The organism is Lysinibacillus sp. 54212 (assembly GCF_036662795.1).
In the GTDB taxonomy this organism is placed as follows: domain Bacteria; phylum Bacillota; class Bacilli; order Bacillales_A; family Planococcaceae; genus Lysinibacillus_B.
This window is the reverse complement of record NZ_JBAFWZ010000003.1, coordinates 1-57,671: the sequence shown is the minus strand read 5'-3', so window position 1 is coordinate 57,671 and position 57,671 is coordinate 1. Positions and strand designations below refer to the sequence as shown.

The 57,671-nt window shown below is 37.5% G+C and carries 59 protein-coding genes and 8 tRNA genes (1 of these 67 running past the window's edge); 55 read left to right on the top strand and 12 right to left on the bottom strand.

Annotated elements, in window-relative coordinates:
* The 5 genes from V4T18_RS03035 to zupT form a co-directional block, all read left to right on the top strand.
* Nucleotides 1-664: the 3' portion of an iron ABC transporter ATP-binding protein gene (locus V4T18_RS03035; RefSeq protein ID WP_332646437.1), read on the top strand. It extends 101 nt beyond the left edge of the window; only the last 664 of its 765 coding nucleotides appear in the window; its start codon lies beyond the left edge, outside the window; it ends in the stop codon at nt 662-664.
* 269 nt (nt 665-933) lie between these two features.
* Nucleotides 934-1,917 (top strand): siderophore ABC transporter substrate-binding protein, encoded by a 984-nt coding sequence (locus V4T18_RS03030; RefSeq protein ID WP_332646435.1) that lies wholly within the window; start codon nt 934-936, stop codon nt 1,915-1,917.
* 55 nt (nt 1,918-1,972) lie between these two features.
* Nucleotides 1,973-2,299 carry an antibiotic biosynthesis monooxygenase family protein gene (locus tag V4T18_RS03025; RefSeq protein ID WP_332646431.1) on the top strand — a complete coding sequence of 109 codons (327 nt, stop codon included), beginning with the start codon at nt 1,973-1,975 and terminating at the stop codon, nt 2,297-2,299.
* Nucleotides 2,300-2,420: 121 nt separating this feature from the next.
* Nucleotides 2,421-3,029 (top strand): phosphatase PAP2 family protein, encoded by a 609-nt coding sequence (locus V4T18_RS03020; RefSeq protein ID WP_332646428.1) that lies wholly within the window; start codon nt 2,421-2,423, stop codon nt 3,027-3,029.
* 362 nt (nt 3,030-3,391) lie between these two features.
* Nucleotides 3,392-4,204 carry a zinc transporter ZupT gene (gene zupT, locus V4T18_RS03015; protein ID WP_332646425.1) on the top strand — a complete coding sequence of 271 codons (813 nt, stop codon included), beginning with the start codon at nt 3,392-3,394 and terminating at the stop codon, nt 4,202-4,204.
* Between the two features lie 47 nt (nt 4,205-4,251).
* Here the strand turns inward: zupT and V4T18_RS03010 are convergent, their stop codons facing one another.
* The 3 genes from V4T18_RS03010 to thrC all read right to left on the bottom strand — a co-directional run bounded on the left by V4T18_RS03010 (nt 4,252) and on the right by thrC (nt 6,992).
* Complete coding sequence (locus tag V4T18_RS03010; protein WP_332646423.1) at nt 4,252-4,899, bottom strand: NAD(P)-dependent oxidoreductase; 648 nt, start codon at nt 4,897-4,899, stop codon at nt 4,252-4,254.
* A 144-nt stretch (nt 4,900-5,043) separates the two neighbouring features.
* Complete coding sequence (gene thrB / locus V4T18_RS03005; protein ID WP_332646421.1) at nt 5,044-5,943, bottom strand: homoserine kinase; 900 nt, start codon at nt 5,941-5,943, stop codon at nt 5,044-5,046.
* Nucleotides 5,940-6,992: a threonine synthase gene (thrC, locus tag V4T18_RS03000; protein ID WP_332646420.1), complete on the bottom strand. Its 1,053-nt coding sequence runs from the start codon at nt 6,990-6,992 to the stop codon at nt 5,940-5,942. The genes thrB and thrC overlap by 4 nt, the downstream gene beginning before the upstream one ends.
* A 201-nt stretch (nt 6,993-7,193) precedes the next feature.
* Between thrC and V4T18_RS02995 the strand changes: the two genes are divergently transcribed.
* Nucleotides 7,194-8,444 carry an MFS transporter gene (locus tag V4T18_RS02995; RefSeq protein WP_332646417.1) on the top strand — a complete coding sequence of 417 codons (1,251 nt, stop codon included), beginning with the start codon at nt 7,194-7,196 and terminating at the stop codon, nt 8,442-8,444.
* 338 nt (nt 8,445-8,782) lie between these two features.
* Complete coding sequence (locus tag V4T18_RS02990; RefSeq protein ID WP_332646415.1) at nt 8,783-9,637, top strand: MurR/RpiR family transcriptional regulator; 855 nt, start codon at nt 8,783-8,785, stop codon at nt 9,635-9,637.
* Nucleotides 9,638-9,762: 125 nt separating this feature from the next.
* Here the strand turns inward: V4T18_RS02990 and V4T18_RS02985 are convergent, their stop codons facing one another.
* The gene (locus V4T18_RS02985; RefSeq protein WP_332646413.1) at nt 9,763-10,566 is read right to left on the bottom strand and encodes a GNAT family N-acetyltransferase; all 804 of its coding nucleotides are present in this window, start codon (nt 10,564-10,566) and stop codon (nt 9,763-9,765) included.
* A gap of 238 nt (nt 10,567-10,804) precedes the next feature.
* Between V4T18_RS02985 and V4T18_RS02980 the strand changes: the two genes are divergently transcribed.
* Entirely contained in the window at nt 10,805-11,731 is a 927-nt protein-coding gene (locus tag V4T18_RS02980) for a manganese-dependent inorganic pyrophosphatase (RefSeq protein ID WP_332646412.1), read from the top strand.
* A 25-nt stretch (nt 11,732-11,756) separates the two neighbouring features.
* On the opposite strand, the gene V4T18_RS02975 is transcribed toward V4T18_RS02980, so the two are convergent.
* Complete coding sequence (locus tag V4T18_RS02975; RefSeq protein WP_332646409.1) at nt 11,757-13,130, bottom strand: FAD-dependent oxidoreductase; 1,374 nt, start codon at nt 13,128-13,130, stop codon at nt 11,757-11,759.
* A gap of 128 nt (nt 13,131-13,258) precedes the next feature.
* On the opposite strand from V4T18_RS02975, the gene V4T18_RS02970 reads away from it, so the two are divergent.
* Both V4T18_RS02970 and V4T18_RS02965 read left to right on the top strand, forming a co-directional pair.
* Nucleotides 13,259-13,963: a DsbA family oxidoreductase gene (locus tag V4T18_RS02970; RefSeq protein WP_332646406.1), complete on the top strand. Its 705-nt coding sequence runs from the start codon at nt 13,259-13,261 to the stop codon at nt 13,961-13,963.
* Nucleotides 13,964-14,083: 120 nt separating this feature from the next.
* Nucleotides 14,084-14,722, top strand: a complete 639-nt coding sequence (locus V4T18_RS02965; RefSeq protein ID WP_332646403.1) for an FMN-dependent NADH-azoreductase — start codon at nt 14,084-14,086, stop codon at nt 14,720-14,722.
* 33 nt (nt 14,723-14,755) lie between these two features.
* On the opposite strand, the gene V4T18_RS02960 is transcribed toward V4T18_RS02965, so the two are convergent.
* Complete coding sequence (locus tag V4T18_RS02960) at nt 14,756-15,283, bottom strand: YceI family protein (RefSeq protein ID WP_332646402.1); 528 nt, start codon at nt 15,281-15,283, stop codon at nt 14,756-14,758.
* Between the two features lie 208 nt (nt 15,284-15,491).
* Here V4T18_RS02960 and V4T18_RS02955 point away from each other — a divergent pair, with 208 nt between their 5' ends.
* From V4T18_RS02955 to V4T18_RS02900, 12 genes are all read left to right on the top strand, one after another.
* Nucleotides 15,492-15,797 carry a winged helix-turn-helix transcriptional regulator gene (locus V4T18_RS02955; RefSeq protein WP_332646399.1) on the top strand — a complete coding sequence of 102 codons (306 nt, stop codon included), beginning with the start codon at nt 15,492-15,494 and terminating at the stop codon, nt 15,795-15,797.
* A gap of 18 nt (nt 15,798-15,815) precedes the next feature.
* Nucleotides 15,816-16,730, top strand: a complete 915-nt coding sequence (gene murB, locus V4T18_RS02950) for a UDP-N-acetylmuramate dehydrogenase (protein WP_332646396.1) — start codon at nt 15,816-15,818, stop codon at nt 16,728-16,730.
* 41 nt (nt 16,731-16,771) lie between these two features.
* Nucleotides 16,772-17,536 (top strand): exodeoxyribonuclease III, encoded by a 765-nt coding sequence (locus tag V4T18_RS02945; protein WP_332646393.1) that lies wholly within the window; start codon nt 16,772-16,774, stop codon nt 17,534-17,536.
* A gap of 95 nt (nt 17,537-17,631) precedes the next feature.
* Nucleotides 17,632-20,010 (top strand): penicillin acylase family protein, encoded by a 2,379-nt coding sequence (locus V4T18_RS02940; RefSeq protein ID WP_332646391.1) that lies wholly within the window; start codon nt 17,632-17,634, stop codon nt 20,008-20,010.
* A gap of 131 nt (nt 20,011-20,141) precedes the next feature.
* Nucleotides 20,142-20,522 carry an ArsR/SmtB family transcription factor gene (locus V4T18_RS02935; protein ID WP_332646388.1) on the top strand — a complete coding sequence of 127 codons (381 nt, stop codon included), beginning with the start codon at nt 20,142-20,144 and terminating at the stop codon, nt 20,520-20,522.
* Nucleotides 20,494-22,614: a heavy metal translocating P-type ATPase gene (locus V4T18_RS02930; protein ID WP_332646386.1), complete on the top strand. Its 2,121-nt coding sequence runs from the start codon at nt 20,494-20,496 to the stop codon at nt 22,612-22,614. The genes V4T18_RS02935 and V4T18_RS02930 overlap by 29 nt, the downstream gene beginning before the upstream one ends.
* A gap of 162 nt (nt 22,615-22,776) precedes the next feature.
* On the top strand, nt 22,777-23,061 hold the full coding sequence (locus tag V4T18_RS02925; RefSeq protein ID WP_332646384.1) for a late competence development ComFB family protein: 285 nt from the start codon (nt 22,777-22,779) through the stop codon (nt 23,059-23,061).
* A gap of 102 nt (nt 23,062-23,163) precedes the next feature.
* Nucleotides 23,164-23,586 (top strand): transcriptional regulator MntR, encoded by a 423-nt coding sequence (mntR, locus tag V4T18_RS02920; protein ID WP_332646381.1) that lies wholly within the window; start codon nt 23,164-23,166, stop codon nt 23,584-23,586.
* 13 nt (nt 23,587-23,599) lie between these two features.
* Complete coding sequence (locus V4T18_RS02915) at nt 23,600-24,454, top strand: CvfB family protein (protein WP_332646379.1); 855 nt, start codon at nt 23,600-23,602, stop codon at nt 24,452-24,454.
* An 87-nt stretch (nt 24,455-24,541) separates the two neighbouring features.
* Nucleotides 24,542-25,444, top strand: a complete 903-nt coding sequence (locus tag V4T18_RS02910; RefSeq protein ID WP_332646377.1) for a DUF1002 domain-containing protein — start codon at nt 24,542-24,544, stop codon at nt 25,442-25,444.
* A gap of 84 nt (nt 25,445-25,528) precedes the next feature.
* Nucleotides 25,529-25,810, top strand: a complete 282-nt coding sequence (locus V4T18_RS02905) for a GNAT family N-acetyltransferase (protein WP_332646374.1) — start codon at nt 25,529-25,531, stop codon at nt 25,808-25,810.
* Nucleotides 25,811-26,169: 359 nt separating this feature from the next.
* On the top strand, nt 26,170-26,493 hold the full coding sequence (locus V4T18_RS02900; protein ID WP_332646372.1) for a hypothetical protein: 324 nt from the start codon (nt 26,170-26,172) through the stop codon (nt 26,491-26,493).
* A gap of 51 nt (nt 26,494-26,544) precedes the next feature.
* On the opposite strand, the gene V4T18_RS02895 is transcribed toward V4T18_RS02900, so the two are convergent.
* Together V4T18_RS02895 and V4T18_RS02890 are read right to left on the bottom strand one after the other, a co-directional pair.
* Nucleotides 26,545-28,065 carry a succinate CoA transferase gene (locus V4T18_RS02895; protein ID WP_332646371.1) on the bottom strand — a complete coding sequence of 507 codons (1,521 nt, stop codon included), beginning with the start codon at nt 28,063-28,065 and terminating at the stop codon, nt 26,545-26,547.
* A gap of 312 nt (nt 28,066-28,377) precedes the next feature.
* Nucleotides 28,378-29,028 carry a LytTR family DNA-binding domain-containing protein gene (locus tag V4T18_RS02890; RefSeq protein WP_332646369.1) on the bottom strand — a complete coding sequence of 217 codons (651 nt, stop codon included), beginning with the start codon at nt 29,026-29,028 and terminating at the stop codon, nt 28,378-28,380.
* A gap of 541 nt (nt 29,029-29,569) precedes the next feature.
* Here V4T18_RS02890 and V4T18_RS02885 point away from each other — a divergent pair.
* From V4T18_RS02885 to V4T18_RS02870, 4 genes are all read left to right on the top strand, one after another.
* Nucleotides 29,570-30,364: a helix-turn-helix transcriptional regulator gene (locus V4T18_RS02885; RefSeq protein ID WP_332646367.1), complete on the top strand. Its 795-nt coding sequence runs from the start codon at nt 29,570-29,572 to the stop codon at nt 30,362-30,364.
* Nucleotides 30,365-30,483: 119 nt separating this feature from the next.
* Nucleotides 30,484-31,245: a membrane protein insertase YidC gene (yidC, locus tag V4T18_RS02880; protein ID WP_332646365.1), complete on the top strand. Its 762-nt coding sequence runs from the start codon at nt 30,484-30,486 to the stop codon at nt 31,243-31,245.
* Between the two features lie 10 nt (nt 31,246-31,255).
* Nucleotides 31,256-31,501, top strand: coding sequence for a hypothetical protein (locus tag V4T18_RS02875; protein WP_332646362.1), 246 nt, complete (start codon nt 31,256-31,258; stop codon nt 31,499-31,501).
* A 104-nt stretch (nt 31,502-31,605) separates the two neighbouring features.
* Nucleotides 31,606-32,436: a M15 family metallopeptidase gene (locus V4T18_RS02870; RefSeq protein ID WP_332646359.1), complete on the top strand. Its 831-nt coding sequence runs from the start codon at nt 31,606-31,608 to the stop codon at nt 32,434-32,436.
* 63 nt (nt 32,437-32,499) lie between these two features.
* Here the strand turns inward: V4T18_RS02870 and cls are convergent, their stop codons facing one another.
* Together cls and V4T18_RS02860 are read right to left on the bottom strand one after the other, a co-directional pair.
* Nucleotides 32,500-33,957, bottom strand: a complete 1,458-nt coding sequence (gene cls / locus V4T18_RS02865; protein WP_332646357.1) for a cardiolipin synthase — start codon at nt 33,955-33,957, stop codon at nt 32,500-32,502.
* A gap of 131 nt (nt 33,958-34,088) precedes the next feature.
* Entirely contained in the window at nt 34,089-34,895 is an 807-nt protein-coding gene (locus tag V4T18_RS02860) for a YwqG family protein (RefSeq protein ID WP_332646355.1), read from the bottom strand.
* Between the two features lie 708 nt (nt 34,896-35,603).
* Here V4T18_RS02860 and V4T18_RS02855 point away from each other — a divergent pair.
* Nucleotides 35,604-35,744: an Lmo0850 family protein gene (locus V4T18_RS02855; protein WP_332646353.1), complete on the top strand. Its 141-nt coding sequence runs from the start codon at nt 35,604-35,606 to the stop codon at nt 35,742-35,744.
* Between the two features lie 141 nt (nt 35,745-35,885).
* Here the strand turns inward: V4T18_RS02855 and V4T18_RS02850 are convergent, their stop codons facing one another.
* A complete protein-coding gene (locus V4T18_RS02850; RefSeq protein WP_332646350.1) occupies nt 35,886-37,076 on the bottom strand; it encodes an FtsW/RodA/SpoVE family cell cycle protein in 1,191 nt (396 codons plus the stop codon).
* 204 nt (nt 37,077-37,280) lie between these two features.
* On the opposite strand from V4T18_RS02850, the gene V4T18_RS02845 reads away from it, so the two are divergent.
* The 7 genes from V4T18_RS02845 to V4T18_RS02815 all read left to right on the top strand — a co-directional run bounded on the left by V4T18_RS02845 (nt 37,281) and on the right by V4T18_RS02815 (nt 45,593).
* On the top strand, nt 37,281-38,027 hold the full coding sequence (locus tag V4T18_RS02845; protein ID WP_332646348.1) for a hypothetical protein: 747 nt from the start codon (nt 37,281-37,283) through the stop codon (nt 38,025-38,027).
* 106 nt (nt 38,028-38,133) lie between these two features.
* Nucleotides 38,134-39,213, top strand: a complete 1,080-nt coding sequence (locus V4T18_RS02840; protein ID WP_332646345.1) for a D-alanine--D-alanine ligase — start codon at nt 38,134-38,136, stop codon at nt 39,211-39,213.
* A complete protein-coding gene (locus tag V4T18_RS02835) occupies nt 39,210-40,583 on the top strand; it encodes a UDP-N-acetylmuramoyl-tripeptide--D-alanyl-D-alanine ligase (RefSeq protein WP_332646342.1) in 1,374 nt (457 codons plus the stop codon). Before V4T18_RS02840 ends, V4T18_RS02835 begins: the two co-directional genes overlap by 4 nt.
* A gap of 213 nt (nt 40,584-40,796) precedes the next feature.
* The gene (locus V4T18_RS02830; RefSeq protein ID WP_332646340.1) at nt 40,797-41,495 is read left to right on the top strand and encodes an alpha/beta hydrolase; all 699 of its coding nucleotides are present in this window, start codon (nt 40,797-40,799) and stop codon (nt 41,493-41,495) included.
* 366 nt (nt 41,496-41,861) lie between these two features.
* The gene (locus tag V4T18_RS02825; RefSeq protein WP_332646337.1) at nt 41,862-43,370 is read left to right on the top strand and encodes a DEAD/DEAH box helicase; all 1,509 of its coding nucleotides are present in this window, start codon (nt 41,862-41,864) and stop codon (nt 43,368-43,370) included.
* A 275-nt stretch (nt 43,371-43,645) separates the two neighbouring features.
* Nucleotides 43,646-44,125: a PH domain-containing protein gene (locus V4T18_RS02820; protein ID WP_332646335.1), complete on the top strand. Its 480-nt coding sequence runs from the start codon at nt 43,646-43,648 to the stop codon at nt 44,123-44,125.
* The gene (locus V4T18_RS02815) at nt 44,118-45,593 is read left to right on the top strand and encodes a PH domain-containing protein (RefSeq protein WP_332646334.1); all 1,476 of its coding nucleotides are present in this window, start codon (nt 44,118-44,120) and stop codon (nt 45,591-45,593) included. Before V4T18_RS02820 ends, V4T18_RS02815 begins: the two co-directional genes overlap by 8 nt.
* A gap of 45 nt (nt 45,594-45,638) precedes the next feature.
* Here the strand turns inward: V4T18_RS02815 and V4T18_RS02810 are convergent, their stop codons facing one another.
* Nucleotides 45,639-46,244 carry a rhomboid family intramembrane serine protease gene (locus tag V4T18_RS02810; RefSeq protein ID WP_332646331.1) on the bottom strand — a complete coding sequence of 202 codons (606 nt, stop codon included), beginning with the start codon at nt 46,242-46,244 and terminating at the stop codon, nt 45,639-45,641.
* Between the two features lie 68 nt (nt 46,245-46,312).
* On the opposite strand from V4T18_RS02810, the gene acpS reads away from it, so the two are divergent.
* The 21 genes from acpS to V4T18_RS02705 all read left to right on the top strand — a co-directional run bounded on the left by acpS (nt 46,313) and on the right by V4T18_RS02705 (nt 57,538).
* The gene (gene acpS / locus V4T18_RS02805) at nt 46,313-46,666 is read left to right on the top strand and encodes a holo-ACP synthase (RefSeq protein WP_332646329.1); all 354 of its coding nucleotides are present in this window, start codon (nt 46,313-46,315) and stop codon (nt 46,664-46,666) included.
* 67 nt (nt 46,667-46,733) lie between these two features.
* A complete protein-coding gene (locus V4T18_RS02800) occupies nt 46,734-47,738 on the top strand; it encodes a LolA family protein (protein WP_332646326.1) in 1,005 nt (334 codons plus the stop codon).
* Between the two features lie 84 nt (nt 47,739-47,822).
* Entirely contained in the window at nt 47,823-48,944 is a 1,122-nt protein-coding gene (gene alr, locus V4T18_RS02795; RefSeq protein WP_332646323.1) for an alanine racemase, read from the top strand.
* 135 nt (nt 48,945-49,079) lie between these two features.
* Entirely contained in the window at nt 49,080-49,373 is a 294-nt protein-coding gene (locus V4T18_RS02790; RefSeq protein WP_332646322.1) for a transcriptional regulator, read from the top strand.
* Nucleotides 49,374-49,377: 4 nt separating this feature from the next.
* The gene (locus tag V4T18_RS02785) at nt 49,378-49,728 is read left to right on the top strand and encodes a type II toxin-antitoxin system PemK/MazF family toxin (protein ID WP_332646321.1); all 351 of its coding nucleotides are present in this window, start codon (nt 49,378-49,380) and stop codon (nt 49,726-49,728) included.
* A gap of 619 nt (nt 49,729-50,347) precedes the next feature.
* The gene (locus V4T18_RS02780) at nt 50,348-50,746 is read left to right on the top strand and encodes an anti-sigma regulatory factor (RefSeq protein ID WP_332646319.1); all 399 of its coding nucleotides are present in this window, start codon (nt 50,348-50,350) and stop codon (nt 50,744-50,746) included.
* A gap of 16 nt (nt 50,747-50,762) precedes the next feature.
* Nucleotides 50,763-51,761: a PP2C family protein-serine/threonine phosphatase gene (locus tag V4T18_RS02775; RefSeq protein ID WP_332646317.1), complete on the top strand. Its 999-nt coding sequence runs from the start codon at nt 50,763-50,765 to the stop codon at nt 51,759-51,761.
* A 61-nt stretch (nt 51,762-51,822) separates the two neighbouring features.
* Entirely contained in the window at nt 51,823-52,167 is a 345-nt protein-coding gene (locus V4T18_RS02770; RefSeq protein WP_332646315.1) for an STAS domain-containing protein, read from the top strand.
* Nucleotides 52,154-52,624, top strand: coding sequence for an anti-sigma B factor RsbW (gene rsbW / locus V4T18_RS02765; RefSeq protein WP_332646312.1), 471 nt, complete (start codon nt 52,154-52,156; stop codon nt 52,622-52,624). The genes V4T18_RS02770 and rsbW overlap by 14 nt, the downstream gene beginning before the upstream one ends.
* A complete protein-coding gene (gene sigB, locus V4T18_RS02760; RefSeq protein ID WP_332646308.1) occupies nt 52,602-53,387 on the top strand; it encodes an RNA polymerase sigma factor SigB in 786 nt (261 codons plus the stop codon). Before rsbW ends, sigB begins: the two co-directional genes overlap by 23 nt.
* Before the next feature lie 117 nt (nt 53,388-53,504).
* Nucleotides 53,505-55,676, top strand: a complete 2,172-nt coding sequence (locus V4T18_RS02755) for a Tex family protein (protein WP_332646689.1) — start codon at nt 53,505-53,507, stop codon at nt 55,674-55,676.
* 50 nt (nt 55,677-55,726) lie between these two features.
* On the top strand, nt 55,727-56,191 hold the full coding sequence (locus V4T18_RS02750; protein WP_332646306.1) for a SprT family protein: 465 nt from the start codon (nt 55,727-55,729) through the stop codon (nt 56,189-56,191).
* 2 nt (nt 56,192-56,193) lie between these two features.
* Entirely contained in the window at nt 56,194-56,646 is a 453-nt protein-coding gene (locus V4T18_RS02745; RefSeq protein ID WP_332646304.1) for an NUDIX hydrolase, read from the top strand.
* 143 nt (nt 56,647-56,789) lie between these two features.
* A tRNA-Asn gene (locus V4T18_RS02740) sits at nt 56,790-56,864 on the top strand.
* Nucleotide 56,865: 1 nt separating this feature from the next.
* Nucleotides 56,866-56,940 (top strand) — tRNA-Glu (locus V4T18_RS02735).
* A gap of 31 nt (nt 56,941-56,971) precedes the next feature.
* Nucleotides 56,972-57,047 (top strand) — tRNA-Asp (locus V4T18_RS02730).
* 6 nt (nt 57,048-57,053) lie between these two features.
* A tRNA-Gln gene (locus V4T18_RS02725) sits at nt 57,054-57,128 on the top strand.
* 4 nt (nt 57,129-57,132) lie between these two features.
* Nucleotides 57,133-57,208: transfer RNA gene (locus tag V4T18_RS02720), tRNA-Lys, on the top strand.
* Between the two features lie 54 nt (nt 57,209-57,262).
* Nucleotides 57,263-57,348 (top strand) — tRNA-Leu (locus tag V4T18_RS02715).
* A 23-nt stretch (nt 57,349-57,371) separates the two neighbouring features.
* Nucleotides 57,372-57,448, top strand: a tRNA-Arg gene (locus V4T18_RS02710).
* Between the two features lie 16 nt (nt 57,449-57,464).
* A tRNA-Gly gene (locus V4T18_RS02705) sits at nt 57,465-57,538 on the top strand.
* The last annotated feature ends 133 nt before the right edge of the window (nt 57,539-57,671 follow it).

Genomic DNA, 57,671 nt, shown 5'->3' with positions numbered 1-57,671 from the left:
TCCCAATGGCGCTGGTAAGTCAACATTACTGTCGATGGTAAGTCGCTTATTAAATGCAGATACAGGGGAAGTATTATTAGATAAAAACGATGTACGAGGTTGGAAATCAGATGAATTCGCAAAGCGTGTATCAATATTAAAGCAATCGAACTTTATGAATGTACGTCTTACTGTTCGTGAACTTGTGTCATTTGGACGTTTCCCTTATTCGAAGGGTCGCTTAACAGAGGAAGATCAGAAGTTTGTGAACCAAGCCTTAGAATATATGAATTTAATCGACATGGAAGACAAGTTTTTAGATGAGCTTTCTGGCGGTCAGCGTCAGCGTGCCTTCATTGCGATGGTTATTGCCCAAGATACAGACTACGTGTTATTAGATGAACCATTAAATAACCTAGATATGAAACACTCTGTGCAAATTATGAAGATTTTACGTAAGCTTGTCGATGAGCTAGGTAAAACAGTTGTTATTGTTCTTCACGATATTAACTTTGCCTCTGTGTATTCAGATCGAATTGTGGCGCTGAAAAATGGCCGTGTTGTAAAAGACGGTCCTACGCAAGAGATCATTAATTCAGATGCGCTAAAACAAATCTATGATATGGATATTCCTGTTCAAGAGCAGGATGGTTGTCGAATTTGTGTATACTTCAATTCTCATTAAGATAAATGAGAAAATTTAATAGGCACATATTAAAATATTGTTTTTTATATAATATTTAATGTGCCTATTTTTTTGTTTTTGATTGATAAATCAATGTTTTGAATGATGTTGAAACGGGTTTAAAAATATTCATGGAAAATTTAGAAATAGTATTGACGATGAGAATCAACGTGCTATAATGAGAATTGTCAATTGATAATGATAATCATTTGGAGGTGTGATAGCTAACACCCTCTGACTAATAAAAATGGAATAGGAGAGTATGACAGATGAAAAACTGGAAATTACTTACTGTTATTTTAGCGATGCTAGTATTTGTACTAGCTGCATGCGGAGATTCTAAAGAGGAATCTGGAGATAAAGAATCAAACACTGGTAAAGATACAGAACAACAAACGGGTGCATACCCAATTACAATTAAATCAACTGTTGAGGGCTATGAGGATCAAACTTTTGAAAAAGCTCCAGAAAAAATCGTTGTATTTGATTATGGCTTCCTTGATACTTTAGACACTTTAGGTGTTGAAGTGACAGCGGTAGCTAAAGGGAACTTCCCAGAAAACTTAAAAAAATATGCGGATGATAAATACTTAAATGCTGGTGGCTTAAAAGAGCCATTATTTGAAGATATCGCTGCAATGCAACCAGATGTTATTTTCATCTCTGGTCGTCAAGCCGATGCTTACGAGCAATTAAATGAAATCGCTCCAACTGTATTCGTTGGTACGAACAGCGCAGATTATATCAACTCATTTAAAGCTTCTGTCAACATCGCTGCAGAATTATTCGGTAAACAAGACGAAGCTGCTGCAAAATTAGCTGAATTCGATAAAGCGGTTGAAGAAGTAAAGACGGCTGCTGAAGCTTCAGGTAAAAAAGCATTAGTAACACTTTATAATGAAACAATGGCTGCATATGGTCCAGGCGAAAAATCTCGTTATGGTTTCGTTCACAATGTATATGGTTTCGAGGCTGCAACTAATGATTTAGAAGATTCTAATCATGGTGCACAACTAAGCTATGAACAAATTTTAGAAATCAACCCAGATATTTTATTCGTAATTGACCGCTTAGCTGCTACGGGTGAAGAATCAAATATCCACGATGCAATTGAAAATGATATTATTAACAAAACAAACGCAGCGAAAGATGGAAAAATTGTCTACTTAAACGGTGCTCTTTGGTACCTAGCGGGTGGCGGTTTATCTTCTGAGCTTGCAAAAGTAGAAGAAGTAAAAGCGGCATTACAATAATGAAAATAAGGCTGTCCTTCCTTAGGGCAGCCTTTTCTAATAGGGGGATAAGATAATGTTTGTACAAATTCGTAAATGGGTTGTTACTGAAGGAAACTCAGATAAGGTCGTTGAGCGTTTTAGTAAAAAACCAGATCAAGGTCCATCCTTAGTAGAGCAGCAACCAGGTTTTATCAGTCGTGAACTGCTAGTGAAAAAGGTTCGACGAGGTGCCGAAGAAGTTGTAATGATTATTCGTTGGGAATCTGAAGAGGCATGGAAAAACTGGGAAAAGAGCCCGGAGCATATTGCAGGTCATAAGGCACGTTTGAAAGAAGGAAAGCCAGAAAAGCCAGAGTTTATTATAGAAATGACTCATGGAAACTATACTGTAATTGAATAAGTTTTATAAAATGTCCTATAACCCATGTATATAGGGCATTTTTTTGCCGATCGGGATATAAAATGATTGTAAGGTATACTATTATGATAAAATGGCTGTAGAAAGATGAAGGTGGTTTTGTATGAAGATTTTGTCGTACGGATTAGCGATTGTGACGTTAATCGTTTTTTTTATTTTGAAAGTAAATTATGAACAGCCTAGTTTTGTAGCATTTGATGAAAGCATGAGCGAACTATTAGGTGGGAATGAATTAATTATCCTTTTTCATAATATAGGTGATACAGGATTCGTCGTGACGGTAGCGTTAGTATTACTTGTTTGGCTATGGGTACGTGAACGAAATTTCCGCGGAATGCTATTTGTACTTATGACAATTGCTTTTGGAAATGTACTGAATCAGGTATTAAAAATATGGATTGAACGGCCAAGGCCTGAATTGGTGGACCAGCTAACATCCTTTAGTTTTCCATCAGGGCACTCAATGACAGGCGTTCTTTATTTGCTAACCGTAGCGTATTTATTATCTCAGCTAGTAGCAAGTAATAGACGAGTGGTACTATTATGGATTGTCGCAATTATATTAGCTTGCCTAATAGGTATGGCTCGAGTTGCAGAAGGACGACATTACGCAACAGATGTACTGGCTGGATGGAGTATGGGATATACATGGTTCATCGTTTGTGTTATATGGTATGAAAAAAGAAAAAGAGTATTTGAAAAGATAAATTAGTCGATTTCAAAAATAATTTTATTAACAAGATTCATGAACATTTAAGTGAAGATACAGCATCGTTGATAGAAATATGCATGATGAAATTGATTCAAATAAGAAATAAAAATAACACCTATTCGAAGAGATGTAACTCTAAGAATAGGTGTTTTTAATTGTAATTAAGTATGTGTTTAAAAGCGTTATTCGAAAAATTAACGAACATCTATTAGAGTAGCATGAGTATGGGGATATACGGCTACAATACGAGTGAGTAAATCTAGTTCTAGCATAAAAAATTTGCCTAGATAAATAAAGTTGCCTATAGGAAACAAGACGTTTATAATACTATTGATAGTAAATAGATTGAGGAGAGAATATAGATGGAAGGAAATGTGTTACTAGCATTGGGTCTAACACTGTTCGCAGGACTTGCAACAGGCGTTGGCAGTTTGATAGCATTCTTCACTTCGAGAACAAACACAAAGTTTCTATCTGTTGCTCTAGGATTTTCTGCGGGTGTAATGATATACGTATCACTTGTGGAGATATTTGTTAAAGCAAAGGATGCCTTAACGTTAGCACTAGGTGATAAACAAGGCTACTGGATGACATTGGTAGGTTTCTTTGGTGGCATGCTCGTCATTGCGTTAATTGATAAATTTATCCCGAATAAAACAAATCCTCATGAAGTTCGTATGGTAGAGGATATTGACAAAGTTGAAAGTAAAATTCAAGATGCCGATAAGCTAATGAAAATGGGGACATTTACAGCATTAGCAATCGCTATTCATAACTTTCCAGAAGGTATTGCTACATTTATGTCAGCTTTACAAGATCCGAGCTTAGGCATTGCAATCGCCATTGCAGTAGCCATTCATAATATTCCTGAGGGAATTGCGGTAGCTGTACCAATTTTTTATGCGACAGGAATTCGTAAAAAGGCATTTAATCTTTCGCTGCTGTCTGGGTTAGCAGAACCATTAGGAGCGATTGTTGCGTATTTAATTCTAATGCCATTTTTAAATGATGTGATGTTTGGTATAGTATTTGCAGGGGTTGCGGGTATCATGGTATTTATTTCGTTAGATGAGCTACTACCAGCAGCAAAAAAATATGATGAAACACATTTATCGATCTATGGTCTAGTGGCAGGAATGGCTGTTATGGCGATAAGCTTAGTGTTATTAGTATAAAAAGAGACGTGTTACGAGTGAAATAGTCGTAACACGTCTCTTATTCTTTAGGAGGCAGTTGTTGTATTCTCTGATGCAACTGTAAAGATCGTATTAATATAGTTCGCGTTCTCGAGCTCATCGATTACGGCTACTGCAAAATCAGCATAGCTTATATAACTGTTAAATTGTGAATTTACAAGAAGGCGCTCCCGTCCTATGATGTAATGACCGGTACGAGGTCCATCTGAATCAAACATTGCTGAGGGACTTAAAAATGTCCATTGTATAGAAGAATTTTGTAGGTCTTGTAAGTTTAGAAGCTGATATTTTGCAGATTCTTTTAAATGCTCGGGGTATTTTTTATGATCCATTAGACGAATTGTTTTATCTCGATCAATGTAAAGGCAGCCAGAGCTACCGACGACAAATAGCTTTTTTTGTGTTCCTTCTAAAATGGATATTAAATGTTTTCCAGCGTTTACGTGTAGATAAGCTTCGTCAGTAGTTGGGGCGAATGCGTTAATAAGGACATCAAATGGCTCGATATCTTTCTTTGTTAAATGAAATAAATCCTTTTCGAGCGTTTCGACATCAGTTCTTTTCAAAATAGCTTTATTTATCACAATGGCAGTTACGTCATGATTTCTCATTAGTGCCTCACGTAAAATATGGCTACCTGCTTTTCCAGAAGCGGCAATCAGACCAATTTTCATCCTTATTTCCCCTTTCTTTTATGGTTATCTTATTAATATACCCAAAAATCACAAAAACTATGCATGGGATTGACGTAAATATGTAAATTGGGGGAAATGTACCAGAAAAAAATAAAATCGCCCCGAAATAGAGGGGCGATTTTATTATAAAGGCGATACTCTTATGCCATAAGGATCTGCTTTTGTTAAAACGATGGTATGATTTGGGAACTGTTTACGCATACTAGCCATAAAACTTTCCGTGATATTATTAGGTATTATCGAAATTAGAGTCGGTCCTGCGCCACTTAATGCTGTTCCATAAGCCCCAGCATTTTTAGCTGCCTCATGAATAGTAGAAAAGGCTGGTATAAGTTTGGCACGGAACGGCTCATGGAATAAGTCTGCTTCCATATAGCGTCCGATACGCTCATAATCCTTCGCGATTAATGCAGCGGCTAGCATATTTGCATTGGCACTTGCACGAACTGCATATGAGCGGTCAAACTGTGAAGGTAATACATCGCGTGCTTCGGCTGTTTTAAGCTCAACCTCAGGGATATAAACAACAAAAGAAGCATCGATATCTGTGATGTGCATCGTATCTACTATACCTTCTTCATCCATTGCAGAAATCGTTAAGCCGCCTAATACAGAGGCAGTAGCGTTATCTGGGTGACCTTCAATCTGTGATGAAATATTTAGTTTATCTTGCTGTGATAAATTTAGATCGCAAACAATATTGGCTAATTCAATAGCACCTACGATTGCAGCGGCGCTACTTCCTAGACCACGGGCAAGTGGTAGCTCGCTCGTCATTTCGACACGGCAAGGTGGTAAGACTTTAGCGTATCTAGTAGCAACATCCTTTGCTATTGTATATAGCAAATGGCTTTCGACCGTTGTATCGGCTGGCACATTTTCACCTGTATGAATAAATTCCCACTCGTTCGCAAGAGACACTGTTAAATTTAAATAAAGTGACAAACCTAACCCGATAGAGTCAAAGCCAGGTCCTAAATTCGCAGTGCTTCCAGGAACTGTGATTTGCCATTTGCTTGTCATAGAATACCCTCAATATATTCGCGAATATCTTTTTCGTCATTTTTAAGCGATACTAAATCAACAGTAGAAACATTCATTGCTGTATCTGGATCCTTTAAGCCGTTACCAGTAAATACTGTCACAACTTGACTACCTTTTGCGATTTTGCCGGATTCAACAGATTTAATCACACCCGCTAATGAAGCTGCTGAGCCTGGTTCAACGAAGATACCTTCAGCACTCGCAATTAACTTGTAGGCTGCTAAAATTTCTTCATCAGTAACTGAGTCAATGATACCGCCTGACTCATCACGTGCCGCTTCAGCGAACTTCCAGCTAGCCGGATTTCCGATGCGGATTGCAGTAGCAACAGTTTCAGGGTTTGCGATAGGCTCTCCTTTTACGATTGCCGCAGCTCCTTCAGCCTCGAAGCCGAACATTTTTGGAAGACCAGTACCTTTTGCATCGTTATACTCCTTGAAGCCTTTCCAGTATGCCGTGATATTACCTGCATTACCAACTGGGATGCATAAATAATCTGGCGCTTTACCAAGTGAGTCAACGATTTCAAATGATGCCGTTTTTTGACCTTCAATACGATAAGGGTTTACAGAGTTTACTAATGCAACGGGTGTAGTTTCACTTACTTGACGAACGATGTTAAGAGCATCATCAAAGTTGCCATCAATTTCAATAATTTTTGCACCGTACATGCAAGCTTGAGCAAGTTTTCCAAGTGCTACTTTCCCTTTCGGAATAACAACAATTGATTGGATACCAGCACGTGCAGCATAAGCAGCAGCAGCAGCAGAAGTGTTCCCTGTTGATGCACAGATTACGCATTTAGAGCCATCTTCTATTGCCTTAGCTACAGCAAATACCATCCCGCGATCCTTAAAAGAACCAGTCGGATTTGCGCCTTCGATTTTACCATATAATTCAATACCGAGTTTTTCCGATAAATTAACTAAATGAATTAAAGGTGTATTTCCTTCGTTTAATGTTAATAGAGGTGTATTTTCATTTACAGGTAAATATTGCTTATATTCTTGGATTAAACCTTTCCACATAACATTTTAAGCTCCTTTTGTTCTCACTGGATGAACAGTTGTTTTTGTATAAAAGACATTGTACTCCTACAGAAAGTCCATTTCAATAGGAAATGAATAAATAGTCGAAACAATTCGATATTTAAAGTTGTCCTTGTCACGTAATAGAAACAAATGTATAGTATCCATGTAACGTCAAGTGTAAAGACAGGTGGTTATAGTATGAGTAGTACAAATATGCATAAGTCAATGCAAAAAAATCAGCAACAGATTTCGAAAAATAAGTTACTTGGTGTTGCTGGAGTTGGCTGGATGTTTGATGCAATGGACGTCGGAATCTTGTCCTTTGTTATTGCTGCATTATCGGTGGATTGGGGCTTAAGTGATATCGAAAAAGGCTGGATTGGTAGCGTCAATTCGATAGGTATGGCCGTCGGTGCACTCGTTTTCGGTGTTTTAGCAGATAAGGTAGGTAGGAAACAAATTTTTATGTGGACCCTTGTTCTATTTTCTGTAGCAAGTGGACTTTCCGCATTTACAACTTCACTAGCAATGTTTTTATTGTTACGTTTCTTTATCGGTATGGGGCTCGGCGGTGAGCTACCCGTTGCCTCTACATTAGTGTCGGAAAGTGTAAAGGCAGATGAACGTGGACGTGTCGTCGTGTTACTAGAAAGCTTTTGGGCTGGCGGTTGGTTAATTGCAGCAATCATTTCTTATTTTGTTATACCGGCAGATTTTTGGCCAATTGAAGGATGGCGTGTAGCGTTATTATTAACTGCTCTCCCTGCATTTTATGCAATTTACATTCGCATGAAGCTACCAGACTCCCCGCAATTCGCAGTAAAAGTAGAGTCAAAAAAGCGATCAATTTTAAAAAATATGGCAGATGTTTGGTCTGCAAAATATGCACGCACTACAGTAATGCTATGGGTGCTATGGTTTACTGTTGTCTTTTCTTATTATGGTATGTTCTTATGGCTGCCAAGTGTAATGGTTGGTAAAGGCTTTGACATGATTTCTAGTTTTAAATATGTGTTAATCATGACGTTGGCACAACTTCCAGGGTATTTTACTGCAGCTTGGTTTATTGAAAAATTTGGACGGAAATTTGTCCTTGTTACTTATTTATTAGGAACAGCAGCAAGTGCCTTTGTGTTTGGTAATGCAGATACTGTAAACGTATTACTCATTTCGGGGATGCTCTTATCGTTCTTCAACTTAGGTGCATGGGGAGCGCTATATGCTTACACACCAGAGCAATATCCAGCTATTATTCGTGGTACAGGTGCTGGTATGGCAGCTTCGGTTGGTCGTGTTGGGGGGATCTTTGGGCCGCTCTTAGTCGGAATGCTTCTTGGGAAAAACTATGATATAGGCTTTGTGTTTACTATCTTTTGTGTCGCGATATTAATCGGTGTCGCAGCGGTAGTATTTTTAGGGAAAGAAACAAAACAAATAGAGTTAGATTGATTACTGAGTACATGGGGGAATTCATCTGAAATTACCCCCATGTTTTTTATGCAGGAAAGCTAATTATTACTCACTAATTCGTCAATAGATTAAATCGCACTAAATCAATGTGCTTTATAAAAATTGATAAATCTTTTGTTTTTGCAATTAGATTTTACAACCTATGTCAATTTTGTATCTAGTTTAGTTTCGTTGATTAAAGTGATAAAGTTTTTTTTCAGAAAAATCATTGTATTCAATTATTATTCATGTTAAGGTATTTTTTATTATATGGAACAATGCACGTAAATAAATCACATCACTAATTTTATTTAACTAAATAGGGAAGGAAATGACGTATGAGTATTTGCGAAAGTATAAAGAAAAAGTATATTCGTTTATCAAAAGGTCAACGCAAAGTTGCGCAATTTGTTATGGATAATCCTAATATAATTGCTACACAAGTAGCTTCTGAGGTAGGTAGACAGGCTGGTGTAAGCGAATCAACAGTTATACGTTTTTGTTATGCAATGGATTTGTCGGGTTTTAGTGAACTACAGCAATTAGTAAAAGATTTCTTAATTGAAAAAGATGGGGCTACTTCTATAGCGCCGAAAAAACATACGATAAAAAAACAGAATATTCCGTGTTACGATAGTATGTCACAGGATATAGATAGAATCCTACAGACAATACAGCAAATTGACGAAACACAATTTAACCAGGCAATGAACATGCTACATAATGCAGAGCGTATATTTATCCTAGGCTTTAGAAGCTCAGCTCCAACCGCGTTTTGGATGTATCACAACTTGCAAATGCTACGACAAGATGTACATTTTATGCATTATGATGCGACTAAAATTGGTTCAGACTTAATACAGATGAATAGCCAGTCGGTAATGTTTTTAGTTGGCTTTAATGAGCAGCAGGAAGATGTCATGGCTGTAGTGGAGCTGGCGAAGCGTAAAAATGTGAAAATTATTGCAGTAACAGATCATACCCCATGTCCTGTTCAAGAATATGCAGATATTTTATTAGTGCTGGACCAAAATGAGCAGTCGTTCTGTCAAGGTGATGTAGCAGCCATATCTATGTTACAGGCTTTAGTGGAAGGCATGATTTCATTAAATAAAGAGCATTACGAAGCATTAAGGAGCGCAAATATAGCAAATTCATCCAATGTATTAGATAGGTTAATTGAATCGGTATAATATTACACCCCTATGAAGATTAAAGAGTTTTCATAGGGGTGTATTTTATTCTTGTATTTTCCATAGCACGAAAAAAAGAGGGGGTTCAGAAAAGTTGTAGCTTCCGAACTCCCTCTTTAATTTGATTAAACTAGTCTTTTGCTATAATAGTTTTCGTTAAAAGTCATATTTCCTATTTTGACAGACCCTTCTCGAGTGCCATCTAAGCTATAGCCGTGTTTCTGGAATAAAGCGATTGCAGCCTCATTATGTACCAGTATACATGACTCTATTCTCTCTATATGATGGCCCATTGCCCATTGCTCTGCATGTGTAAGAAGGGCTGAGCCAATACCTAGACACTGTTGAGAGGCGATTACACCTATTCGGAGTGATGCAACATGATTAGTGCGAGGAGATCTATTCCCTTTAATAACTGCATAGCCGGCATATATGCCATTCACAATACATAATAAAATAGTTCTGTTTTTTAATTTGCGCCATTCGAGCAGGTTTTTACGAACTTGCTGAACTGTTAAATTTTGTTCCTTTTCACCGTAATATTCAAGGTCAGATTCCTTGTTAACTAATTCCTGTAAATTAATAAAAGCGCGGGCTTCATCCGATTCAATCGGGCGTATAATATACGTCGGTTTGCTACACATTCCCTCGGTATCATCGTCACTCTTCTTAGCCGATAACTGTGAAAATGTAACAGAACGTCCTAACTTAACATCAATAACATTATAACCTGCATTTACCCAAGATAAATAATGGGATAATGGGGGTTTAGTTTTTTTCCACCAGCTTGAATTTAAGTAAGCTGCATTTGGCAATTCTTGTCCCATGATATTTTCGATAGCTTCATACGATAGTGTTATTTCTGGTTGAGTAGTATTGTTAAAAAACTCAGCTAATGGAATATATTTCTTCTCCATTTTCTTCGTCATGGTTATCCTCATTTCTCTCTATGAAATTATAATAATCTATGTAATTTTACCATAATAATCATATTTTTAATATATACAATTATTGCCAACTTGAATATTTATATGTTCAATTGAGTTGTTAGGATATTATGCAATAAAAAGCTACTATAGAAACGCAAAACTTCTATTTCTCTTATAACAAGTAGGTGTGATAAAATATAGTCGAAATAAAGCATTATTTTAATATAGGAGGCGCATTATGAGCAAAGTGTTAGTGTTCGGACATAAAAACCCAGATACAGATACAATTACATCAGCAATCGTATACTCATACTTAAAGCAGCAATTAGGTGTGGAAGCAGAGGCAGTACGTTTAGGTGAAGTAAATAACGAAACAAAATATGCATTAGAAAAATTCGGATTTGATGCACCACGTTTAATTTCATCAGTTGCTGGAGAAGCAGAACAAGTGATTTTAGTTGACCATAACGAACGTCAACAGTCTGCGGATGGTATTGAACAAGTACAAATTACAGAAGTTATTGATCACCATCGAGTAGCAAATTTTGAAACTGCAGATCCGCTGTATTTCCGTGCAGAACCAGTTGGCTGTACAGCAACGATTTTAAACAAAATTTTTAAAGAGCACGATGTAGAAATTCCAGCCGGTATTGCAGGACTAATGCTTTCTGCTATCGTTTCTGATACATTGTTATTCAAATCTCCAACTTGCACTGAGCAGGATGTTAAGGCTGCAAATGAATTAGCTCAAAAAGCAGGAGTAGATGCAGCAGAGTACGGTCTAGCGATGTTAAAGGCGGGCGCAGATCTTTCTGATAAAGCGTTAGAGGACTTGCTTTCATTAGATGCAAAGGAGTTCCAATTTGGCTCGTATAAATCAGTAGTAGCTCAAGTAAATGCGGTTGATATTAATGATGTTCTTAGTCGCCAGGAGGAGCTAGAAGCCCTACTGAATAAAAATGTAGCTGATAATGGTTTAGATTTATTCTTCTTTGTTGTTACAGACATTTTAAATAATGACTCAACAGCAGTAGCAATTGGTCGTGTTGCTGAAGGAGCGGCGAAGGCATTTGGTACTACGTTAGATAACAATCGCGTAGTATTATCAGGTATCGTATCTCGTAAAAAGCAAATTGTACCTGTACTAACAGATGCATTAAAATAAATATAAAAACAGAAAGCCGATACATTCATGTATCGGCTTCGTTTAAGTTTAAGGGATAAACTGCAGGACCTTCTATTACTGCTCCATCTTTGCTAAAACGAGAGCCGTGGCAGGGACAATCCCACGTTTCATCTCCTTCGTTCCAACGTGTTTTACAGCCTAGATGTGTACATTTGGGGGCTTTTCTTCTTTTTATATGACCGCCTATAAATTGCTCACCGATAAATCCAATGGATACAAGCATCTTATAAAGCGCTTGTGGAAATTGATTCCGGCTAGGAGTGTATAGATTGCTTGCCGGATGTGTATTCCCTTGAATAGCCTCACTCAATATTTCCGCAGCTACTAGAGCATTCGATAGGCCCCATTTATGGTACCCGGTAGCGAGATAGATTGTCGATTCATTTTTAGTTAGTGGACCAACATAAGGAATTTGATCGGGAGTAGATATATCTTGTGCACTCCAACAGAATTCGGGACTAGGTAGGTCAAAGATGTTTTTTAGCTCTTGTGCCAATGTATCGTAATATTTCTTCGTGTTACTGACGGTTCCTGCAAGATGCCCGCTGCCACCATAAATAAAAAAAGGTGTATTATTCACTAAAGCTGTGCGAATTGTTCGGGACTCGGTATCTACACTTAAATATTGTCCATGTAATAACTCAGATGTTTTTACCGCGGTTAAATAAGCGCGATGAGTGGATAATTTTGCACTATATAACCCTTTAATCGATTCAATTGGGTAATGTGTGCATAATATAAGCTTTTGAAAGCCGATTTCATACTTATTTGCTATAGCACTTTTATTTGAATTAATGATTTTTGTTACTCGGGATTCAGTATAAATCCTAGCCCCTGCCTGAAGAGCTAGTTTAGCAAAATGGTTGAGGAAGGCTGCTGGATTAATTTGTGCTTCTTTTTGAATACCAAGCGCTAATTGTAGTGGAAAGGAAAGCTCCGTTTCTGTCGTCACCTCTGCATTAATACCTATCTTTTTATAAGCTTCTAATTCATTTTGCAATAACGTTTTTCCCTTTTCTGTTGTGGCATACAAATAGGATGTCACACGAGAAAATAAACTTGAATTTGCATGTTCCAGTGCAGCTTCAATGGCATTTTTATTGGCTGTATAATAATCTTTTGCATTGTCTACCGGAATCGTAGAAAAAATAGGTCCATGCTGCATCGTCAATTTTCCAGTGGAATGTGCAGTTGCACCTAATGCGAGTGTAGGTTGTGCTTCTAGAACAATAACATCGACTCCTTTTTGGGCTAATAAATAGGCTGTGTAAATGCCACTTAAACCACCTCCAATAATACATACTTCGCAAGTGGTATTAGCGTCCAATGTAGACGTATTAACAGGGTGAAAACCGTTAAGCCATAGTGTGTTTTGCATCAACTTCCCACTTTCTTTCTTTTTTACCGTTCAGTATTGGGTAATAAACAGCACAATATTCATGAGACTTATTAATTGTAAGAGCTTACATTTCCTCGGTACAATAAAATGAAAGGAGGAAGTAAACTATGAAAATTGAAATTTGGTCAGATTATGTATGTCCTTTTTGTTATATCGGTAAAAAACAATTAGAGCAGGCTATTGAAAAAACGGGATATAAGGGGCAACTTCAAGTAGAGTATAAAAGTTATTTATTAGATCCAACTACCCCAGTCCATGCTGAGGAGTCTATATATAGTGCACTTTCTCGTAAGTATGGCATTTCGGTGCAAGAGGCTAAAAACATGACGAATAATGTTGCAGATCGCGCCAAAGAGGTCGGATTGGAATATAACTTTGATGATATGAAGACTGCAAATACAACAGCAGCCCATCGTTTAGCTAAACTTGCAATAGATGAGGGGAAGGCAGAGGAATATAACGAAAGAGTACTTCGTGCATATTTTCTTGAGGGCGAAGCAATAGGGCTAGTAGAAGTATTGGAGAGGCTAGCAACGGAGGCGGGACTAACTAAGCAGCGTGTGCAGGATGTTTTAAATACCGATGAATATGATGAATCAGTAGAAAAGGATATATACGAAGCGCAACAGCTAGGCGTTCGAGGGGTGCCATTCTTTGTCTTTAACAATAAATATGGCATTTCTGGTGCACAGCCGCAATCGGTATTCGAACAAACAATAGAGCAAGCAGCTTCGGAAGCAGGGTTGAAAAAATCGTTAAACATAGTAGGCGATGCAGGTGCAGTCTGTACCGATACTGAATGTGAAATTTAATTTCAGTCAAAAGTAGTAGAGTAACATTGTTGATTTTTATGTGTTGCTCTATTATTATAAAGAGGTATCTTGAATTCGAGATATATTTCAAAAATGTAAATTACGAGGAGAATTCTATAAATGACTAACGTTTTAGTAGTAAAAGCAAACAACCGCCCTGATGGCGTATCAACAAAAATGTACGAAACATTCGTAGCAGAAGCTTCAAAAGTGGCAGGAGTTAACGTAACAACTTTCGACGTATTTGCTGAAGATTTAGCATACTTTGGACAAGACCTGTTTAACGCATTTGGTAAAGCACAAGCTGGTGAAGAATTAAACGAAAAAGAGAGTGCTTCTTTAGCGGCATTCAATAAATCACGCGAAGCATTATCAGCTGCTGACCTAGTAGTATTTGCATTCCCATTATGGAACTTAACGATTCCAGCTGCATTACAATCATTCATCGACTATACGTACGGTGCAGGTTATTCATTTAAATATGATGAAAATGGCAACCTAGTGAGCTTAATGACTGATAAAAAGTACATTGTATTATCAGCACGTGGTGGTATTTATTCAACACCAGAGACTGCACCAATGGAAATGGCTGCAACATATATCAACACAGTTATCGGTGGTGTATACGGTATGCAAAAAGTGGATGAGGTTATTATTGAGGGCCACAATGCAAACCCAGCAGAAGCAGAGAACATCATTGCAGCGGGCTTAGAAAAAGTAAAAGAAGTTGCACAAAAATTAGAAACAGTTTTAGCGTAAGGATTTGATCCCAGGTAACTATACCTGGGATTTTTATATTGAATGAATTTCTAATTTTACGGAGATAAGAATATTTTCATCAATAATCGTACCACCTGCTTCAATTAATGCATTATATGTAAGACCGAAATCTTTTCGATTTATAAAAGCTGAACATGTAAAGTAGTGAGTTTCTGCGCCCCAAGCCTTTAACTCATACCCGTTATGCTGGACGTCAAAGCTAATTGCTTGTGTAATATTTTTAATTGTGAGATTCCCGATAAGTTTTGAACTTCGATTTTCTAGAGCGATGAGATCGGATAGCTCGAAATATATTTTGGGGAATCGATCAGCGTCGAAAAAATCAGCCGATATTAAATGTTGGTCGCGTGCACTATCGCGAGTGGAAATACTGGCAACATCAATTTCAAATATTATCTTTGCATCTTCTAAAGTTGAAATATTAGAAGCTTGAATTGTAGCTGAGTAGGATTCAAATTTCCCCTTTACCTTTGACACTAACATATGCCTTACAGAAAATCCTATTTCAGAGCGTGCAACATCTACTGCATATCGAGTCATTCATAGTCCCTCCTTTGTATATATGTATAAATAATAAATTAAATGTAAAATTAGTACAATATGTGTAATAAATTAGAGTGAATAGTCGTGGAATATAAGTTATCTTTCGTAAGTAATTGATTAATGGTAAATTAATATATATTTATGATAATGTAAATTTACTTTCAATTTAAATATCGTTACAATAGACGATGTAGAGGTGAACAAAATGAAAGAAACAGCACTATGTCCCCGTCTTTCTAAAGCGATGGAGCTTATTGGGAAACGTTGGACAGCTTTAATCATTTATCAATTGTTAGACGGACCACAACGTTTTAATGCGATAGAGTCTGCATTACCTATAAGTGGTCGTTTGTTATCTGAGCGCTTGAAGGAATTAGAGAAAGAGGACATCGTTGAACGTAACGTATTTTCAGAGGTGCCTATTCGAGTTGAATATTCTTTAACTGAAAAGGGGCGTTCTTTAGAAGGAGCTGTACGCGAAATTGAGCGTTGGGCACAAAACTGGACATAAGGAAAGGGAATGGCTTGCATGACAATACAACAATGGGCAAAAGATTTAGCTCAAATTGTGAATCCACAAAATGTTAAAACCAATGAATCTTTAAAGCAGTATACAATGACAAAACTAGGAGGGATAGCGGATATTTTTGTTATGCCTGAAACGGAGCAACAGGCAGCTGATATTGTCAAATATGCACATGAAACGAAAGTGCCGATATTGATGCTAGGGAATGGCTCGAACATGGTTGTTAGAGACGGAGGTGTGCGCGGAATTGTGCTGCACTTTGCCAAGCTCGATGCCATTCATATTAATGGTGATCTAGTGGTAGCACAAGCAGGGGCATTGATTAAAGAAGTGTCAAGACAGGCAGCAGGAAAATGCTTAACAGGCTTCGAGTTTGCTTGCGGGATTCCTGGTTCTATCGGTGGTGCCATGGCAATGAATGCGGGTGCTTACGGTGGAGAAATCAAAGATATCATTGTAGACTGTACTGTTTTAACACAAGAGGGAGAGCGGCTAGTACTATCAAAAGATGAGCTAGAGCTTGCCTATCGAAAAAGTATTATCGCTAAAGAAGGATATTATGTGTTAAATGCAAAGTTCCAGCTGACGGAGGGCAATCAAGCTGATATTGATGCTAAAATAGCGGATTTAACGTATCAGCGAGAGTCAAAGCAGCCGCTTGAATACCCATCAGCAGGAAGTGTCTTTAAACGTCCACCTGGCTATTTTGCAGGGAAGCTAATTCAAGATAGTGATTTACAGGGTAAGGGCGTAGGTGGAGCTGAAGTGTCCACAAAGCATGCTGGCTTTATTATTAATAAAAATAATGCATCGGCAACTGATTATATCGAAACAATTCAAATGGTCCAGCGTACAGTAAAGGACAAATTTGATATTGATTTAGAGCTCGAGGTTAAAATTGTAGGAGAAGATAAATAACCTGTCGCATTTTTGCGGCAGGTTTTTCTAAGGAGTATGAGATGAAATTTATATCGTGGAATGTGAATGGAATTCGTGCATGTGTATCGAAGGGCTTTTTAAATTATTTTCATGAAATGGACGCAGACTTTTTTTGTATTCAGGAATCGAAGTGTCAAGCAGGACAAGTGGAGTTACCGCTGGAAGGCTATTATCAATACTGGAACTATGCACAGAAAAAAGGTTATTCTGGAACAGCAATTTTTACAAAGCATGAACCTCTAAGCGTAAAATATGGTGTTGGCGAAGAGGAAACAGAGGATGAGGGCAGAATAATTACACTTGAATATCCTCACTTCTACTTAGTCAATGTGTATACACCAAATGCACAACGTGATTTAGCAAGGCTTCCGTTCCGACTTCAATGGGAGGACAAGCTCACCCAATATTTACAAGGGTTAGATACTGATAAACCGGTTATTTACTGTGGCGATTTGAATGTTGCACATACTGAATCTGATATAAAAAATGCAAAATCGAACAGGGGTAATTCGGGTTTTACAGAAGAAGAACGAGGCAAAATGACGGATTTACTTGCAGCTGGATTTACAGATTCATTCCGTTATATATATCCTGATCGAACAGATGCCTATACGTGGTGGTCATATATGAACAAAGTACGTGAACGGAACATCGGATGGCGGATAGATTATTTTATTATTTCAAACCGCATTGTACAGAATGTATCGGTAGCGGATATCCACGCACATGTACTTGGGAGTGATCATTGTCCGATAGTACTTGAAGTAGAAAATATAAGCATATAGTAGAAGAAGAGACTCCTTAATTATAGTATTTTGGAGGACTTCTTCTTTTTTTGCGGAATTTTATTAAGTAAGTTTGAAAAAGGGGTGGGAAATAAGTGGAAAATGAGAGAAAAAAGAAGGGGAAATTACTGCGTTTTATTTTATGGCTTGTCGGTATTTTAATAGCGGTTACTATTGTCGCTTTGACTGCGCTCAATGTGTATATTGGGAAATCGGAGCCAAAAATCCAAGGAGAAGTATCAGTAGAAATCTTAAATCAGGATGTCACAGTAACCCGGGATGAAGCTGGAGTACCACATATCGAGGCGATGTCTGATGAGGATCTTTACCGTGCACAGGGATATGTACAGGCACAGGACCGACTTTTCCAAATGGATTTAGCGCGTCGACAGGCAAGTGGGATGCTAGCTGAAGTAGTTGGGGAAGCTGCTGTAGATACGGATAAATTCTTCCGGACATTCAGCTTGCGACATGCCGCAGAGCTTTCCTGGGATGGCTATAATGCAGAAGCGAAGAGAGTGCTCGAATGGTATGCAGAAGGCGTAAATGCGTATATAAAGGAAGTTAACGGAACATCGAAATTACCTTATGAATTTAAGCTGCTTGGCTATGAACCTAAGCCTTGGACAGCAATAGATTCGCTAACGATTGGCAAATTTATGGCGTACGACTTAGGTGGAAACTGGAACCTACTGGCGTTTCGTCATTGGGCACTACAAAATTTCACGGAAGATCAGATGGCAGAGCTTGTCGTAGATTATCCAGAAAATGCACGCTCTATTATTGAAGCTAATTTAGCAAATCCTGTTCAGGTTGCAGGAGCCTTTGAGACAGGACTAATTCCAAATGAGTTTAATGGTAGTAACAACTGGGTTGTATCGGGTGAGAAAAGTGAATCGGGTGCCCCGTTGCTAGCAGATGATCCGCATTTAGGGTTAAATACGCCTTCTATTTGGTATCAGATGCATTTAAAATCACCCGAACAAAATGTAAGTGGTGTTATATTTGCCGGAATTCCAGGGATAATTTTAGGTCATAATGAGTCAATCGCTTGGGGGGTCACGAATGTAAATCCAGATGTACAGGATTTATATATTGAAAAGCCCAATCCAAATAATCCTTATGAGTTTTTATATGATGGACAGTATGAAAAAGCAGAGGTGCGTAATGAGCCAATTCTCGTAAAGGATGGCGAAACAGTCGATTTTGAAGTAGTTGTCACTCGACATGGTCCGATAATTTCTGAGTTGGTTTTTGATGAAGAGCCTGCGAGTGCTGTATTCTCTATGCAGTGGACAGCACTTGAGCCAACAAGAGAGCTACAAGCTGTGATGGGCTTTAATAAAGCAAAGAATTGGTCAGAATTTGATACGGCACTACGTGATTTTATGGCCCCTGCTCAAAACTTTGTATTTGCTGCGAAGGATGGGACAATTGCCTATCGTGCGAATGGCAATGTACCAATTCGAAAAAAAGGTAATGGCCAATTACCGGTGCCAGGAGATTCATCCCAATATGGATGGGATGGTTTTGTACCATTTGAGGAGCTACCTACAGTAATTAATCCTAAGGAGGGCTACATCGCAACCGCAAATAATGAAATAGTTGGTGATGAATACCCCTACCATATTTCTGGCTTTTGGGCACAGCCGTACCGATATGAGCGTATAGCAGAAATGTTAGAGGCGAAGGATAAGCTAACGCTCCAGGATATGAAGGATATTCAAATGGATAAGAAAAACCTGTATGCCGCAGAATTTTTACCACATTTTATTGAAACATTAAAAAAGATGGACACGAAAAAGAACTATAGTGATATTATAGCTTCACTTCAAGAATGGGATTATGTAGAAACAGTGGATGCACCACAGCCGCTTGTTTGGCATTATTTATTAGAAGAAATAAAGGCAACCCTATTTGAGGATTCGATGCCAGAGGATGTTTATGAGATGATGCCTGGTAAATTCCAGGTAACGGATAATTTATTGCGCGATGCTTACTCTGGTAAAGAAGGTGTTTGGATTAAACAGGCGGGTGGACTTGATGCATTAGTTTTTGAGTCCTTCGAACGTGCAGTAGCGGATATTTCTGAGGACTTCGGAAAGAATAGTGAAAAGTGGGCTTGGGGTGATTATCATCAATTAACCTTCGATCATTCAATTGCAGGTGCGTCGAAAGTGTTAGAGATGTACTTAAATCCGAAACCACAGCCAGTTGGAGGATCTCGTACGACTGTTCAGGCTGCAGCAAATAATGACGACGGAGAGGTTGATCATGGAGCTTCGTGGCGATTTGTTGTAGATTTAAATGATTTATCAAGGGCAGAGCATATTGTTGGTCCAGGTCAAAGTGGTCATGTTAAATCAGAGTGGTATCATGATCAAATTGAAGATTGGATTAATGGAGAGTATCACACAACAAGTATCGTAGGAGAATATGAGAAATCGTATAAGCTAACATTAAAAGCAAAATAAAATCAAAAAAGTCTACTTCGGTAGGCTTTTTTTATTAAGTAGCTGAAAACATTCAAATAAATGTTTGAATGTTGGTAAATCGTGGTATATAATTAATAACAATCAAATCAGGGTTTGAATGAGGTGAATACATGATAAAAGATGTATGTGATGTAACGAAGACAAATGAAGATGTCGTTTTACGAGTACAGGAACAAATACCTGACTTATCAAAGGTTGCGAAGTTTTTAAAGGCGTTAGCGGATGAAACGCGTTTAAAAATTGCCTATGCATTAACGGTAGAAGAAAGCTTATGTGTTTGTGATGTAGCAGCGATAATCGGTTCCTCAGTTGCTACAGCCTCACATCATTTACGATTTTTAAAGGAAAACGGATTAGCTAAATCTTTCCGAGATGGAAAGCAAATGTATTACTCTCTAGAGGACGATCATGTGTACCAAATTGTAACGATTGCCTACGAACATTCAAAGGAAGTGACTGGAGATGACATTGAAGGAACAGCAACAATATAGATTACAAAATTTATCCTGTGCAAGTTGCGCGGCAAAATTTGAACGTAATATTCGTGATATATCAACGGTTCAGGAGTGTCAGGTCAATTTTGGGGCGGCAAAGTTAACAGTTGTCGGAGATGCTACAATTGAACAATTAGAGCAGGCTGGGGCATTTGATGGTATCAAAGTTGTAAAAGCTTCCGATCGGATAATTAAGAAATCTGTTCCATTTTATAAACGAAAAGAAAATATTTTAGCGAGTGTTTCACTTTTATTTATAGTAGTGTCCCTTTATTTTAGCTTCTCACGAGGAGAAGGTAATACAGTTTCTAATTGGCTTTACCTTATTGCTATCGTGATTGGTGGAATAGGAATTTTTAAAGTTGGCTTCCGTAACTTATTGAAGTTCGAGTTTGATATGAAAACACTAATGACCATTGCTATCATTGGCGCAGCGATTATTGGCGAGTGGCAAGAAGCTGCGATTGTAGTGTTCTTATTTGCGGTGAGCGAGGCGCTAGAGGCATACTCTATGAATAAAGCGCGTCAATCCATTGAAGGACTTATGGATATTGCGCCACCTGTTGCGTTAATAAAGCGTTCACATGGGGATCATCATCATGAAGTGGAGGTATCTACAGCCGATATTGCAATAGGTGATATATTAATTGTCAAACCAGGTCAAAAAATTGCGATGGACGGTAAGGTAATTGGTGGTATTTCTACGGTAAATCAGGCTCCAATTACCGGTGAGTCCACGCCAGTAAAGAAGGAAAAGGGAAGTGAAGTATTCGCAGGTACACTAAATGAAGAGGGTGCCCTTGAAATCGTGGTTACAAAGCGTGTTGAGGATACGACTATTGCAAAAATAATTCATTTAGTGGAGGAGGCACAAGCAGAAAAAGCCCCTTCGCAACAATTCGTAGATAAGTTTGCCAAATATTATACACCTGCAATTATGTTAGTCGCTCTTTTAGTCGCTGTGATTCCTCCACTATTTACGGGTGAATGGTCACAATGGATTTATCAAGGCTTAGCAGTGCTAGTAGTTGGCTGTCCTTGTGCACTTGTTATTTCAACACCAGTCGCGATTGTTACAGCCATTGGTAATGCAGCAAAACAAGGCGTTCTCATAAAAGGTGGCGTCTATTTAGAGGAATTGGGGCGTATTAAAGCGATCGCCTTCGATAAAACAGGAACGCTGACGAAAGGTCAACCAGAAGTAACAGATATTATAGCAATGGATCCGATTACGGAGGGGGCATTATTAATAGCAGTCGCTACTGTGGAAAAAAGCTCGCAGCATCCACTTGCACGTGCCATATTAGCAAAAGCAACTGCATTGAATATAGAGCCGTTAACTCCGTTTGAGTTCCAATCTGTAACAGGTAAAGGCGCGTATGCAACAGTAGATGGTAAAAAAATCTATGCAGGTAGTCTGCAATGGATTGAAACCATTGTTCCAATTAATGAAAGAATAAAAGCTTCTTCTATGCAATTCTCACAGCAAGGGAAATCCGTTATTGCAGTCTCTACGGATTCACAATTACTTGGAATTATTGCAATAGCCGACCAGCTTCGTAAAGAAAGTAAACAGGTTATTCAAAACCTTAGAGAGCAAGGACAGCAAACAATTATGCTGACAGGGGATGCAGAGCAAACTGCCAAGGCGATTGGGAGTGAACTACAGCTTTCGGATGTACGTGCATCCTTATTGCCTGAGCATAAGCTAGAGGCCATTAAGGAGCTGCAGCAAAAATTTGATTCAGTTGCAATGGTTGGGGATGGAGTGAACGATGCACCAGCGCTTGCATCAGCCTCAGTCGGTATTGCGATGGGTGGAGCAGGTACCGATGCCGCCTTAGAAACAGCTGATATTGCTCTAATGGCTGACGACTTACGAAAACTTCCTTATACTATTCGATTAAGTCAAAAAACACTTTCAATTATAAAGCAAAATATCATTTTTGCATTAGGATTAAAAGTGATCGCTTTATTGCTTGTTATCCCAGGGTGGTTAACGTTATGGATTGCTATTTTTGCTGATATGGGTGCAACCTTACTAGTGGTGTTCAATTCATTGCGCTTACTACAGGTAGCTAAAAAATAAATAGTGTACAGTTTATAACAAAACCTCAAAAAGTTATAATTTCAATTTTTTCATATCAAATTTTTGATTAAATTTAATAATACTGTTGAGTTATTCTGTTGTTAGTTATATGATGAATTGAAATCAAATTATAACAAAAAACAGATGGGGCGAAGGGTATAGATGACACAACCGGTTTTAGTGAATGTTACGGAAGAAATTGTTCGTGGTTTAGTAAGTTTCTTGCTACATGGAACAGAATATCAAACATTTTGTCATTGTGAGCAATGTGAAATGGATATTGTCGCCATAGCATTAAATGCTTTGCCACCTAAATACGTAGCTTCGAAAGAGTCACGAGATGCGGCGTTTGAGCGTCTCAATACGCCCGAACATATTGAAGAAATTAATAAGCAAATTATTCGTGCGATTCACATCGTAGGGCGTAATCCACGACATAATAAATGAGCCGAATTTTTGACAGTTCGGCTCTTTTGTCGTTTTCAGTTAACTTTTTATGTTACATTGTAGTAAACTTGATTTAGCATAAGGAAAGTGAGGGGACAAGATATGCCAACACCTAGTATGGAGGACCACATTGAACAAATTTACTTGCTGATTGAAAATAAAGGGTACGCCCGTGTGTCCGACATTGCGGAAGCATTATCTGTTCTACCTTCCTCAGTTACAAAAATGGTCCAAAAGTTGGATAAGGACGGATATTTAGTATACGAAAAATATCGTGGCTTATCATTAACACCTAAAGGAATAAAGCTTGGAAAACGACTAGTGCAGCGACATGAGCTACTTGAACAATTCCTACGCTTAATTGGTGTTGATGAGGAACGTATATATGATGATGTTGAGGGAATAGAGCATCATTTAAGTTGGAATTCAATTGACCGTATTGCAGATTTAGTTCAACTGATGGAAGAACAGCCAGAATTTACACAGCAACTTGAAAAAATGAAAGCACAGCAAAACATGCAATGAAAGGGAAGACTAAATGAACGAGTTAAAATCAGGGCAAGTTGTACAATTGACGGTATTAGAGGAGCAAGGATCGCGTTATATTTTAACGAATGGCGATGTAGAAATTTCGTTAAATAGTTCGGATGTTATTGAACCGTTAGCAGTAGGTGACCGTATCGAAGTATTTTTATATGCAGATCGACGTGGCGATTTACAAGCAACGACAGCACTACCTAGTGTTGCTCAAGGAGAATATGGCTGGGCACGCGTATTAAAAGTAACTAGAGAAGGTGCTTTTGCTGATATAGGTACATCTCGAGAGGTATTAGTGAAGGCGGAGGATTTACCTGCTTTGCCTGAATTATGGCCTCAACCAGGTGATCATTTATTTATGACTCTTCGAACAGATCGTAATGGAGATTTATTTGGACGTTTAATAACTGAAGAAAAGGTCAATGAACTATACGAAGGTGCAGTTACGGAGATGCATAATAAAAATATTATTGCACGTCCGTATCGATTATTACCAGTCGGGTCTTTTTTGTTAGGTGTAGATCAACCATACCGTATTTTTGTTCACGAGTCGGAACGTAATGCTGAGCCACGCCTTGGTCAGGATGTTCAAGTTCGAATTATTGATGTGAAGGAAGATGGCTCGTTAAATGGCTCTTTAATGCCGAGAAAGCATGAACGCCTAGGAGAAGATGCGGAAAAAATTTATGCGTATTTGGAAAGTGTCGGCGGGAAAATGCCCTTTGGCGATAAATCCTCACCGGAGGAAATCCTTGAAATGTTCAGCATGAGTAAAGGAGCTTTCAAACGTGCTTTAGGAACACTTATGAAAGCGAAGAAAATCAAACAAGAAGACGGCTGGACAGAATTACTATAGATATTAAGGCAAAAGGTTTGTTGTGTAGCATTGAAACCTTTTGCCTTTTTTATCGTACTACTTAGTGAAATGGAAGGGGAGATTTCAATGAAACAAAAGTTTTTGGGGTTTTTCACGGCATTACTTCTGTTGCTGGCAATTGTTGTACCGAACGAAGCCTCCGCAGAGACTAAAGCAATTAATGAAAAACTAGGTGTACCTATTATTGTTTATGGAGCAAATTTATCTGAAACTGAAAAAGAACTTGTAAAAACAGCACTAAAGGTTGCAGAGGAGCCAGAAATTGATGAGATTTCAGTTTCGGGCGAGGACTTAATCAAATATATTAAAAATAGTAATTCAAGCTCTCGGATGTATTCATCAGCAAAAATTACTCGTCAGGATGAAGGCAAAGGGCTTGTTATTAGTATCGAAACACCAGAGAACATTACACAAGTAACATCAGAAATGTATGCGAATGCTATGTTGACAGCAGGGATTGAGGATGCAATCGTTGAAGTAGCAGCACCAAAGCCTGTAACTGGTCACTCCGCATTAGTAGGTATTTATAAAGCCTATGAGGTAAAAACAGGTGAAACATTAGATATTGAGCGGACAGATGTTGCAAATGATGAGCTTTCTGTAGCAACATCTCTTGCAGAAAGCGCAGGGATATCTGATGACAAAGTAGCTGAGCTATTAACAGAAATTAAAAAAGCAATAGCAGAACAACAGCCAGCTACTCGTGATGAAGTACAAAAGATTGTAGAGGATCAGCTAGCAAAACTAGAAATTAACTTAAGTGATGCCGATCGACAGCTATTAATTGATTTAATGGATCGTATAAGTAAGTTAGATATCGATTTTTCTAAACTATCGGATCAGCTGACAGATTTAAGTAAAACGATAGAGGAAAAATTCACAGCACTTATGGAAGATGAAGGATTCTGGGAAAGTGTAAAAAACTTCTTCAAAAATTTAATGGATACAATCTCGTCGTGGTTTAAGTAAGAAAATGTGAGCAACCTACTAGTGCTTTGAACTAGTAGGTTGCTTTTATAATGTGATATATTTTTACAAATGGGAGGGATTACTATGGAATTTACATTGAACAAATCGAATCCACATAGTTATGCATTTGAGTATGATAAGGATGGACAAAGATTAGCTGAGATTACATGGGTAGAATCAAATGGGGTTATGAAGATGGATCACACATATGTTTCAGACGAGTTGCGAGGGCAAGGTGTTGCAAAAAAATTATTAGATGCAGCGGCAAATTACGCACGAGAGCAAAATTTAAAAATGCAGCCGATTTGCTCATATGTTGTAGCAGCATTTGCAAAAAGTGAAGAATATAACGATGTGAAAGCATAAAACAAAACGACTACTCGAAAAGAGTAGTCGTTTTTTAGAAAATAAATGAGTAAATGAACATAGTTAAAATACTTGCAGCACCAAATAAAGCACCTATTTCCTTCCCGCTATATGAAACTTCATTATTATTTTTAAACATGTTCATCTCCCCCTTTTCACCATTGTATTAAGTTATCACCTAGATTATTAATTTTTATACAATGTTTTTCTCAACTTGCTATATTTTATACTTTATTAAATACATTTATAGAGAATTTGAAAAAACTTCTTATAAAAGTTGTTCCTTCCGGTAAATAAATATGTTTAATTTCCTTTGCTAGGGGTAATTACTCACAATAGATGAAGTGGAGGGATCGATCATGGGAAGATTCAACGGAAAAGGTGCTGTAGTAGTAGGTTTAGTGGCTGCTGCACTATTAAGTAAAAAGGAAAATCGCGATAAAGCTGTAAAGTTTGTAAATAGCTTTAAGGACCGAACAAACTCATTTTTTGAAATGCAACGAACAAGTGAAAATACGTCACATGCTAATGAACAAAATAATACAGAAACATTAAAAGAAATGGCAGAAACATACGCGGATGTTTCGGATTATACGATTGATGCGAATGAGTTCATCGGGGAGGGTGGCGCACAACAAACGTTAAATTATTATAATGAACAGCAACATAAGGGAGAAGTATAGATGAAAAAATCGGCAAAATCGAATAAACGATTTTGCCGATTGGTAATTAAATTAAGCTTTTGCTGTTTCAAGCTTCATTGTTTTGTTTTTAGCAAGATTTACGTGCCAAGAAAGAGCTTCCTCTAAGATATGAGGAGTTTGAGCATTACCCGTTGCTTCAACAGCACGGTTGAAGTAATCCCATAACTGGTCTTTGAATTCTGGATGAGCACAGTTTTCGATAATTAATTTCACACGCTCTTTTGGAGAAAGACCACGTAAATCAGCAATACCTTGTTCTGTAACAATTACATCAACATCATGTTCAGTGTGGTCAACGTGAGAAACCATTGGTACGATTGATGAGATCGCGCCACCTTTAGCGTATGATTTCGTTACGAAGATACCTAGACGAGCGTTACGTGCGAAGTCACCAGAACCGCCGATACCATTCATCATTTTTGTACCTGAAACATGAGTAGAGTTTACGTTACCATAAATATCTAATTCAAGAGCCGTGTTGATTGAGATTAAGCCCAAACGACGGATAAGCTCTGGGTGGTTAGAAATTTCTTGTGGACGTAGGCAAATTTTATCTGCGTAAGCTTCTAAGTTGCCATATACTTTCTTTTGTAGCTCTTCAGTTAAAGTGATTGAAGTTGCTGCTGCAAAACGAACTTTACCAGCGTCGATTAAGTTGAATACAGCGTCCTGTAATACTTCAGAAGCTACTACTAGGTTTTCGAATTCTGAGTCTGCAAAGCCGTCTAATACAGCGTTTGCTACAGAACCTACACCTGATTGTAATGGCATTAATTCATTTGTAAGACGACCAGCTTTGATTTCATCGCGGAAGAAGTCTAATAAAATGTTCGCCATTGTTTGTGTTTCCACATCTGGAGGAACGATTAATGAAGGAGCATCTGGCTCTTCAGAAATAACGATTGCTTGAATTTTTGCTGGGTCTACTTTAATACCGATATCACCGATACGTTGCTCAGCATTAGTCATTGGAATCGCTTCACGTTTACCTTGCTCAGCAGGAACGTAGATATCATGAATACCTACTAATGCTTCTGGATGACTAATATTTAACTCAATAATAATATTTTCAGCATATTCAGCGAAGATTGGTGAATTACCTACAGAGTTTGTTGGAATGATCATTCCGTCTTCAGTAATTGCAACAGCTTCTAAAATTAAGTGTTTAATTGGACCGATAATACCTTGACGAACTAACTCAGCGTTGTGAGAAAGGTGAGCGTCTACATATTGAATTTCGCCCTTGTTAATTAAGCCACGGATTGCCGCGTCCCCTTGGAAAGGACCGCGTTTATTAATAACACCAGCAGAAGCTAAGTAGTTATCAACTTCAGGACCTAATGAAGCCCCTGTATATACATCAATTTTGAATTTTTCATTTTTAGCGCGTTCTACTAATGCCATTGGTACAACTTTTGCATCCCCTGCGCGTGTAAATCCAGACATACCTACAACTGTGCCGTCTTGGATTAATGCAGCAGCTGCGTCTGCAGACATGATTTTGTCAGCTAATTGTTTTAAACCTAAGCGTTTTTCAACTCGTGGATCCATTTAAAAATCCTCCCCTAAAAAATTTTGATGGATTAAATGTAGCTAAGAAAATTGTGTAAGAATTTTCTGTTTATTTTATAGGCTTATTGCTCAGCCGTATAAAATAATATTATCACCAAATTGTCACAATTTCTTTAAAATGTGCATGAAAGTGCTTAAAAAAAGTAATAACGAGAAAAAAACTTCATTTTCGATTATTTTCGACGAGAAACAATATAAAATCCGATGAAATTACTGTCAAAAAAATATCAAAAGACCTTTACAACTAGTGCAAAGGTCTTTTGGAATTTCAAAATTGAGATAAGGAATTTGTTAGAATCCTAGGGAACGTCTGAAATAACTAGCGTAACGTTGACTCACCGGAATTCTTGTCCCATCTTTCATAATTAATAAGAAAGTAGAATGTGAATCTGGTTGGATTTCATCGATAAAATCAATGTTTACAATATAAGAACGGTGGCATCGAATAAATGAATCCGGAGCTAGGAACAATTCAAGGTCACTTAAATTTAAACGATGGTAGCCCTCGCGATTCATTGTTTTCACAAATGTTTTACGAAGCTGTGTTTCAAGATAAATTACCTGGTTATGCTTAATTGGGTACCAGCAGTCATCAATTTTAACTGTAATGTAGTTTGTTAAAAAAGGTGATGGCTTTTGTGGGAATATTGCAGTGATTGCACCTTTTGTTTCGCCTTCTTCTACGAGCGGAATACTCATTCCAAAATACGGTACACCAAATACATCCGGCTCAATGTATGTACTGATTTTTTGTCCGTAAGTTAAGGCTTTATGAGCAGCTGAGCCTTCTTTAATTGGATCGCCCGGTTTAATTTTCAGGTCCACCTTTTTGCTTGGCTGATAGTAAAGATATTCGTTTGTATCAGAAATAGCAATAGATGTATTCTCAGGGAAGAACTCTTTAATTACATCCATAATTTCTTCAATTTGTTTTGGATCCACTTTATAACACCTCTTTAAGCATTTTAATTAATTATCTTTTATTTTACTACATATTCACAGAAATGAAATAGAGAAGATTTATGAATAATGGACGGAAAATAATTGTTTTTTATTTTGCACGAAAAAAAGATGATTGATGCACACCTATTTTTATTTAATTTTCCTTAATTTGTTATTCGTGTTTTTTTTGTATATCCTTCGATATTTTAAATATCATTCATTTATCTTTTAACAATATATAAATCTTTTTTCTGTGCAAGTGTGAGATTATTTTACTATGAAACAATTAAAATTAAGTTGATAAAAAAACGTAAAATATGGTAATATTCACTTTAGTTAGTAAAAAAATAGACGATTATATTCAACGAGGTTGTATATAAGAGCTATTTCTCTATAAACAATAAAACTGCAAAATATGTAAATAAATTAATAGAAAAGTATTCCCGTTATATCGTTTTCATTATATATTATTAGTATAATTAATGTTATATTTTGTAAAAAATTTATGCATAAAGCATTCAGAAGAAAGATGGGGTAATCAATGCAACTACATCAACATTCAATATCTGAAACTATTTCTAAAAGATACTTCCAAGAGATAGACAATATCAACCAATATCACGGCATTGAAGAGTTTTTTAATATTGAATCGAAATTGTTGTTTGAGATTTATCATTTAGAAGCGGCAAAAGCCAAAAAATCATTGCATGAAATTATTGATATTTTGTCGATTCGCTTTGGAAAGCAGGTTATAAAAGTAGTTCGTCAATACTTTGTTGTTTTGTCATCGATTGTTGCTCGAAAGCTTTTAGACAATCAAGTTCCATCAAAGAAAGCTTTTGCGTTTAATTTAGCTTGTGCTGATATGATTGAAAACAAAATGAAGGATGCAGAATTTTTACAGTTTGCAGATGATTTAATTGATTTTTATGTATATTTCATTGCGGATCGTAAGCAGCCAACTTTCCGCCACCAAACAGTAAATAAAGTAATTATGTACATAAACGATGAGCTAGAAAATGATTTAACTGTAGAAAGCATTGCAGCCAACTTCCATATTAGTACGAGTCATCTATCCCGTATCTTCCGTGAGCATGTAGGAATTACTTTAGTGGAGTATTTAAATGTCCGCCGAGTTGAGGAATCTCAATATTACTTGAGACATACAAATAAGAGCATTACCTCAATTTCAGACCAGTTCCATTTTTGTAATCAAAGCTACTTCACGCGTATTTTTAAGAAATATACGGGCGTTACACCGAAACATTTCCGTGATGAACTGCATCATGAATTTTATCGTTTTGAAATTAGTGAAGTAGAGTACGAAAAAGTTTAACTTTTACAAGACCCCATCCAATTTTGAAGATGGGGTTTTTTTATTTGTGTTCGTTGGAAAGTCGATGTTTATTAAGGTATACTTCTAAATAAGTTTATGTGAAGGTAGCAGGTGACGATATGAAGCATCTAAAACTTGGAGGATTACTCGTAGGAGTTCTACTTGTGTTAACGGGATGTCAGGCTGTTGAAAATGAAGAAGGGTTCTTTTATAGTTTTTTTGTACAGCCGATGGACAGTCTGTTAGATTTTTTAGGCAATAGTGTTTTTAATGGAAGCTATGGATTAGCTATTATTTCTATTACTGTAGCTATTCGCTTAGTCTTAATGCCATTTATGTTACGTAATTATCGCACACAAGCGCTAATGAAAACGAAAATGGATATTGTAAAACCGAAAATGGAAGAAATTCAAGGTAAAATGAAAGCAGCGCAAACAAAGGATGAGCAAATGGTTCTTCAACAAGAGATGCTAGGACTATACCGTGAACACGGCATTAATCCGTTGAACATGGGCTGCTTGCCAATTTTAATACAAATGCCGATTATTATGGGGTTGTATTTTGCTATCCTATATTCAGCCGATGTAAAAACACATGAATTCCTGTGGTTTGATTTAGGGACACCTGATATCATAATGACGATAATTGCAGGTGTTATTTATATGGTACAAGCAAAAGTTTCCCTTTGGACTGTTCCGGATGCTCAAAAAGCACAGATGAAATGGCTCATTTATATTTCACCAATAATGATCGTTATTATTTCGTTTTCATCTATGGCGGCATTACCACTTTATTGGTCTGTAGGTGGATTTATTTTAATCCTTCAAACGTATATCGGTCGAAAATATTATTCACAGCTACCAGAGACTGAGAAGAAATAGAGGGCACTTTATGAATGGAAAAACATTGTCGCTAATACTTGTAGTGATATCTAGCTTAGCATCATTGTATTTTGTTATTAAGCAAAATATTGAAATGGCCGTGTTATTTTTAACGATCTTGTTTACGTTAACCAATTTTACACGCTACAGAAGTTTTAAGGGGCAAGGGATGGAGAAGGAATCTAAATGGATGCGAAACATGGCGATTTTCTTTGCCATTGCTACACTGGCGGTATTATATACTGTAATTACGTAATAGTTATTTAGCATTAACTCTTTCACGGGTTAATGCTTTTTTAAAAGCAAATAATCTATAATAATGATAAAATGGAATTATTGATTTAAGAAAGTGGGCGCAGAATGAGAAAGTCAAGGACGAATAGATATAAAAGTAATAAGCTAATCATAGTTAGTGCGATTATTTCATTTGTTTTAATAGTGTCAATTGTTGCGATTGTATTAAATAAAAACGCTAAAACAGATGATGTGAACGGGACAGATGCTCGCCATGAGGAAGCTAGTAAAATTAGAAATGAAGAGCAGCCTAATAAAGAAAATGAGCCTTTAAATCAAGCAAAGTCTAACTCAGAAAAGAATGAGCCTAAGGAGGAACCTACTGATGTCAAAGTAGATGCTGGCGGCTATCCTGTGAATCCGATTGAGGTGAAAGAACCTACATTTGTACAAGGTGTGCTAATTGCTAGTAAAAAGTATCCTTTACCAAAAACATTCAATCCGGGCGAGGATCCAACAGCGCGGGCTGCATTGAATGAAATGATTGCAGCGGCGAAAAAAGATGGGTTTGTGTTAGTAGCCTTTAGTGGATTTCGCTCGTATGAATATCAAAATACATTATATACAAATTATGTAAATAGAGATGGCAAGGAAGCGGCGGATCGCTATAGTGCAAGACCAGGCTATTCAGAGCATCAAACAGGGCTTTCTTTTGATATAGGAGAAAAAGGACAAGAGGATTTATGGCTAACGAGTGAATTTGGTGAGACGGAAGCTGGAAGATGGCTCGTAAATAATGCACACAAATACGGCTTTATTTTACGATATCCTAAAGGGAAAGAAAATGTTACGGGTTACATGTATGAATCTTGGCATTTTCGCTACTTAGGAAAAGAGCTAGCAGAAAAAGTCTATCAATCTCGTTTAACGCTAGAAGAATATTTAAAGATTGATTAAAATAGCTCATATTTATTAAGAAGGGGGTGTCCAGATTATTTCTGGACACCCCCTTCCTTACATTTATAGTATAGGTGATAACAAACGAGATATAGATTCTTTGAATTTGACAAGGGTAGAGCGATTTTCATATTTTTCTAGTGTAAGCTCTGAGCAATCGAATATATCTTTCTCAAAAATCTCTGCAAGATTATGGGAGATATCGCGATCGTAAATAAAGGCATTAACTTCAAAGTTTAGGCTAAAGCTACGTACGTCGATATTTGCTGTACCAACAGTTGAAATTTCGTCATCCACAACAAGCATCTTGGCATGTATAAAGCCTTTTTCATAATGATAAATTTTCGCGCCTGCCTTGAGAAGCTGTCCGGCATAGGAATAGGTTGCCCAATAGACAAATGGATGATCAGGTTTATTTGGAATCATAATTCTAACATCTATACCTGAAAGTGCTGCAATTTGTACGGCGTCTAAAAAAGTATCATCTGGAATAAAGTAAGGTGATTGGATGTAAACATATTTTTTTGCACTCATAATCATTTTAATATACCCGTTTTTAATACCTGCATAATCGGTATCAGGTCCACTTGAGACAATTTGAATTGCTACATCGCCCTTTTTCGGAATAGCAGGAAAGTATCTATCGGAATAGCTGATTCGGTGCTTTGCGCTTGCTTGGTTCCAATCGAGCAAGAAACGAGTTTGCAGTGGTTGAACAGCGCTGCCTTCAATTCGTAAATGTGTATCACGCCAGTACCCGAATTTAGACTTTAAACCTAAATATTCGTCTCCGACATTGAAGCCCCCGATGTAACCAATACGTCCATCAATTACGACAATCTTTCGATGATTACGGAAGTTTAGACGCGGGTTGATAAGTGGGAAAATAGAAGGGAAAAATACTTCAATTCTGCCCCCTGCTTCCGTCAATTCAGAGAAGTGGCGCTTTTTTACACCTCGAGAACCCATCTCATCGTATAGTACATGCACTTTAATCCCTTGTTTTGCTTTCTTGATTAGTGCATTTATAATGCGCTTTCCTAAATTATCAACCTTGAAAATGTAATATTGAATATGAATATGATCCTTCGCATTTAATATATCCTCGATTAGGCCTTCAAATTTATCGGCGCCATCATCATATATTTGGATGGCGTTATCCTGTGTAAGAACGGCATTATTCGTTGATAAATTCATATACATTAGTTCTTTATATTCGGATATATTTTTCTCGTTAAACTCTAACCTATTGTCCTTCAATGCGTCTATTTGATAGCTTATCAGCTTGTCGATACCGATATCCTTGCGTCCTTCCCAACGGAAAAGATGCTTTTTTCGTAATTTTCTACCAAGTAATAGATATAAAATAAACCCTGCTACTGGTAGAAAGAATAGTACAAGAATCCAGGCCCATGTAGAAGAGGCATCTTTACGCTCTAGGAAGATGACGGTTATTGCAAATAGTATGTTTAATATGAGTATTAATACTGCAATAAAGCTTGTGTCAAAAAAAGTATTCAAATGATCCCTCTTCTTTCAAAATAATGATACTTCTATCGTATATCAATTATACAAAGAAATGAAATGTTTTCCTTCCGTAAAAAAATAAAACCTCCTGACGTTGCTAATGCTTCGCCAAAAGGTTTGCTACGTTAGTAATTTTCGATATAAAAATAGACATCCGAAAAATCACCCTGCGACAACTTTTTTTCATTGATTAAAAATTTAATAACTCCACAATCTCCCCACATAATTCCTTGTTCATCATTAGAAACAATTTGAAGGAGTAGAGTGTCATATTGCTGAAGAGCCGAAGAATAAACTCTTTCATCTTTACCGATGAAATATGGATAGCCCCCTATTTTATGGTCTGCTGCAGAAAAATGTTGAAAGTAAATATCTTCAAAGTATTGTCCATATTCATTTGAAAATTGCTCTTGTAAATAAGGTGTAACAAAGTAATGTAATCGATAATCTGTTGCAGATACAGGCTCTACATGTTGAGAGAAAGTTAGTCCTACTTCCTGTTGTATAGGAAAAGCATGACGAGATACATCGTGTAAAAAGAAAAAATCAGATTGTGTTGATTGTTCCGGAACTAAAAAAGGATAATAGCATACTTTAAAATGATATTGCTGCCTATGCCCTTTAGTGAACTGTCCATGCTCATAGCAAGTTTCGGAGATAAAGAACTGTAGCATTCCTACAGCTGGAAATGGCTGTGGTAAATTGGCTTCGGCTAAATTTATTTGTGCCAGAAGTAGCATAAATTGTCCATGAACATCCTTTGGATAAGCGGCTCCTTTAGGTAAATAAGGAAAACCAGCGAATTTACTATTCATAATAGAAGGCTTTTGTCTAGAGGGTCTTAGTCTACTGTAGCTTAAAGCAGAATTATGCAGTTGTATAGAAAAGCATTCCAGTTGTTTTGGGACAGATATCGACATTGGTATATTCATAATAATTCCTCCAACATAGAGAGTATTTAGCCTTTTAAATTTATTCGTTCTATTATATAAGTTCCACTTCATACTTTAATTAAACATATCGATGCTAAATAAAGTTATAGGTGTTTTGGAGTAAATATATGATTTGAATAGCGATAATTAGAAGTTAAATTATAAAGCTGCACCGAAAAAAGTTAATGGCATAAGTAAGGTTCATCATCGTAAGCCTGGGGTGCTATATAAGTATCGCACACTACACTCCGAGCGGACTCTTTCCGCGGGCATGGCTAGGCTCAGCGGACGCCCCTAGGAAAGCACGCTGGCGCAACGGAAATCAACCCCGAGTTATGGTGAAAAGCCGTAAGTGAGGAGTGTTGAGAGTATTCTCCAATTTCAAGGTAAATAATACGATTAAAGGTCTATAAACAATGAAAGGATTTTATAATCTGATTTATTTTAGTCTGTAATGAAGTACGTCTAGGGGAAAACGAATTTCTTGCAAATATGAGAGAAAGATGTTTAGGATTTAAAATTTTCGGTAATAAATATGTGGGAGTTGTTTACTTGACTTTTAGAACTTGTAACATAAATGAAAAACTTTTTTACATATAATAGTGTTATGATAGGTTTGAATATAAAAGTCAGACATCTAATCATCGTTGCAACTTTTTATTTTTATAAACGTAATATTATAATACATGGAAGATTGAGGTGGATAATATGACGAAGGAAATCGACTTAAGAAAAATCGTTACAAATTTATCGAAAATAGGCGTAAATGCAACTGTTACGAAGTCACGTCTTGAACTATTAAAAGTTTTAACACCACCAACACAAACTCCACAAACGCAAAATATATAATAAAAAGCCTCACCAATTTGGTGGGCTTTTTATTTTCGAGTAAGAAAGTATTAGTTTTTTCGAGTTTAAAGAGTGTCTAGTCATTCGCACCAAAATGTATTTTGCGTCGAAAGCTATAGCGACAGAAGCAGCTGCCCTCAATTAATACTCTTCTTCTTCATTTGCTGAAAACATGTACGTGCGGTAATGATACTTCATACTAAAGACTAAGCCAATAGCGAGTGCATTCCCCATTAGGGAACTACCACCATAACTAATAAATGGTAGAGGGATACCTGTAATAGGTAATAACTGAATTGTCATCCCGATATTTTCTAAAACATGGAATGTAATCATTGCAATAATCCCTGCACAAACATACGTAGAGAACGGATCTTTTAATAAAAGCGTTATTTTTGTTAAATGATAAATTAAAAGGAAGTATAAGCATATAACAAGACTAGCACCTACAAATCCCCACTCTTCGCCGATGACAGTAAAGATAAAATCGGTATGCTGTTCTACTACATATACTTCACGACCAAAAAGTCCTTTACCAAATATTTCGCCTGAACCAATAGCGTTTAATGAAGTAATTAAATGATAACCCTCATCAGAAGAATACGTATAAGGGTCAAGCCAAGAGTATATACGAGCAAACTGATATGCTTTAAAGCCGAATGTTTCCTCTAAGAAATCGCTCATATAGAGTGCCATCCAAATAAGTGAACCTCCAAGAGCGAAGGCCCCACCGAAAAGAGGTAAAATAATTTTCCAAGATACTCCTGCTACAATAACAAGAGCGGCAGTAATAGCTAGAAACACAAGAGATGAACCAAGGTCCGGTTGTGTCATAATAAGGACGAGTGGCACAAGAAGTGTTGCACCAATTTTTCCGAGTAAAATAAAATCTGTTTTAATTGTTTTTAGCTGATATTTTTCGTGGTGCATACTTATGAGCTTTGCTGCAGCTAAAATATAAAAGGTTTTCATAAACTCGGATGGCTGAATATTACCTAGAGGCGTGTGATACCAACTTTTTGCACCGTTTACTATCTCACCGATTTGTCCCTTGCCCTCGGGCATGAAAATAAGTAAAACGAGCAACGCAATTCCCATGCCATATAAAACCCAAGCCATTTTTTTATATTGATCCGGTTCAAAATACATAACGAATGCAACGATGATTGCACCGATAATATACCATTGAATTTGTTTAGGAACGAAATTAATCCCGTATTGTCCAGATGTCTGCGCAGAAGCTATTGCAAGTAAGCTAATGCCAAGAAACATTAACAGTATAAAGGCGAGCACCCAATCGAAGCGCTTCGAAAATTGTCGATTATTTTCCATGAATTCCACCTAACTATTCAATAATCACTTCACATGAATGTAAAGGAAATATTTTTACTAACAATTTACTTTATCATATTCTCGTAAAAAATACTGCTGTGTATGGAAGTAAAAATTACGACGAACTTAAATTTAAATTGTTTCAAAATGGGTCGATACATCATATAATATTCATATTATTCAGTTGAAGGGGTTGTTCGTGTAATGGCTAAAAAAATGAAAACTACTGATGATTTTATGTATCATTTATACATACATATGAATGATGTGGACCAATTCGTCATTTATAGTGGACTTTCATTTAAACAATTTTTTTCATCAGTTGAACCGATGAAAAATGTGTTGTTGCTAAAGCACGGTTATGAGGATGGCTCCTTTAATATGCATACTCAATTTGATTTCATTGGAACAGAGGATATGAAACCTTTCTTAAAAAAACTGTCTGATATGCAAGGGGATTTATGCTGGATCGATTTTTCAAGTGAAAAGAATGTAAATCAATTATCCCCGATGGAGCAGGCAGAGTTATTATATTTTAGTCATAAGCGCGAACCACTCGGTTTACCGTTCTTCGGTAAGCTACAAAACCGCTATGCGTATTATTCCTCTAATACAGATAAAATGACAAAAGTTTATTTTCGTTTTTTAGGGGATTCAGAGCAGTTGACGACGAATCTTTTAAATAAAATGATTGAGGAAAAAGAGGGGAATGGTAGCTTTTGGCGGCGTAAGTCTAAGCAAGCAATTCCGACAATTGACCCAGTTGTGCTGAGAACGTGTCGACCATATGCAAAGGAGGGGGCGTTACTATCATTATTTAAAATGGAGAAGTCAGCCCAGTATGGTATTGAAATTCGCACACTTGCACATTATAATTTCCCTGACGAAGTATGGGATGATTTGGAAGAAATATTGAAACAAGGTTATGATGAATTGATACAAATCAACTGACACTCACTTTAACGTGAGTGTTTTTTAGACTGAAAAGTGAAAATTATTTATCCTGTTTTTTGAAACGTGATAAACTAAACTTACCCGATCATTGGAGGTCAGCGTAATGAAAAAAATAATAGGTTTATTATATGGAGGTAAGTCTGCGGAGCATGAAGTCTCGCTTTCTACGGCAAAGGCGGTTACGCAGGCATTAAATTTTGAAGAGTATGAAGTTCATCCGATTTTTATAACGTTGGACGGTGAATGGCTCACAGGACCTCAGCTTAAGGCACCAGTAGAAACAATTGAACAGTTACAATTTAAATCGCAAAACGCGTTTAATAATATAACGGAATTTATTGAAGCGAACGACAGAATAGGCTTTGATGTCATTTTCCCATTATTACACGGTACGAATGGTGAGGACGGTACGGTACAGGGACTATTAGAAGTATTAAATCTGCCGTACGTTGGAAATGGCGTACTCGCTTCGTCTGCAGGTATGGATAAAGTTGTGATGAAGCAATTATTTAGCGTAGCTGGTTTAGAGCAAACGCCATATGTACATTTTGTTCGAAGTGAATGGAAAATCGATTCTGACGCAATTTTGAATAAATGTGAAAAGGAGCTTGTTTCGCCGTTATTTGTAAAGCCGGCGAATTTAGGTTCGAGCGTCGGCATTAGTAAGGCGACAAATCGTGAGGAGCTAAAGGCTGCTATCGAATTAGCATTAAAGTATGACCGTAAAATAATCATTGAGCAAGGTATTATTGGTCGAGAAATTGAAATGGGCGTTTTAGGTAATGACAACCCTGCTGTTTCAGTAGTAGGCGAAATTAAACCGATGACCGAGTTTTATGACTATGACTCTAAATATAAGGATGGATCAACAGCGTTAATTATTCCAGCCGAAGTATCGGAAAGAGTTGTCGCGAAAATGAGTGAAATGGCAAAGGCGGCATTTAAAATATTGGATGCTTCTGGGTTAGTCCGGGCGGATTTCTTTGTGACAGAGAATGATGAGGTTTACATCAACGAAGTTAATACAATGCCAGGATTTACACCGTTCAGTATGTATCCGCAATTATGGCAGCATAGCGGTGTAAGCTATCGTGATCTAATTGATAAGCTTGTCAATTTAGCGATTGAGCGTCATACAGAAAAACAACAGCTTCTATATAACAAGGACTTGAGTGAAAAATGAAAAAGAATTTAACACAATTAGCAGTATGGTTAAAAATATCTGATCAAGAGTATGGGGATACTGTTGTAACGGGTATTTCTATTGATACTCGTACAATTCAACCTGGGGATTTATTTGTTCCATTTCGCGGTGAAGAGGTAAATGGCCATAAATTTGTCGACCAAGCATTTGAAAAGGGGGCAGCCGCATCACTTTGGTTAACGGATGAGCCAAATCCTCCAGAGAACCGCCCATTAATATTTGTGGATGATGCAGAACAGGCCTTGCAGCAAATGGCGATTGCTTATCGTAGTGAGCATAAGGCGACGTTTATAGGCATTACTGGCTCAAACGGCAAAACATCCTCTAAGGATATTCTTGCTGGTGCATTGTCACCATTTTTTAAGGTGCAAAAAACAATTGGGAATTTTAATAATCAATTGGGCTTGCCGATTACGATTTTACAACTGGATGAAGATACTGAAATATCCGTATTAGAAATGGGAATGAGTGGCTTTGGTGAAATTGAGCTGCTAACACGTATCGCTCGTCCTCATTTGGCAGTAATTACGAATATCGGTGAGGCGCATATGCAAGATTTAGGCTCACGTGAGGGGATTGCACAGGCCAAATTCGAAATTACAAAAGGTTTATTAGAAGAGGGCGTATTATTTTATGATGGTGACGAGCCGCTACTTCGCAACCTTGTTGCAGAAGATCCTTATACAGAAACGATGTCTTTTGGTTTCAATGAAGACAATACACTAATTGCCTACGATATTGAAACAACTGAAACAGGGAGCCGATTTTCTGTAAAAGGTTTGATAGAAGGTGAGTTTTTCATTTCTGTTCACGGGAAACATCAGGTGAAAAATACATTAAATGCAATGCTTATTTGTAAAGCACTTGGTTTGTCAGATGATCAAATCCGTTCTGCATTGCAAGGGGTCGCATTAACCGATATGCGGATGCAGCTAGTACCGATGAGTAATGGCGCACTATTTATTAATGATGCCTACAACGCTGCTCCGACTTCTATGCGTGCAGCGATTCAATTTGTCTCATCTACGAATATTCGAAGTGATAAATGGCTTGTACTAGGTGATATGCTGGAATTAGGTGATAATGAGCAAGCCTTCCATGAGGAAATTGCATCTGAAATTGATACTTCGCAAATTACCCGAGTGTGTCTTTATGGTCCTAGAATGAAATGGTTGTACCAAAAATTACAAGAAAAGTTTGATGAAGGACGTCTTGTTTATTCAGAAAAGGATTACGAGCCTATTATTGGAGAAATACTACAACATGCAACTGAGAAAACAATAATATTATTAAAAGGCTCGCGTGGCATGAAATTAGAAAATATTTTAAAAGGCGTTTTGTTAGCATAAGCTGGCAAAACGCCTTTACCCTGACAGGTGATACTATGATTTTGTAAGCCATAAATTGTTTTGGAAAATTCTTTGTTACATTTACAAATTTTTAGAGTAATTCAATCTTTATATTAAAGGGCAATTTTATGAAATTACCTCTGTTTATATTTTTTAAGTAGTATTGGATATAATTTAAGTAGTTATTAATTATCATTAGGAGAAGTGGGAAACATGTCTATAGGCGTGCTGATTTTACATGGTTTTTCAGGCGGACCATATGAAGTACAACCGTTAACAGATTATTTAAAGAAAAAAATAGACTGGATTTATGAGTTGCCGACATTTAGTGGACATGGTGATACAGATGAGCTAGCCATGAAGGGATTTAAGGCAGAGCATTGGTTAATGGACGCAGAAATTGCCTTTCGAAACCTTGCTAAAAGAGTAGATGACGTTGTAGTAATTGGTTTTTCTATGGGCGGTGTTATCGCAATGTATTTAGCGAAACGTTATCCGGTAAAAAAACTTGTGTTGTTAAGTGCGGCTGCTAAATATGTAAGCCCAACTCAGCTCTTACAGGACTTGCGATTTATGGCGGAGGATGCAGTTCATGGAACTATACAGGATAACGAATTATTTTCACGATATAAGCACAAATTAAAAAATGTTCCGCTATCCTCAACAATGGAATTCATGAAAATTGTGGAGAAGGTGGAGCCGTATATTAGTCATATTCAGTGTCCGGTATTTGTTGTTCAGGGTGCATTAGATGGCATTGTACCAAGTACAACAGCGAGACTAATTTATGACAAAGTTCAATCTAAGCGAAAGATGATTTATATTTCGAAGGAGGGGAAGCATCATATTTGCTATAGTGACGATTGCGATGAATGGTTTGCACAAGTAAGTGATTTTTTAATGGAGCCCTAAAAAATCAGATTATTATGACTCAAGCTTTATCGTTGCATACGGTACCAACCCATGATAGACTATGTTAAGCAATGGATACATTTTGTGCGAAGGCTCTTCAGTTAATTGATGAAGAGTGCTTTTTTTTGAATTTAACGGTTTTATTCTATTTGTTATTTTAGCGAGGAACAATTGAAGTATAGAATTGAACCGCTCGGCAAAGACCGGGCTTTCCTTTTCATATAAGAGAGCTTTGCTAGGTTGTTTCAAAATAGCAGAGAAAATTTTAAGTAACGGAAACGTTCCAACTAGGCCCTTAGTTTGCCGACACTTCATCTGAAAATGTAACCATTTGTCAACTTATAAGGAAAAAGGAGATTGAAGAGTTTGACAAATTTTTCAGAATTAAATATTAGCGAATCGACATTACGTTCAGTAAAACGTATGGGATTTGAAGAAGCAACACCAATCCAAGAAGGTACAATTACTTTCGCCATGGAAGGCCGTGACGTATTAGGTCAGGCACAAACGGGTACAGGTAAGACTGCCGCTTTTGGTATTCCACTAATCGAGAAAATTGACCCTAAAAACCCAAATATTCAAGCGCTTGTTATTGCGCCAACTCGTGAGTTAGCAATCCAAGTTTCAGAAGAACTTTATAAAATTGGCTATGATAAGCGTGTAAAATTATTATCAGTATACGGTGGTCAAGAAATCGGTCGCCAAATTCGCGCGCTTAAAAATCGTCCACAAATTATCGTAGGTACACCAGGTCGTATTATTGATCACATTAACCGACGTACGTTGAAGCTTGACGATGTTCAAACATTAGTATTAGACGAAGCAGATGAAATGTTAAATATGGGCTTCATCGATGATATTAACTCAATTTTAGAGAACGTACCATCGACTCGCCAAACATTATTATTCTCTGCAACGATGCCTCCTGCAATCCGTAAAATTGCGGAGACATTTATGAAAGAGCCTGAAATTGTTAAAATTAAGGCGAAAGAATTAACAATGGAAAATATTGAGCAATTCTTCGTGAAAGCTCAAGAGCGTGAAAAATTCGATGTTTTAACTCGTTTATTAGACGTTCAAAAACCAGAATTAGCGATTATTTTCGGTCGTACGAAACGTCGCGTAGATGAATTATCACAGGCTTTAGGGTTACGTGGTTACCTTGCTGAAGGTATTCACGGTGATTTAAGCCAAGCGAAGCGTATTTCCGTACTTCGTCAATTTAAAGAAAATAAAATTGATATTTTAATCGCAACTGATGTAGCGGCACGTGGTCTTGATATTTCAGGTGTAACGCATGTTTACAACTTTGATATCCCACAAGATCCAGAAAGCTATGTTCACCGTATTGGCCGTACAGGTCGCGCGGGTAAATCGGGTCTTGCAGTAACATTCGTAACACCACGTGAAATGGGTTACTTACGTATTGTTGAAGAAACAACGAAAAAACGTATGACGCCTCTTCGTCCACCAAGCACAGAAGAAGCGCTAGCTGGACAACAAGAAGTAACAATGCAAACGCTAGTTGAACTAATTCAGAATAATGATTTAGGTAATTATCGCGAATTAGCAGCACAGTTATTAGAAAATAACGATGCAATCGATATTATTGCGGCTGCTATTAAATCGATGACAAAAGAGCCGGATGCAACACCAGTAACAATTACAGAAGAACGTCCATTACCGATGCGCCGTGAACGTACAAGCGGTGGTGGTAATCGTGGACGAGGCGGGGACCGTGGACGCGGTGGAAACCGAGACCGTGGAGGACGCGATCGTGGACGTAGTAATGATCGTGATCGTCGTAGCGGCGGAGGCCGTGATCGTCGTGATGGTGGAAGCCGTCGCCCACGTCGTCGTGAAGATCAAAAATAATCGTTATAAACTTAACTGCCTAAAGCGTGTAATCTATACACGATTTAGGCAGTTTTTTTAGCAGAGAAGCAAGTATAAAAAAGAATGGAATATATGCATAAGAAGAATAAAGCATCTCGTCTAATTGCTAAGTCGAGATGTTTTTTTGAACTACATAATAATGGAATTTAAAGTTAAATTGGCTGTTAAATAATACTACATTGCAAAACCATCCATCTTTATGAAACAATTAGGAAGATGGTTCGTATAAATAGAAAAGAGAAGAGGTGGCATGTATGAGAGCGCAGCCGAAGTATCAAATACCTCGTAGGGGGTTAACAGTTTGGCGTCTATATGGAATATTCCAAACACTATTTATTGCTGTTTTAGCAGGGGGTATTAGCTTCCTAACGTATAAGTTTGATTGGCCTGTTTATATTTACGCGGTGGCAACTATAGTGGTCGTATTAGATGCAATAGCTTCAATTTGGATTTTTCCAAATGTTCGCTGGAATATTTGGCGTTATGAGGTAAGGGATCAGGAAATTGAAATTCAGAGTGGTCTTTTTATTGTAAAGCGTACATTAATTCCAATGGTTCGTGTTCAGCATGTAGACACAGAACAAGGTCCAATATTAAAGAATTATGGATTATCAAATATTTCAATTTCATCTGCAGCAACGGTCCATACCATTCCAATGCTTGAAACGAATGAGGCCGATATGCTTCGGACGAAAATATCGGAATTAGCAAGGGTGGCGGAAGAAGATGTCTAGTGAAAAATATAAACTTCATCCTGTCACAGCACTAATTAACTTTTTTAAAGCACTAAAAGAACTTCTATTACCAATTATCATTTTATTTATTGCAAACGGCTTTAATTTTAACTTAAATATTCGGGATAAAAGCTTCTTTAGTGAGATGGTGCCACTTATTATTTTGTTGTTTGTAGTGATTTACACTTTTTTTGCAGGGATTATAAAATGGTGGACCTTTAAATATTGGTTTGAAGATAGTGAGTTACGAGTAGAATATGGCCTCCTAGTAAGGAAAAAGCGTTATATTCCATTTGACCGTATTCAAAGCTTAAATTATAAAGAAGGTATTTTTCATCGTATGTTTGGGCTTGTGCAAGTAACGGTAGAAACAGCGGGGAATAAAAATGGTAAGCCTGAGGCGGAATTAACAGCTATAACAAGAAATGAAGCAGATAGAATCGAACAGGAAATGAATAGAGCAAAGCAAAAAGACGTTAGCCTTGCTGAAGAGGCAATGGAGGCAGTACAGCAACCGGTTGCCCGTGTCATTCATAAAATGTCGCCAAAGGATCTCGTTATTTTAGCGACTACTTCAAATAGTATTGGTGTCGTAATTGCGGGTGTAGCAGCTGTTTTTTCACAAGTGGCACAGTATATCCCTTTTGAATGGGTTTATGAGGAATTTGGACATTTAGTACGATTTAGTGCTGTTTTTATCGCTCTTTTAGTATTTATGACGTTTTTGTTTTCTTGGATTGTATCGGTAGCCATTACACTTATTAACTATTTCGATTTTACTGTGACAGAAGAGCAGGAACGAATCATTATTACAAGAGGTCTTCTAGAGAAAAAGCGAATTACGATCCCGTTAAATCGTGTGCAAGCTATAAAAATCGTTGAAAATCCATTTCGACAGTTATTTGGATTATCGACAGTTGTAGTAGAAAATGCTGGGGGAGGATACAGCACTGGAAAGGAAAAGAAAATTGTATTATTCCCGCTGATTTCAAAAAAGCGTTCTATTGTTCCGTTACAATCACTTTTTCCACATTACGAGTTAAATGTTATGGACAAAGAGATGGTGCGGCCACCGAAAAAAGCACGCGCCTTCTTTTACCGAATTGATTTTTTATGGTTGATTCCACTGATTGCAATTATTTCGTATTCCGCTTATCCGTATGGGTTATTGTCGTTGCTCATCGTTGTACCAGTTATATTACTTGGCATTTGGCAACACCGTACGGCTCGCTTTATAATACAAGGCAACCAATTGACGATTATTTATCGTCACATTAATCGAGTTACATTTATAGTGGAGAAAAAACGTATTCAAATTGCGCAGCAAAGTCAAACGTATTTCCAAAAGCGGAAAGGGCTTGCGACCGCCCGTGTTGTTGTAATGTCTGGTATGACTGGTGCAGAGGCGAAGGCGTATTATATGGAGCAACGAAAAATTGAAGAAATTATGAAATGGTATAGCCATTAAGATAAAAGACACATAACGCCTGAAAATTAGGCATTATGTGTCTTTTTAGTATTTTCGCCATCGTAGCATGTTCTTTGGTGTAAAGTAAACTAAACCTAGGATAAACCCGCCTACAAGACCACCGATGTGACTTGCTGCATTTACGTTAGATTGTAAAAAAGTCATTATAACACTTATCACAATAATCGGTAAAAGGATTTGTCGAAGTTGCGGTGTTGTACGACGATTATGATAAAGTATCGCACCGAAAGCACCAAAAACACCAAATATTGCGCCACTAGCTCCAACGCTTGCGTAAGTTGGTTCTTTAAGTAAAAATGTTGCCGCCTCTCCTGAAAGACCTGCAATAAAATAAATCGTTATAAAACGTACTTTTCCTGCAATTTTTTCTAACTCAGGTCCGAATAAAAACAGCGAAAACATATTAAATAGTACATGCATAAAGCCTGCGTGGATAAACATAGATGTTACAATACGCCACCACTCACCCTCAGCAATTAACCCGTTAACGCTCATTCCACCATAAAAAATAATATCCCCAATGCCAGGAATTAGTGTCATAATATAAACGATTAAATTAATGGCAATAATAGAGGATACAACTGGATAAGCATTAATATACTGTTTAAAATTTTCGTTTCGTATAAACATATTTCCACCTCGACTTGTAATATTATTATACATTGATTGAATGGAAGAATGAAAGGATGAGCCCTGAGATGATAGTAGGAATTGGTTTAGATTTAGTGGAGCTCGATCGCATCGAGAAGGCATTGAAACGCTCTGAGAAATTTGCAAAACGAATATTAACTGAACGAGAGCTAGCAATTTTCGAGTCGCTGTCCGAACATAGAAAGATTGAATTTTTAGCAGGTCGTTTTGCGGCGAAGGAAGCATATTCGAAAGCATGTGGAACGGGTATTGGAGTAGGCTGTGAGCTCCATCAAATTGAAATTTTAAAGGATGAGTTAGGTAAACCGATATTATATTTCAATCAGAAGCCTGTAAAAGGGTTTATTAGTATTACACATACAAAACATGTAGCAGCTGCCCAAGTCATCTTAACGAATTAATACATAATTCATCGACTCGCTCCATATGATTTATATATGTAAAGTAAATGGGAGAAAGGATGGAACGTTGCGATTTCGGCTAGTCGTTTTAATTGCCGTGTTTTGTGCATTCGTGTTAGCAGCATGTGGAAGCGCGTCTCAGGAGAAGGTTGTAAAAAAAATTGGCGAACAGTGGACCGAGTCAAAAGGCTACGAGTTAAATGCTACAATGGAAATGAAAACAGGTGGAGAGCCAAGAACTTATGATATCAATGTTTGGCACACGAAACCCGATTTTTACCGAGTAACTGTTACACAGCAGGATGAGAATGTAACGCAAATGATTGTGCGCAATAAGGATGGTGTGTTTGTTGTAACACCTGCATTAAGGAAAACATATAAGTTCCAAAGTGAATGGCCGAAACAAAATAGCCAAGCCTACTTAATTGGAGCATTGGCAGATGACATTACAGCAGATGCAAAGGCTGTAATGACTGAGAATGATAAGAATTATGTATTTGATGTTGCAACTAGAAATGCAGATAAGACGGGCTTACCTTCACAAAAAGTTACCATTGATAAGAAATCACTATTACCGAAGTCTGTAGTTATTATGAACGATGCACTTGAGGAGCAAATTGTTATTTCGTTTAAAAACATTGATTTCTCAAAAGCGCATAAAGAAGAAGAATATGCAGTAGAAAAATTTTCTGAAAGCAAAGAAGATGATGTAGCAGGAGCCGATATAGAAAATAAAGAATTCCAAACACATTATCCAGTTGTTCAATTTGAAAACACGAAACTTACAGGTGAGCAAGCTATCCAAGGAGATGGTATGGAACGAGTTGTGTTAACGTATGAAGGGGATAAGGCGTTTACCTTAATGCAACAGCCAGCGAGTAAAAGTGATTCACTTGTGCCTGTATTCGCACCTGGGGATCCAGCTGATTTAGGCTTTACAATTGGTGCAATTACGGATTCTTCAATAAGCTGGGAGCGTGATGGTATTTCTTATTTTATTGCATCGACGAAATTAACGAGAGAAGAAATGATGGAAGTAGCAGCATCGGTCACAGAGGGAAGTATGAAGTAATAAAAGACTTTGTTGGACGGCTTAAAAATTTTTCTCTAAAATAAAAAAATAGTTTAAAACATAAAAAAAGAGGGTATTTATCTAATGGAGCATATACAACACTACCGTCCAACAAAGGCGATAATTGATTTACAGGCAATTCAAACGAATGTTCAAAACTTAAGTAAGCATTTACATCCAACAGTGGAAATTATCGCAGTTGTAAAAGCAAATGCTTATGGCCATGGAGATGTTGAAATTGCACAAGCGGCTATACAGGCAGGGGCTACAATTTTAGCAGTAGCTACTCCGGATGAAGCAGTTCATATGCGTAATCACTTCCCGCAAGTAAATATTTTAGTCCTTGGAGCATCGCCAATTTCGTTTGTGTCATATGCAAGTGAGCATAATATAACGTTGGCAGTTTTTTCAACTGATTGGGTTAAACAAGCTAAGGAGGTACAAGCAGCATCCAAACCATTAAAGCTACATATTAAAGTTGATTCAGGTATGGGGAGAATTGGCGTAACATCGAAGAGGCAATTGCTCGAACTTTATACAACAATAAAAAAAGTGTCGAACTTTGAAGTGGATGGACTATTCACGCACTTCGCCACAGCAGATGAGGAAGATACTACATATTTTAAAAAACAGGTGAGCCTATTCCGAGAGCTTTTGCAGTCATTACCGGAGAAGCCCCGCCTAGTACATGTTGCCAATACTGCAACTGCACTTATTAAAGATACGTCATTACAATACGATGCTGTAAGATTTGGCATTTCTATGTATGGATTGGAGCCATCTTCGTTTGTCGGTACTGAATTACCGTTTCCTCTTGCACCAGCCTTTTCGTTAGAAACAGAATTAGTTTTCGTCAAGGAACTTAAAGCTGGACAATCAGTTGGCTACGGTGCAACTTATACAGCTCAGGAAGAATGTTTTGTTGGAACCTTACCAATCGGTTATGCTGATGGGATGATTCGCAAGCTAAGTGGTCAAACCGTACTAGTCCGTGGAGAACGAGTACCAATTATAGGTCGAATTTGTATGGATCAATGTATGATTTTATTACCACGTGCATATAATATCGGTGAGAAAGTAAAATTAATTGGTTCGCAAGGGAATGATGCTATATCTATTGATGAATGGGCAACAAAATGCGACACAATTAATTATGAAGTACCATGTATTATTACATCTAGAGTTCCTAGAATATATACAAAATAAGTACATTACACCAATAAACTAAGACTTAACACAAGAATTGTCAGATTTTTTCTATTCTTGTCTTTTCATAGCGAATATTCAATGATAGAATGAATTAGAAATGAGAAGTGTACGGTTTTGGTGGAGGTGCTTGTTGTGTACGCAAAAAAGCTAAATAATGTTGCATTGCAAGATGCGATTGTAAAGCAACCAGAAGATATTATTAACGAATTCAAACGTTCATTTGAAGACAGTTATTTTAGTGAAAATTTAGTCGCGTATATGCCGACAAAAAGATTTTCAAAGCATGAGCAACCAAATCTTATACGGGAGGCTTTAATTAGAGGCTATGTGGAAATGTCGCACATAAATCTGACTATTTGTAGAGAATGCCTACATGCAGAGTATGAAGCGGAACATATGGTGGAGCGTCTCGTTAGCGGGGGATGACAATTTGATTGTAAAACGTGGGGACGTTTTCTTTGCGGATCTTTCACCTGTTGTTGGATCCGAACAAGGTGGAACTAGACCGGTCCTTATTATTCAAAATGATATTGGAAATCGATTTAGTCCGACGGTAATCATCGCTGCAATCACTGCGCAAATTCAGAAAGCAAAATTACCAACACATGTTGAAATTAATGCAAAAAAGTATGGTTTTGAGCGAGACTCGGTAATTTTGCTTGAACAATTGCGTACGATTGATAAATCTAGGTTAACAGACCGGATAACACAGCTAGATGATTTGTTAATGGAGAAAGTTGATTTCGCTCTTGAAGTAAGTCTAGGGCTAGTTAAATTTTAATACATATAAACATCTGGAGGACATCGAAACAACTTGTTTCGATGTTTTTTTATTTCAGTATAAGAAAGAATAAATTTTTGGCGTTTGAGCAGTGTCTAGGTATTCGTATCAAATTATATTTTACGATGAAAGCTATTGCTCCAGAAGCAGCTACTTAAGGTCGTGGTGTCTATCTCTATGTGTGGCAGGCACGCTAGGAACCTTTTGCAAGTAGTTTGTCGCAGCTAAAAGGGTGCGAATGCTTTTTTCTTAGTGAAAAATTTTGCTAAATAATACTTGCGGATAAGGATAAGAAGATGCTACTTTAAAAATCAGTGGGTTTTGAAGGGGTTTCTAGCGGACTAGATTCAATACTTTCTTTGTATTATCCTTATTAAACCAATATGTTTTTCTAACTTTTAATTTGTTATAATTATAAAAAAATACAAAAAACATGGGTATTTATCAAAAGCTGGAGATGGTAAAGTGAAATTTATAGTTGGAACTTCAGGTTTTGATATTGAACCAAAATCAATAACAAGGAATTCCTAATCTAAAAAAAGTTAATTCGTAATATTAATTCGTACTATTAGATTTTAAAGAATTATAGGAATCTCCAAATAGGATTGGAGGCGCAGTAATGGATGAGAAAACAACTATTGAGATAGTAACTGAATGGGATATTGTTGCTGCACGCCAACTTGGTCGTAACGAAGCAAAAGCTATAGGGTTCGATACAGTTGATCAAGCAAGAATCACGACTGCTATTAGTGAGCTTGCTCGGAACATCTATTTATATGCGCATTCAGGTGAAATTACTATTGAAATAATCGAAAGGGAAGGGAAAAAGGGGATTGCTGTTACTGCCTGTGACAAAGGACCGGGGATCGACAACGTTCGAAATGTGTTGGACGACGGCTATACAACTTCAGGGGGCATAGGTGCTGGTTTGCCTGGGGTAAAACGTTTAATGGATACCCTTGACATACAAACGTCAGTTGGTGAAGGTACGCTAATCAGAGTAGAAAAATGGCTGTGATAGGAAGTGGTAAACAATGAGGGAACTTCAAGAGCAGTATAAGCAAATTCTAGGGGATTATATTGAAAGTTTGACCGAAAGTAATTTGTATATAGGACAAAATTTTATTCGACAATTAATTAAAAACAAGGTAACACCAGAGGAAGTAATTAGTATTCACAAAGCTTCTATGGTAGAAATATATCCAGACACCCCTATAGAAGTTTTACATGGCTATGATTTTTTAATCGAAATTATGGTTCATTTTGGTCTGACATTACGGGAACATCAAAGCTTACTAGAGCAACAGGAAGAGCACCGTATAGAAATGAACATCGCAACGAAAATTCAAAATTTATTATTAAAAACATCTGTACCAAAGAGTGAGCATATCGAAATAGGTATGGTATCAATCCCAATTAGAAAAATGAATGGAGATTATGTGCACTTTTTGAATGATGATGAAAATTTTGTAAGTATAGCAGTGACGGATGTTGTCGGGAAAGGGGTGCCTGCTGCGCTGTGTATGTCTATGGTGAAATACGGTTTAGACACCTTAGAATATGCAAATGGTAATCCTTCCTATGTATTAGAAGTGTTAAATAAAATTATCGAAAAAAGCGTCGATGATAGTATGTTTGTATCAATGTTTTTTGGTCGTTTTGATATTGCTAAAAATATTTTTACATATGGTTCTGCTGGCCATGAGCCGGCCTTATTTTACAAGGCTTCAGAGAATACATTCTATTCTTTAGAGGCAAAGGGTTTGCTACTAGGTGTAATGCCAGAAGTGAAATACCCCCAGTTTGAAGTGAAGCTAGGGGATGGTGACTTTATTGTGATGTTGACAGATGGGGTAACTGATTTTCGTGATTTGGAAAATAGAGACTCCCGAGAAATAATTGAAGCATTGCTACTGAGCTTTAAAGATTTAGCAGCGCAAAAAATGTGCGAGAGGCTGTATGAAGAGCTACAAAAAATACAAAATTTCCACATAGATGACGATTTTACAGTCGTTATTGTGAAAAAAATGTGAAATGGGTTTTAGGAATTAGAAAAACGGGAACTGAAATATAGCTTTATAGGGGGTGGTCGAAATGAACATTAATGTGTATTTTCGAGAAGAGGATGCAGTATTACGTGGATTTGTGGAAGGTGAAATCGACACATTTACCGCGCCAATCTTACGTGAAGAGCTTGATGTAATAAAAATAACGGAACAGCATACTATTGAGTTGGACCTATCGAAGGTTAGTTACATGGATAGTACGGGTTTAGGAATTTTTGTAGCCTTTTATAAAAAAGTAACACGGGAACGGGCTGAATTAAAGCTGGTTAATCTTACGGATCGTTTAACGCGCTTGTTTGAAATTACTGGTTTAAGTGAGTTAATGAACATCGAATCAAATGAAAAGGTGGAAGTTAGTAATGAAAGCATTTGATTATGTGGAAATTAGAATTCCGGCAAAACCACAATATGTTAGTGTTATTCGACTTACAATCTCGGGTTTAGCTATACGAGTAGGATTTTCATACGATGAAATTGAAGACTTAAAGATCGCTACAGGAGAGGCCGTAACCAATGTCGTTCATCATGCCTATAATGAGCATGAGGATGGAGAAATTGTTATTGGCTGTGCATTGTTTGAAAGTAAAATCGAGATCATGGTAGCGGATTATGGCAATAGCTTCGATTTTAAGGAAATAAAATCTAAAATAGGTCCATATAAAGAGGATGAAAATGTAGCGATGTTACGTGAAGGTGGGTTAGGTCTTTATTTAATGGACACTTTAATGGATGAGGTGAAATTAAATAACGAGGGCGGCGTAACTGTTTTCATGACGAAATATGTCACGAGAGAGCAGGTGGAGAAAAATGTCGAAAGAATCACTACCTAAAAACTCGTCCAAAGAAGAGGTCCTAACGTGGATTACACAATATCAAGCGTGTCAAGATGAGGCGGCTCAAACAAATTTAGTCCTACATTATAAGCAGTTAGTAGAGTCAATTGCTAGAAAATATTCACATGGTAAACCGTATTATGATGATATTGCTCAAGTAGGAATGCTAGGCTTATTAGGTGCAATTAGAAGATTTGATACATCATACGGTAAATCCTTCGAGGCTTTTGCGGTGCCTACAATTGTTGGTGAGATCAAAAGGTTTCTTCGGGATAAAACATGGGATGTGCATGTACCACGTCGCATCAAGGAGCTAGGCCCTAAAATAAAAGTGGCGGTAGAAAATTTAACAACAGACTTACAACGCTCTCCCACTATCTCTGATATAGCGAAGTATTTGGAAGTGCAGGAAGAGGATGTATTAGAGGCAATGGAAATGGGCCGTGGTTATCAAGCGCTGTCAATGGATCATTCTATTGAAGCAGATTCTGACGGAAGTACAGTCACTTTATTTGATATCATTGGTAGTGAAGATGAAGGCTTCGAGCTTACAAACCACCGGATTATTGTTTCAGAGGTAATGGATATTTTAAGCCTTCGGGAAAAACAGGTTATTCAACTTACTTATTTAGAGCAGCTAAGTCAAAAAGAAGCGGGAGATAGATTAGGGATTTCGCAGATGCATGTATCGAGGATTCAACGAAAAGCGATTAAGAAACTGCAAGAGGCGATTATTTCTAGTGGTCGTGTCTCCTTATAACTTATTTTCTATTAGTCTACTATATAATTTGGTAGGCTTATTTTTTGTGTAAGAATTTAGTATGTTATTATGGACAAATGGTAAAATAAATGTAATACAAAGAAGGGTAGTGGAATGATGGAACAAAAGAAAATGCTTCAAATTATTGCAACGGATACAAAGGTGAAGCCACATCAAGCCGAAGCAGTAATAGGACTGTTAGAAGACGGCAATACAGTACCGTTTATTGCGCGCTATCGAAAAGAGGCAACAGGATCTCTTGATGAAGTGCAAATTAAAGCAATTGAAGACCGCTACCATTACATACAACAACTTGAAGGTCGTAAGGAAGAGGTGCTTCGTTTAATTGACGAGCAAGGGAAGCTAACGGAAGAATTAACAGAAGCGATTCGAGCAGCAACGGTTTTACAACGAGTCGAGGATCTGTATCGTCCGTACAAGCAAAAACGACGTACGAAGGCAACGATTGCAAAAGAACGTGGACTAGAGCCATTAGCAGACGTGCTCATGAGTTTTCCTAAAGGGGATTTGCAACAAGTTGCCACTAGGTTTATTGATAAGGAAAAAGGAGTTGAGACTGCCGAGGATGCTTTAGGAGGTGCCCGTGATATTTTAGCTGAGCGCTTTGCTGATGATGCAGCGATTCGTGATAGGTTACGACAGTTGTCATGGCGTGAAGGGAAAATTGAAACAGCGTTAAAAAACGGGGAGAAGGACGAAAAGCAAGTATTCGAAATGTATTACGAATATGAAGAGCCGATTCATCGTATCGTACCTCATCGTATACTGGCAATAAACCGAGGCGAAAAAGAGGATATTTTACGTGTATCAATTCATGTACCGGTAGAACAGGTTGTTCAAATTATGGAAAATAAATGGATTCCTAAAAATTACACATCCGATGCGATTACAGAAGTATCAGTGGCTATTGCCGATAGCTATAAGCGATTAATCCAGCCGTCGATTGAGCGAGAGCTTCGGGGAGAATTAACGGAAAAAGCTGAAGCGCAGGCGATTCATATTTTCTCAGAAAACCTACGAAATTTATTATTACAGCCACCAATGCGCGGCAAAGTAGTTTTAGGAGTCGACCCTGCTTATCGAACAGGTTGTAAGCTTGCTATTGTAGATGAGACTGGGAAAATGCTTGAGGTAACGGCAATTTACCCTCATCCACCGAAACCAGAAGTAGCAAAATCAAAAGCGGTTGTAAAAGCCCTGCTTGATAAGTATCCGATTAGTATTGTTGCAATCGGTAACGGTACAGCCTCTCGTGAAACAGAGCAATTTATTGTAGATGTACTAAAAGAGGTAACCACTGATACTGCGTATGTCATAGTAAATGAGGCGGGCGCATCGGTATATTCCGCATCGGATGTTGCTCGAGCAGAATTTCCAGACTTACAAGTAGAGCAGCGCAGTGCAGTATCGATTGCTCGTCGTTTACAAGATCCGTTATCCGAACTTGTAAAAATAGATCCAAAAGCAGTTGGTGTCGGTCAGTACCAGCATGATGTATCACAAAAAGAGCTTGCGGAGTCCTTAACGTTCATAGTCGAAACAGCAGTTAACCAAGTCGGTGTAGATGTGAATACTGCATCCTCTTCTCTTTTACAATATGTATCTGGTTTATCCAAAACAGTTGCGGAGAATATCGTGAATGTTCGTAGTGAAGCCGGAAAGTTCACATCTCGTACGCAGCTGAAAAAAATACCACGTCTAGGTGCTAAAACATATGAGCAAGCAATTGGCTTTTTACGAATTCCAGATGCAAAAAATCCGCTTGATGCAACAGGAATTCATCCGGAAAGCTATAAATTAGCAGAGGGAATTTTATCGATTGTTCATTTATCTAAAAAAGATGTTGGTACTAAAAAGGCAGAAGAGGCGCTTGCAGGTTTGCAGATTAGTGAGCTAAGCGAAAAGTTAGGTGTAGGGGAAGTAACAATAAAAGATATTGTTGATACATTAATGAAGCCATCTCGTGATCCACGTGATGCATTCCCTCAACCTTTATTAAAAACTGATGTCTTAAAGATGGAAGATTTAAAAGTAGGTATGGAGTTACAAGGAACTGTTCGAAATGTTGTTGATTTCGGCGCATTTGTTGACATCGGTGTAAAACAGGACGGTCTAGTTCATATTTCGAAATTGCAAAAAAGACGCATAAAGCATCCACTCGAGGTTGTCTCATTAGGGGATATCGTTACTGTATGGGTTGAGGGTGTAGACGCAAATAAAGGGCGTATTTCATTAACGATGCTACCACCAGAAGTGCAAAACGTATAAACTATTAGTGTACAGTACATCGCTGTACACTTTTTTTGGGTGGTGATACTATGACAGATAATCAACTACAGCAATTAGTAGAAGAATTGTCTCAACACTATTTTCAATTGCCTTTTCTACATAGGGCGTATTTTAATTCGCGTTTGAAAACAACGGGTGGTCGATACTTATTAAATACACATGATATTGAAATTAATAAAAAATTATATGACCATTTTGGCATTGATGAATTAAAAGGTATTATTTTGCACGAGCTCTGCCATTATCACTTACATATACGTGGGATGGGTTATAAGCATCGGGATAGAGATTTTAGAGAGTTGCTAAAGAAAGTTGGGGCTCCCCGATTTTGCTCTACAATAGAAGAAACTCAAATTTCGAATAGAAAAAAAGTACTTCATACGTATCAATGTGTTCGTTGCAGTCAACTGTATATACGAAAACGAAAAATGGATGTACGAAAATATCGTTGTAGTAAATGTGGTGGAGAAATCACATACTTAAGGAGTGAATAGGATTGGATTTGACAATAAGGCTTGAACAAGGTGTGCTAAATTGCCGTGTAGCAGCTGTTATTATTAAAGAGGGCTATTTATTGTTACACAAAAATATTCAAGATGATTACTGGGCACTCCCAGGAGGACGTATAAAGCTACATGAAAATAGTGCTGACGCAATAGTGAGAGAGTTGAAAGAAGAGCTAAATATTCAATTGCAATGTAAACGTTTATTATGGGTAAGTGAAAATTTCTTCAACATTAAGGAAGACCACTACCATGAATTTGGATTTTATTATGAAATCGATTCGCAAAATTTACAACTATTCCCGAAAGCATTTAATGCTTATGATAATGAAGACTTTGTTTATCAATGGATAAAAATCGACGAATTAAATTCTCTTCATATCTATCCTGAGTTTATAAAAGAAAAGATTAACGATATGGAATTTGAGCATTATATAGGTAATTAATATTTAAATAAGCTGTGGAAATCTATATATATCAATGGTTTTCACAGTTTATGAAAAAAACTTAATAAAAAGTGTTGACGATTATTAAAATGGTCTCTATAATAATAAAAGTCGACAAGATGATGTTGACGAGAAAACATTATTCCGAAGTAGCTCAGTGGTAGAGCAACCGGCTGTTAACCGGTTGGTCGTAGGTTCGAGTCCTACCTTCGGAGCCATGGCCCGTTGGTCAAGTGGTTAAGACACCGCCCTTTCACGGCGGTAACACGGGTTCGAATCCCGTACGGGTCACCATTTTCTAAATGTATAAACAATATAATAACAAGGTCCCGTGGTGTAGCGGTTAACATGCCTGCCTGTCACGCAGGAGATCGCCGGTTCGATCCCGGTCGGGACCGCCATTTTTTTGGGGTATAGCCAAGCGGTAAGGCAACGGATTTTGATTCCGTCATGCCTAGGTTCGAATCCTAGTACCCCAGCCATTTAGAGCCATTAGCTCAGTCGGTAGAGCATCTGACTTTTAATCAGAGGGTCGAAGGTTCGAGTCCTTCATGGCTCACCACTTTAATCTTGATAATTATACTTAAAATTGTATAATGGAAAAGTCATGGTTAATGCGGTCGTGGCGGAATGGCAGACGCGCTAGGTTGAGGGCCTAGTGGGGGCAACCCCGTGGAGGTTCAAGTCCTCTCGGCCGCACCAAAATAATTAATTATATAGCATATGCGCCCGTAGCTCAATTGGATAGAGCGTCTGACTACGGATCAGAAGGTTATGGGTTCGACTCCTGTCGGGCGCGCCAAATAAATTTCAAAAACGCGGGTGTAGTTTAATGGTAAAACCTCAGCCTTCCAAGCTGATGTCGTGAGTTCGATTCTCATCACCCGCTCCAAATTTAATTTTAAAAAAGTTGTTGACACGAATTTCGGTGAGTGTTAAGATATAAAAGTTGCTGCTTAAAGCGGCGGCGAAATGAACCTTGAAAACTGAACAAGCAAAACGTTAACAATAAAGTTTCATATTAA

Bases quoted from the DNA above. Each gene is read 5' to 3' on its own strand.
- alr (WP_332646323.1), top strand. From the start codon at position 47,823: ATGGAGCATATACAACACTACCGTCCAACAAAGGCGATAATTGATTTA.
- V4T18_RS02900 (WP_332646372.1), top strand. From the start codon at position 26,170: ATGGGAAGATTCAACGGAAAAGGTGCTGTAGTAGTAGGTTTAGTGGCT.
- V4T18_RS02780 (WP_332646319.1), top strand. From the start codon at position 50,348: ATGGATGAGAAAACAACTATTGAGATAGTAACTGAATGGGATATTGTT.
- V4T18_RS02820 (WP_332646335.1), top strand. From the start codon at position 43,646: ATGAGAGCGCAGCCGAAGTATCAAATACCTCGTAGGGGGTTAACAGTT.
- V4T18_RS02815 (WP_332646334.1), top strand. From the start codon at position 44,118: ATGTCTAGTGAAAAATATAAACTTCATCCTGTCACAGCACTAATTAAC.
- V4T18_RS02860 (WP_332646355.1), bottom strand. From the start codon at position 34,895: ATGAATATACCAATGTCGATATCTGTCCCAAAACAACTGGAATGCTTT.
- V4T18_RS02875 (WP_332646362.1), top strand. From the start codon at position 31,256: ATGAATGGAAAAACATTGTCGCTAATACTTGTAGTGATATCTAGCTTA.
- zupT (WP_332646425.1), top strand. From the start codon at position 3,392: ATGGAAGGAAATGTGTTACTAGCATTGGGTCTAACACTGTTCGCAGGA.
- V4T18_RS02840 (WP_332646345.1), top strand. From the start codon at position 38,134: ATGAAAAAAATAATAGGTTTATTATATGGAGGTAAGTCTGCGGAGCAT.
- V4T18_RS02870 (WP_332646359.1), top strand. From the start codon at position 31,606: ATGAGAAAGTCAAGGACGAATAGATATAAAAGTAATAAGCTAATCATA.
- V4T18_RS02960 (WP_332646402.1), bottom strand. From the start codon at position 15,283: ATGACTCGATATGCAGTAGATGTTGCACGCTCTGAAATAGGATTTTCT.
- thrB (WP_332646421.1), bottom strand. From the start codon at position 5,943: ATGACAAGCAAATGGCAAATCACAGTTCCTGGAAGCACTGCGAATTTA.
- V4T18_RS02985 (WP_332646413.1), bottom strand. From the start codon at position 10,566: ATGACGAAGAAAATGGAGAAGAAATATATTCCATTAGCTGAGTTTTTT.
- V4T18_RS02990 (WP_332646415.1), top strand. From the start codon at position 8,783: ATGAGTATTTGCGAAAGTATAAAGAAAAAGTATATTCGTTTATCAAAA.
- V4T18_RS02975 (WP_332646409.1), bottom strand. From the start codon at position 13,130: ATGCAAAACACACTATGGCTTAACGGTTTTCACCCTGTTAATACGTCT.
- V4T18_RS02845 (WP_332646348.1), top strand. From the start codon at position 37,281: ATGGCTAAAAAAATGAAAACTACTGATGATTTTATGTATCATTTATAC.
- V4T18_RS02835 (WP_332646342.1), top strand. From the start codon at position 39,210: ATGAAAAAGAATTTAACACAATTAGCAGTATGGTTAAAAATATCTGAT.
- sigB (WP_332646308.1), top strand. From the start codon at position 52,602: ATGTCGAAAGAATCACTACCTAAAAACTCGTCCAAAGAAGAGGTCCTA.
- V4T18_RS03030 (WP_332646435.1), top strand. From the start codon at position 934: ATGAAAAACTGGAAATTACTTACTGTTATTTTAGCGATGCTAGTATTT.
- V4T18_RS02830 (WP_332646340.1), top strand. From the start codon at position 40,797: ATGTCTATAGGCGTGCTGATTTTACATGGTTTTTCAGGCGGACCATAT.
- V4T18_RS02905 (WP_332646374.1), top strand. From the start codon at position 25,529: ATGGAATTTACATTGAACAAATCGAATCCACATAGTTATGCATTTGAG.
- V4T18_RS03010 (WP_332646423.1), bottom strand. From the start codon at position 4,899: ATGAAAATTGGTCTGATTGCCGCTTCTGGAAAAGCAGGTAGCCATATT.
- V4T18_RS02930 (WP_332646386.1), top strand. From the start codon at position 20,494: ATGACATTGAAGGAACAGCAACAATATAGATTACAAAATTTATCCTGT.
- acpS (WP_332646329.1), top strand. From the start codon at position 46,313: ATGATAGTAGGAATTGGTTTAGATTTAGTGGAGCTCGATCGCATCGAG.
- V4T18_RS02995 (WP_332646417.1), top strand. From the start codon at position 7,194: ATGAGTAGTACAAATATGCATAAGTCAATGCAAAAAAATCAGCAACAG.
- thrC (WP_332646420.1), bottom strand. From the start codon at position 6,992: ATGTGGAAAGGTTTAATCCAAGAATATAAGCAATATTTACCTGTAAAT.
- V4T18_RS02895 (WP_332646371.1), bottom strand. From the start codon at position 28,065: ATGGATCCACGAGTTGAAAAACGCTTAGGTTTAAAACAATTAGCTGAC.
- yidC (WP_332646365.1), top strand. From the start codon at position 30,484: ATGAAGCATCTAAAACTTGGAGGATTACTCGTAGGAGTTCTACTTGTG.
- V4T18_RS02885 (WP_332646367.1), top strand. From the start codon at position 29,570: ATGCAACTACATCAACATTCAATATCTGAAACTATTTCTAAAAGATAC.
- V4T18_RS02855 (WP_332646353.1), top strand. From the start codon at position 35,604: ATGACGAAGGAAATCGACTTAAGAAAAATCGTTACAAATTTATCGAAA.
- V4T18_RS02925 (WP_332646384.1), top strand. From the start codon at position 22,777: ATGACACAACCGGTTTTAGTGAATGTTACGGAAGAAATTGTTCGTGGT.
- V4T18_RS02910 (WP_332646377.1), top strand. From the start codon at position 24,542: ATGAAACAAAAGTTTTTGGGGTTTTTCACGGCATTACTTCTGTTGCTG.
- rsbW (WP_332646312.1), top strand. From the start codon at position 52,154: ATGAAAGCATTTGATTATGTGGAAATTAGAATTCCGGCAAAACCACAA.
- V4T18_RS02770 (WP_332646315.1), top strand. From the start codon at position 51,823: ATGAACATTAATGTGTATTTTCGAGAAGAGGATGCAGTATTACGTGGA.
- V4T18_RS02750 (WP_332646306.1), top strand. From the start codon at position 55,727: ATGACAGATAATCAACTACAGCAATTAGTAGAAGAATTGTCTCAACAC.
- V4T18_RS02935 (WP_332646388.1), top strand. From the start codon at position 20,142: ATGATAAAAGATGTATGTGATGTAACGAAGACAAATGAAGATGTCGTT.
- V4T18_RS02955 (WP_332646399.1), top strand. From the start codon at position 15,492: ATGAAAGAAACAGCACTATGTCCCCGTCTTTCTAAAGCGATGGAGCTT.
- V4T18_RS03025 (WP_332646431.1), top strand. From the start codon at position 1,973: ATGTTTGTACAAATTCGTAAATGGGTTGTTACTGAAGGAAACTCAGAT.
- murB (WP_332646396.1), top strand. From the start codon at position 15,816: ATGACAATACAACAATGGGCAAAAGATTTAGCTCAAATTGTGAATCCA.
- mntR (WP_332646381.1), top strand. From the start codon at position 23,164: ATGCCAACACCTAGTATGGAGGACCACATTGAACAAATTTACTTGCTG.
- V4T18_RS02980 (WP_332646412.1), top strand. From the start codon at position 10,805: ATGAGCAAAGTGTTAGTGTTCGGACATAAAAACCCAGATACAGATACA.
- V4T18_RS02810 (WP_332646331.1), bottom strand. From the start codon at position 46,244: ATGTTTATACGAAACGAAAATTTTAAACAGTATATTAATGCTTATCCA.
- V4T18_RS02755 (WP_332646689.1), top strand. From the start codon at position 53,505: ATGGAACAAAAGAAAATGCTTCAAATTATTGCAACGGATACAAAGGTG.
- V4T18_RS02970 (WP_332646406.1), top strand. From the start codon at position 13,259: ATGAAAATTGAAATTTGGTCAGATTATGTATGTCCTTTTTGTTATATC.
- V4T18_RS03020 (WP_332646428.1), top strand. From the start codon at position 2,421: ATGAAGATTTTGTCGTACGGATTAGCGATTGTGACGTTAATCGTTTTT.
- V4T18_RS02965 (WP_332646403.1), top strand. From the start codon at position 14,084: ATGACTAACGTTTTAGTAGTAAAAGCAAACAACCGCCCTGATGGCGTA.
- V4T18_RS02915 (WP_332646379.1), top strand. From the start codon at position 23,600: ATGAACGAGTTAAAATCAGGGCAAGTTGTACAATTGACGGTATTAGAG.
- V4T18_RS02945 (WP_332646393.1), top strand. From the start codon at position 16,772: ATGAAATTTATATCGTGGAATGTGAATGGAATTCGTGCATGTGTATCG.
- V4T18_RS02775 (WP_332646317.1), top strand. From the start codon at position 50,763: ATGAGGGAACTTCAAGAGCAGTATAAGCAAATTCTAGGGGATTATATT.
- V4T18_RS02850 (WP_332646350.1), bottom strand. From the start codon at position 37,076: ATGGAAAATAATCGACAATTTTCGAAGCGCTTCGATTGGGTGCTCGCC.